Origin of the sequence: Allobosea sp. OK403 (genome assembly GCF_900113835.1) — a bacterium.
GTDB lineage: Bacteria > Pseudomonadota > Alphaproteobacteria > Rhizobiales > Beijerinckiaceae > Allobosea.
Window position 1 is genome coordinate 1090123 of the sequence record NZ_FOQV01000001.1, and the last position, 54206, is coordinate 1144328.

58 protein-coding genes (2 of these 58 only partly in view) are annotated in these 54206 nt (G+C 65.1%); 26 read left to right on the forward strand and 32 right to left on the reverse strand.

All coding sequences use genetic code 11. The features are described from left to right. Positions 1 to 286, reverse strand: the beginning of a protein-coding gene (locus BMZ97_RS04725; protein ID WP_092165951.1) for an AraC family transcriptional regulator. 584 nt of this gene lie to the left of the window's left edge; the window shows 286 of its 870 coding nt (coding positions 1-286); its start codon is at positions 284 to 286; its stop codon lies beyond the left edge, outside the window. Between BMZ97_RS04725 and BMZ97_RS04730 the strand changes: the two genes are divergently transcribed. Then, positions 285 to 695 (forward strand): DUF2000 family protein, encoded by a 411-nt coding sequence (locus tag BMZ97_RS04730; RefSeq protein WP_092165953.1) that lies wholly within the window; start codon positions 285 to 287, stop codon positions 693 to 695. The genes BMZ97_RS04725 and BMZ97_RS04730 overlap by 2 nt on opposite strands. Before the next feature lie 16 nt (positions 696 to 711). Here the strand turns inward: BMZ97_RS04730 and BMZ97_RS04735 are convergent, their stop codons facing one another. Next, a complete protein-coding gene (locus BMZ97_RS04735) occupies positions 712 to 1017 on the reverse strand; it encodes a hypothetical protein (RefSeq protein ID WP_092165955.1) in 306 nt (101 codons plus the stop codon). 6 nt (positions 1018 to 1023) lie between these two features. Next, on the reverse strand, positions 1024 to 2034 hold the full coding sequence (locus BMZ97_RS04740) for a 1-aminocyclopropane-1-carboxylate deaminase (protein WP_092165957.1): 1011 nt from the start codon (positions 2032 to 2034) through the stop codon (positions 1024 to 1026). A 158-nt stretch (positions 2035 to 2192) separates the two neighbouring features. Between BMZ97_RS04740 and BMZ97_RS04745 the strand changes: the two genes are divergently transcribed. Next, entirely contained in the window at positions 2193 to 2657 is a 465-nt protein-coding gene (locus BMZ97_RS04745) for an Lrp/AsnC family transcriptional regulator (protein ID WP_069691750.1), read from the forward strand. A 174-nt stretch (positions 2658 to 2831) separates the two neighbouring features. On the opposite strand, the gene urtE is transcribed toward BMZ97_RS04745, so the two are convergent. The 5 genes from urtE to urtA form a co-directional block, all read right to left on the reverse strand. Then, positions 2832 to 3527 carry an urea ABC transporter ATP-binding subunit UrtE gene (gene urtE / locus BMZ97_RS04750; protein ID WP_092165976.1) on the reverse strand — a complete coding sequence of 232 codons (696 nt, stop codon included), beginning with the start codon at positions 3525 to 3527 and terminating at the stop codon, positions 2832 to 2834. A gap of 61 nt (positions 3528 to 3588) precedes the next feature. After that, the gene (gene urtD / locus BMZ97_RS04755) at positions 3589 to 4353 is read right to left on the reverse strand and encodes an urea ABC transporter ATP-binding protein UrtD (protein ID WP_092165978.1); all 765 of its coding nucleotides are present in this window, start codon (positions 4351 to 4353) and stop codon (positions 3589 to 3591) included. Between the two features lie 4 nt (positions 4354 to 4357). After that, positions 4358 to 5500, reverse strand: a complete 1143-nt coding sequence (gene urtC, locus BMZ97_RS04760) for an urea ABC transporter permease subunit UrtC (protein ID WP_092165980.1) — start codon at positions 5498 to 5500, stop codon at positions 4358 to 4360. Continuing rightward, positions 5497 to 7110, reverse strand: coding sequence for an urea ABC transporter permease subunit UrtB (gene urtB / locus BMZ97_RS04765; RefSeq protein WP_175525423.1), 1614 nt, complete (start codon positions 7108 to 7110; stop codon positions 5497 to 5499). The genes urtC and urtB overlap by 4 nt, the downstream gene beginning before the upstream one ends. 138 nt (positions 7111 to 7248) lie before the next feature. Next, entirely contained in the window at positions 7249 to 8535 is a 1287-nt protein-coding gene (gene urtA / locus BMZ97_RS04770; RefSeq protein WP_092165982.1) for an urea ABC transporter substrate-binding protein, read from the reverse strand. A gap of 656 nt (positions 8536 to 9191) precedes the next feature. On the opposite strand from urtA, the gene rnr reads away from it, so the two are divergent. From rnr to rpmG, 4 genes are all read left to right on the forward strand, one after another. Beyond that, positions 9192 to 11510, forward strand: a complete 2319-nt coding sequence (rnr, locus tag BMZ97_RS04775; RefSeq protein WP_244546229.1) for a ribonuclease R — start codon at positions 9192 to 9194, stop codon at positions 11508 to 11510. After that, positions 11510 to 11953 carry a DUF983 domain-containing protein gene (locus BMZ97_RS04780; protein WP_092165986.1) on the forward strand — a complete coding sequence of 148 codons (444 nt, stop codon included), beginning with the start codon at positions 11510 to 11512 and terminating at the stop codon, positions 11951 to 11953. Before rnr ends, BMZ97_RS04780 begins: the two co-directional genes overlap by 1 nt. Next, positions 11950 to 12684: an NUDIX hydrolase gene (locus tag BMZ97_RS04785; protein ID WP_244546230.1), complete on the forward strand. Its 735-nt coding sequence runs from the start codon at positions 11950 to 11952 to the stop codon at positions 12682 to 12684. The genes BMZ97_RS04780 and BMZ97_RS04785 overlap by 4 nt, the downstream gene beginning before the upstream one ends. 192 nt (positions 12685 to 12876) lie before the next feature. Further along, positions 12877 to 13044, forward strand: a complete 168-nt coding sequence (gene rpmG / locus BMZ97_RS04790) for a 50S ribosomal protein L33 (protein ID WP_038367996.1) — start codon at positions 12877 to 12879, stop codon at positions 13042 to 13044. A gap of 89 nt (positions 13045 to 13133) precedes the next feature. Here rpmG and BMZ97_RS31155 read toward each other — a convergent pair whose 3' ends face one another. Next, entirely contained in the window at positions 13134 to 13340 is a 207-nt protein-coding gene (locus BMZ97_RS31155) for a hypothetical protein (protein WP_175525424.1), read from the reverse strand. A 452-nt stretch (positions 13341 to 13792) separates the two neighbouring features. Between BMZ97_RS31155 and BMZ97_RS04800 the strand changes: the two genes are divergently transcribed. Beyond that, positions 13793 to 13993 carry a hypothetical protein gene (locus BMZ97_RS04800; RefSeq protein ID WP_092165988.1) on the forward strand — a complete coding sequence of 67 codons (201 nt, stop codon included), beginning with the start codon at positions 13793 to 13795 and terminating at the stop codon, positions 13991 to 13993. A gap of 326 nt (positions 13994 to 14319) precedes the next feature. Here BMZ97_RS04800 and BMZ97_RS04805 read toward each other — a convergent pair whose 3' ends face one another. Together BMZ97_RS04805 and BMZ97_RS04810 are read right to left on the reverse strand one after the other, a co-directional pair. After that, positions 14320 to 15696, reverse strand: a complete 1377-nt coding sequence (locus BMZ97_RS04805; RefSeq protein ID WP_092165990.1) for a PleD family two-component system response regulator — start codon at positions 15694 to 15696, stop codon at positions 14320 to 14322. An 18-nt stretch (positions 15697 to 15714) separates the two neighbouring features. Beyond that, entirely contained in the window at positions 15715 to 16086 is a 372-nt protein-coding gene (locus BMZ97_RS04810) for a response regulator (protein WP_092166632.1), read from the reverse strand. 139 nt (positions 16087 to 16225) lie between these two features. On the opposite strand from BMZ97_RS04810, the gene BMZ97_RS04815 reads away from it, so the two are divergent. Together BMZ97_RS04815 and BMZ97_RS04820 are read left to right on the forward strand one after the other, a co-directional pair. Beyond that, positions 16226 to 16516: a DUF3572 domain-containing protein gene (locus tag BMZ97_RS04815; RefSeq protein ID WP_092165992.1), complete on the forward strand. Its 291-nt coding sequence runs from the start codon at positions 16226 to 16228 to the stop codon at positions 16514 to 16516. Positions 16517 to 16545: 29 nt separating this feature from the next. Continuing rightward, the gene (locus BMZ97_RS04820; RefSeq protein ID WP_092166634.1) at positions 16546 to 17871 is read left to right on the forward strand and encodes a DNA polymerase IV; all 1326 of its coding nucleotides are present in this window, start codon (positions 16546 to 16548) and stop codon (positions 17869 to 17871) included. Here the strand turns inward: BMZ97_RS04820 and BMZ97_RS04825 are convergent. Then, positions 17828 to 18679, reverse strand: coding sequence for a cell envelope integrity EipB family protein (locus BMZ97_RS04825; RefSeq protein ID WP_175525425.1), 852 nt, complete (start codon positions 18677 to 18679; stop codon positions 17828 to 17830). The genes BMZ97_RS04820 and BMZ97_RS04825 overlap by 44 nt on opposite strands. A gap of 196 nt (positions 18680 to 18875) precedes the next feature. Here BMZ97_RS04825 and BMZ97_RS04830 point away from each other — a divergent pair, with 196 nt between their 5' ends. The 7 genes from BMZ97_RS04830 (at position 18876) to BMZ97_RS04860 (ending at position 24069) form a co-directional block, all read left to right on the forward strand. After that, positions 18876 to 19346, forward strand: a complete 471-nt coding sequence (locus BMZ97_RS04830) for a RidA family protein (protein ID WP_092165996.1) — start codon at positions 18876 to 18878, stop codon at positions 19344 to 19346. Next, positions 19346 to 20110 (forward strand): glycerophosphodiester phosphodiesterase family protein, encoded by a 765-nt coding sequence (locus tag BMZ97_RS04835; RefSeq protein ID WP_092165998.1) that lies wholly within the window; start codon positions 19346 to 19348, stop codon positions 20108 to 20110. Before BMZ97_RS04830 ends, BMZ97_RS04835 begins: the two co-directional genes overlap by 1 nt. Next, positions 20107 to 21363 (forward strand): GNAT family N-acetyltransferase, encoded by a 1257-nt coding sequence (locus BMZ97_RS04840; RefSeq protein ID WP_092166000.1) that lies wholly within the window; start codon positions 20107 to 20109, stop codon positions 21361 to 21363. Before BMZ97_RS04835 ends, BMZ97_RS04840 begins: the two co-directional genes overlap by 4 nt. Continuing rightward, on the forward strand, positions 21356 to 22141 hold the full coding sequence (locus tag BMZ97_RS04845) for a hypothetical protein (protein ID WP_092166002.1): 786 nt from the start codon (positions 21356 to 21358) through the stop codon (positions 22139 to 22141). Before BMZ97_RS04840 ends, BMZ97_RS04845 begins: the two co-directional genes overlap by 8 nt. A gap of 58 nt (positions 22142 to 22199) precedes the next feature. Beyond that, entirely contained in the window at positions 22200 to 22628 is a 429-nt protein-coding gene (locus tag BMZ97_RS04850) for an HIT family protein (RefSeq protein WP_092166004.1), read from the forward strand. A 62-nt stretch (positions 22629 to 22690) separates the two neighbouring features. Beyond that, positions 22691 to 23155, forward strand: coding sequence for a carboxymuconolactone decarboxylase family protein (locus BMZ97_RS04855; protein WP_092166635.1), 465 nt, complete (start codon positions 22691 to 22693; stop codon positions 23153 to 23155). Beyond that, positions 23152 to 24069 (forward strand): sigma-70 family RNA polymerase sigma factor, encoded by a 918-nt coding sequence (locus BMZ97_RS04860; protein WP_092166006.1) that lies wholly within the window; start codon positions 23152 to 23154, stop codon positions 24067 to 24069. The genes BMZ97_RS04855 and BMZ97_RS04860 overlap by 4 nt, the downstream gene beginning before the upstream one ends. A gap of 98 nt (positions 24070 to 24167) precedes the next feature. Here BMZ97_RS04860 and BMZ97_RS04865 read toward each other — a convergent pair whose 3' ends face one another. From BMZ97_RS04865 to clpS, 5 genes are all read right to left on the reverse strand, one after another. After that, on the reverse strand, positions 24168 to 24524 hold the full coding sequence (locus BMZ97_RS04865) for an AzlD domain-containing protein (protein WP_092166008.1): 357 nt from the start codon (positions 24522 to 24524) through the stop codon (positions 24168 to 24170). Beyond that, complete coding sequence (locus BMZ97_RS04870; RefSeq protein ID WP_092166010.1) at positions 24521 to 25246, reverse strand: AzlC family ABC transporter permease; 726 nt, start codon at positions 25244 to 25246, stop codon at positions 24521 to 24523. The genes BMZ97_RS04865 and BMZ97_RS04870 overlap by 4 nt, the downstream gene beginning before the upstream one ends. Positions 25247 to 25412: 166 nt before the next feature. Beyond that, positions 25413 to 25685 (reverse strand): hypothetical protein, encoded by a 273-nt coding sequence (locus tag BMZ97_RS04875; protein ID WP_092166012.1) that lies wholly within the window; start codon positions 25683 to 25685, stop codon positions 25413 to 25415. Between the two features lie 4 nt (positions 25686 to 25689). Beyond that, entirely contained in the window at positions 25690 to 28218 is a 2529-nt protein-coding gene (gene clpA / locus BMZ97_RS04880) for an ATP-dependent Clp protease ATP-binding subunit ClpA (RefSeq protein ID WP_092166014.1), read from the reverse strand. A gap of 61 nt (positions 28219 to 28279) precedes the next feature. After that, positions 28280 to 28621 carry an ATP-dependent Clp protease adapter ClpS gene (gene clpS / locus BMZ97_RS04885; RefSeq protein WP_069693843.1) on the reverse strand — a complete coding sequence of 114 codons (342 nt, stop codon included), beginning with the start codon at positions 28619 to 28621 and terminating at the stop codon, positions 28280 to 28282. Between the two features lie 544 nt (positions 28622 to 29165). Here clpS and kdsA point away from each other — a divergent pair. Both kdsA and BMZ97_RS04895 read left to right on the forward strand, forming a co-directional pair. Beyond that, positions 29166 to 30035 (forward strand): 3-deoxy-8-phosphooctulonate synthase, encoded by an 870-nt coding sequence (kdsA, locus tag BMZ97_RS04890; protein WP_092166016.1) that lies wholly within the window; start codon positions 29166 to 29168, stop codon positions 30033 to 30035. Continuing rightward, the gene (locus BMZ97_RS04895; protein ID WP_092166019.1) at positions 30028 to 31230 is read left to right on the forward strand and encodes an MFS transporter; all 1203 of its coding nucleotides are present in this window, start codon (positions 30028 to 30030) and stop codon (positions 31228 to 31230) included. Before kdsA ends, BMZ97_RS04895 begins: the two co-directional genes overlap by 8 nt. Here the strand turns inward: BMZ97_RS04895 and queF are convergent, their stop codons facing one another. After that, positions 31231 to 31686: a preQ(1) synthase gene (gene queF, locus BMZ97_RS04900; RefSeq protein WP_092166021.1), complete on the reverse strand. Its 456-nt coding sequence runs from the start codon at positions 31684 to 31686 to the stop codon at positions 31231 to 31233. Between the two features lie 129 nt (positions 31687 to 31815). Between queF and eno the strand changes: the two genes are divergently transcribed. Beyond that, the gene (gene eno / locus BMZ97_RS04905; protein ID WP_092166023.1) at positions 31816 to 33099 is read left to right on the forward strand and encodes a phosphopyruvate hydratase; all 1284 of its coding nucleotides are present in this window, start codon (positions 31816 to 31818) and stop codon (positions 33097 to 33099) included. 83 nt (positions 33100 to 33182) lie between these two features. On the opposite strand, the gene BMZ97_RS04910 is transcribed toward eno, so the two are convergent. Beyond that, positions 33183 to 33881 (reverse strand): hypothetical protein, encoded by a 699-nt coding sequence (locus tag BMZ97_RS04910; protein ID WP_092166036.1) that lies wholly within the window; start codon positions 33879 to 33881, stop codon positions 33183 to 33185. A 228-nt stretch (positions 33882 to 34109) separates the two neighbouring features. On the opposite strand from BMZ97_RS04910, the gene BMZ97_RS04915 reads away from it, so the two are divergent. Continuing rightward, positions 34110 to 35069, forward strand: coding sequence for a DMT family transporter (locus BMZ97_RS04915; protein ID WP_175525427.1), 960 nt, complete (start codon positions 34110 to 34112; stop codon positions 35067 to 35069). Here the strand turns inward: BMZ97_RS04915 and BMZ97_RS04920 are convergent. The 9 genes from BMZ97_RS04920 to BMZ97_RS04960 all read right to left on the reverse strand — a co-directional run bounded on the left by BMZ97_RS04920 (position 34992) and on the right by BMZ97_RS04960 (position 42707). Then, entirely contained in the window at positions 34992 to 35777 is a 786-nt protein-coding gene (locus BMZ97_RS04920) for a hypothetical protein (RefSeq protein ID WP_244546231.1), read from the reverse strand. The two genes, BMZ97_RS04915 and BMZ97_RS04920, sit on opposite strands and share 78 nt — an antisense overlap. Further along, the gene (tgt, locus tag BMZ97_RS04925; protein ID WP_092166040.1) at positions 35774 to 36910 is read right to left on the reverse strand and encodes a tRNA guanosine(34) transglycosylase Tgt; all 1137 of its coding nucleotides are present in this window, start codon (positions 36908 to 36910) and stop codon (positions 35774 to 35776) included. The genes BMZ97_RS04920 and tgt overlap by 4 nt, the downstream gene beginning before the upstream one ends. A gap of 81 nt (positions 36911 to 36991) precedes the next feature. Continuing rightward, positions 36992 to 37750 (reverse strand): hypothetical protein, encoded by a 759-nt coding sequence (locus BMZ97_RS04930; protein ID WP_139221154.1) that lies wholly within the window; start codon positions 37748 to 37750, stop codon positions 36992 to 36994. 84 nt (positions 37751 to 37834) lie between these two features. Then, positions 37835 to 38182, reverse strand: a complete 348-nt coding sequence (locus BMZ97_RS04935) for an ArsC family reductase (protein WP_092166044.1) — start codon at positions 38180 to 38182, stop codon at positions 37835 to 37837. A gap of 17 nt (positions 38183 to 38199) precedes the next feature. After that, positions 38200 to 38697, reverse strand: a complete 498-nt coding sequence (locus tag BMZ97_RS04940) for a peptide deformylase (RefSeq protein WP_092166057.1) — start codon at positions 38695 to 38697, stop codon at positions 38200 to 38202. A 259-nt stretch (positions 38698 to 38956) separates the two neighbouring features. After that, positions 38957 to 40117 (reverse strand): NAD(P)/FAD-dependent oxidoreductase, encoded by a 1161-nt coding sequence (locus tag BMZ97_RS04945; RefSeq protein WP_092166058.1) that lies wholly within the window; start codon positions 40115 to 40117, stop codon positions 38957 to 38959. Beyond that, complete coding sequence (locus tag BMZ97_RS04950) at positions 40114 to 41478, reverse strand: NAD(P)/FAD-dependent oxidoreductase (protein ID WP_244546232.1); 1365 nt, start codon at positions 41476 to 41478, stop codon at positions 40114 to 40116. The genes BMZ97_RS04945 and BMZ97_RS04950 overlap by 4 nt, the downstream gene beginning before the upstream one ends. Beyond that, positions 41471 to 41785 carry a (2Fe-2S)-binding protein gene (locus BMZ97_RS04955; protein ID WP_092166060.1) on the reverse strand — a complete coding sequence of 105 codons (315 nt, stop codon included), beginning with the start codon at positions 41783 to 41785 and terminating at the stop codon, positions 41471 to 41473. The genes BMZ97_RS04950 and BMZ97_RS04955 overlap by 8 nt, the downstream gene beginning before the upstream one ends. A 97-nt stretch (positions 41786 to 41882) precedes the next feature. Then, on the reverse strand, positions 41883 to 42707 hold the full coding sequence (locus tag BMZ97_RS04960) for an IclR family transcriptional regulator (RefSeq protein WP_244546233.1): 825 nt from the start codon (positions 42705 to 42707) through the stop codon (positions 41883 to 41885). A gap of 125 nt (positions 42708 to 42832) precedes the next feature. Here BMZ97_RS04960 and BMZ97_RS04965 point away from each other — a divergent pair, with 125 nt between their 5' ends. The 6 genes from BMZ97_RS04965 to BMZ97_RS04990 are packed head-to-tail and all read left to right on the forward strand — an operon-like array spanning position 42833 to position 50225. Next, a complete protein-coding gene (locus tag BMZ97_RS04965) occupies positions 42833 to 43606 on the forward strand; it encodes an enoyl-CoA hydratase/isomerase family protein (RefSeq protein WP_092166061.1) in 774 nt (257 codons plus the stop codon). Positions 43607 to 43666: 60 nt separating this feature from the next. Further along, positions 43667 to 44734 carry an ABC transporter substrate-binding protein gene (locus BMZ97_RS04970; RefSeq protein WP_210188208.1) on the forward strand — a complete coding sequence of 356 codons (1068 nt, stop codon included), beginning with the start codon at positions 43667 to 43669 and terminating at the stop codon, positions 44732 to 44734. Between the two features lie 14 nt (positions 44735 to 44748). After that, positions 44749 to 45816 (forward strand): ABC transporter ATP-binding protein, encoded by a 1068-nt coding sequence (locus tag BMZ97_RS04975; RefSeq protein WP_244546234.1) that lies wholly within the window; start codon positions 44749 to 44751, stop codon positions 45814 to 45816. Further along, positions 45813 to 47570 (forward strand): ABC transporter permease subunit, encoded by a 1758-nt coding sequence (locus BMZ97_RS04980; protein ID WP_092166063.1) that lies wholly within the window; start codon positions 45813 to 45815, stop codon positions 47568 to 47570. The genes BMZ97_RS04975 and BMZ97_RS04980 overlap by 4 nt, the downstream gene beginning before the upstream one ends. A 29-nt stretch (positions 47571 to 47599) precedes the next feature. Beyond that, on the forward strand, positions 47600 to 49129 hold the full coding sequence (locus tag BMZ97_RS04985) for an AMP-binding protein (RefSeq protein WP_092166064.1): 1530 nt from the start codon (positions 47600 to 47602) through the stop codon (positions 49127 to 49129). A gap of 1 nt (position 49130) precedes the next feature. Beyond that, positions 49131 to 50225 (forward strand): hypothetical protein, encoded by a 1095-nt coding sequence (locus BMZ97_RS04990; protein ID WP_092166065.1) that lies wholly within the window; start codon positions 49131 to 49133, stop codon positions 50223 to 50225. Between the two features lie 38 nt (positions 50226 to 50263). Here the strand turns inward: BMZ97_RS04990 and BMZ97_RS04995 are convergent, their stop codons facing one another. The 4 genes from BMZ97_RS04995 to BMZ97_RS05010 all read right to left on the reverse strand — a co-directional run. Further along, a complete protein-coding gene (locus BMZ97_RS04995) occupies positions 50264 to 50995 on the reverse strand; it encodes a phosphotransferase enzyme family protein (RefSeq protein WP_092166643.1) in 732 nt (243 codons plus the stop codon). 139 nt (positions 50996 to 51134) lie between these two features. Continuing rightward, a complete protein-coding gene (locus tag BMZ97_RS05000) occupies positions 51135 to 52415 on the reverse strand; it encodes an NAD(P)/FAD-dependent oxidoreductase (RefSeq protein ID WP_092166067.1) in 1281 nt (426 codons plus the stop codon). Then, positions 52412 to 53218, reverse strand: a complete 807-nt coding sequence (locus BMZ97_RS05005; RefSeq protein WP_092166069.1) for a family 1 encapsulin nanocompartment shell protein — start codon at positions 53216 to 53218, stop codon at positions 52412 to 52414. Before BMZ97_RS05005 ends, BMZ97_RS05000 begins: the two co-directional genes overlap by 4 nt. Next, on the reverse strand, positions 53211 to 54206 hold the 3' portion of the coding sequence (locus BMZ97_RS05010) for a Dyp-type peroxidase (RefSeq protein WP_092166645.1). 78 nt of this gene lie beyond the right edge of the window; 996 of the gene's 1074 nt are visible here — the last part of the coding sequence; its start codon lies beyond the right edge, outside the window; its stop codon occupies positions 53211 to 53213. The genes BMZ97_RS05005 and BMZ97_RS05010 overlap by 8 nt, the downstream gene beginning before the upstream one ends.

A 54206-nucleotide genomic window follows, 5' to 3' on the forward strand; every position in this document is an offset into this window, starting at 1 on the left:
CGACGCCGGCGCGGCCATTATGAATCTCGTCTGGGTGCAGGACGATCGCGTTGCCCGCACGGCTATCCTGCCGGCAGCCGCGGTAGTCGAAGCTCTGCACGCCGCTCAGCGTCAGGCCCAGCGCGTAGGTGTCGTGCCTATGCGGGTCATAGGCGTGGCCGCTGAAGAAGGCCTCGATCCGCTCGATGCCGTCAGAGCCCGGCCCCGCGCGCAGCCAATCGCCGTGTGAGGGGCCGCACGATCGTTCAAGACCGGCTGGCCCAGGCTCGCTTATCGATTGCACCATGCGTTACGACACCAAGATCGCCATAGCGGTGCGCGAGGATCTCGCCACCTGGCAAAAACTCAACGTCGCCAGCTTCCTCGCCGGCGGCCTCGTGGGAGCTTACCCCGAACTCAGGGGCGAGGACTACAACGATGCGTCGGGCCGATTCTACGGCCCGCTGATCCGCCAGCCCGTCCTGATCTTCGCCGCGACCAGCGAGCAGCTCAGATTGATGCTCCAGCGCGCGCAGCAGCGCGGCGTGCGGCCGCATCTCTACACGCAGGAGCTGTTCGCAACCGGCAATGACAGCGACAATCGCGCCGCCGTCGCCGCGGTCGCGACGGCGGCGCTGGATCTTGTCGGCCTGGCGATCCATGCCGAGCGCAAGGAGGCAGATAAGATCACCAAGGGGCTGTCGCTTCACGACTGAAGCGTCAGCCCCAGCTTTAGGGGAACATCACCGCCAAGGGCTCGATCGACCAGATCGGCTCGATCCGTATCAATCGCGTCTTCACCCCGGCCGGAAAGGCCGGGTCGCCACGCCAGCGCAGCATGACCGCTTGCGCCGTCTGCGCGTTCTTGAAGCCGAGCGCGATGACCTCGGAGACTGGCCGGCCACGCTCGTCGCGCTCCGTCCCGACGAAATTGAGTCGGCCATCGCCCGACAGGGCGATGGGTGCGATCCGGTCAAGCAAGCCTGACCGGACGCCGGATGCTTCGGAGGCGAATTCGAAGAATACGACGGCGTCCATGGCGGATCAGCCGTTGCGGAAGGTGTAGCTGTAGCCGTTGATTGCCGGCACGCCGCCAAGATGGGCGTAGAGCACCTTAGAGCCAGCCGGGAAGAAGCCCTTCTTCACCAGATCGATCATGCCCTGCATGGATTTTCCCTCATAGACGGGGTCGGTCATCATGCCTTCGAGACGGGCCGAGAGGCGGATCGCCTCGACGGTCTCCTGCGAGGGCACGCCATAGACCGGGTAGGCGTAGTCCTCGTTCAGAACGATATCTTCGTTGGTGATGTCCTTGCCGCCGACCAAGGCCGAGGTCTTCTGGGCGATATCGAGGACCTGGGCGCGCGTCTGGGCCGGTGTGAAGGAGGCGTCGATGCCGATGACGTTGCGCTGGCGGCCATCTTTGGCGAAGCCGACGACCATGCCGGCATGGGTCGAGCCGGTGACGGTGCAGACGATGATGTAGTCGAATTTGAAGCCGAGTTCGGCCTCCTGAGCCCGCACTTCCTCGGCAAAGCCGACATAGCCGAGACCGCCGAATTTATGGACCGAGGCGCCGGCGGGAATCGCATAGGGCTTGCCGCCCTTGGCCTTCACATCGGCGAGCGCCTTTTCCCAGCTTTCGCGGATACCGATGTCGAAGCCCTCGTCGACGAGCTGGACCTCGGCGCCCATGACGCGCGACATCAGGATATTGCCGACGCGATCATAGACGGCGTCCTCATGTGGGACCCAGCTTTCCTGGATCAGGCGGCACTTCATGCCGATCTTGGCCGCGGTCGCGGCGACCATGCGGGTGTGGTTCGACTGCACGCCACCGATCGAGACCAGCGTATCGGCGTTGCTGGCGATGGCGTCGGGCACGATATATTCGAGCTTGCGCAGCTTGTTGCCACCGAAGGCCAGGCCCGAATTGCAATCCTCGCGCTTGGCGAAGATCTCGACATGGCCGCCGAGATGGGCGGACAGGCGCGACAGTTTCTCGATCGGCGTGGGGCCGAAGGTCAGCGGATAGCGCTCGAATTTGCTCAGCATGGCAGGCTCGTCTCCCTCGAAAATGATCGGGGAAAAATATCGAATCTCAGCTGAGACGTCCTTCCAAAGTGAGTGCTTGTTTTTCCTGAAGCTTCCGCAATTATCGGATCGCTTCACCATCAGTTCCGAAAATCGGCATAAAAACGGACGTTTCTTCCATGGTTGAAAAACTCGACCGAACCGACCTCAAAATCCTGCGCCTGCTGCAGGCGGATGGGCGGCTCGGCAATGCCGAGATCGCCAAACGGGTCAACACCAGCCCCGCCACCTGCCATCGGCGGATCCAGCGCCTGTTCAGCGAGGGCTATATCTCCTCGGTGCGCGCGCAGGTCTCACCGCAACATGTCGAGATGGGCACGCTGGCCTTCGTTGGCGTCGTGCTGGATCGCTCCACGCCCGAAAGCTTCGGCGACTTCGAGGCCGCCATCCGGAACATGCCCACTGTCCTCGATTGCCACATCGTCGCCGGCGATTTCGACTATTTCCTCAAAATCCGCGTCAGGGACATGGCTGATTTCAACAAGCTGCACGCCGACAAGCTGATCGCGCTGCCAGGTGTGCGGCAGACACGGACCTTCTTCGTGATGAAGGAGGTCGTCGACAACGCCCCGCTGGCGTTCTGAATATTGACGCCGAGCAGCTGACTCTCAATCAGCGGGTCCAGCATCGTCATGCTCGCCCTTGTGGCGAGCATCCACGTCTTGAACACCGCGCTCGATCCATGAAGACGTGGATGGTCGGGACAAGCCCGACCATGACGGAACGCGCCACGCTGGAATGCAGGCGCGAGCTGAATGTTATACTTGGATCAGCCTCTGCACCTGATTGGCATCGAGTTCGGCCATCGCCCCCGACAGCACGACCTCGCCGCGCTCCATCACGAACATCGTGTCGGCGAGATCGCGGGCGAAGTCGAAATACTGCTCGACCAACACGATCGCCATGTCGCCCTTGGAGCGCAGATAATCGATCGCGCGGCCGATATCCTTGATGATCGAGGGCTGGATGCCCTCGGTCGGCTCGTCCAGCACCAGCAATTTGGGCCGGGTGACCAGCGCCCGCGCGATGGCGAGTTGCTGTTGCTGGCCACCCGAGAGGTCTCCGCCGCGCCGCCCCAACATCGACTTCAGCACGGGGAATAGGTCAAACAGTTCGCCGGGAATGTGCCGCTCCTTGCGGGGCAAGGGCGCATAGCCCGTCTCCAGATTTTCCTTCACGCTCAGCAGCGGGAACACCTCCCGCCCCTGCGGCACATAGGCGATGCCGGCGCGCGCGCGATCCTCGCTGCGCAGCTTCGAGATGTCCTCGCCGTCGAAGCTGATCTTGCCGCCCGAGATCGCCTGGTGGCCGACGATGGCGCGCATCAGCGAGGTCTTGCCGACGCCGTTGCGGCCCATAACGCAGGTGACCTTGCCGATCTCCGCCGTGACCGAGACGCGGCGTAGCGCCTGGGCTGCGCCGTAATGCAGATCGATGGCGTCGACGCTCAGCATTGGTCAGCTTTCTGCCGCATGATCCGATCGGAAAACCGGTTTCCACTTTTCCGGATCATGCTCATCGTCCCAGATACACTTCGACGACGCGCTCATTGGCGCTGACCTGGTCGAGCGGCCCCTCGGCCAGAACCGAGCCCTCATGCAGCACGGTCACCTTCACGCCGAGTTCGCGGATGAAGCCCATGTCGTGCTCGACCACGATGACCGAATGATCCCTGGCGATCTCCTTGAGGAGGACGGCCGTCTCGGCCGTCTCGCCATCGGTCATGCCGGCGGCGGGCTCATCGACCAGCAGGAGTTTTGGATCCTGCGCCAAGAGCATGCCGATCTCGAGCCACTGCTTCTGGCCGTGCGAGAGCGAGCCCGCGAGCCGGTCGCGCGCATCGCCAAGCTTGATGATGCCGAGGATGTCGTCGATGCGCTTGGCGTCCGCAGCCGCCGTCCTCCAGAACAGCGTCCTGGTCACCGTGCGCTTCGATTTCAGCGCCAGCAGGATGTTGTCCTCGATGGTATGGAAATCGAACACCGTCGGTTTCTGGAATTTGCGACCGATGCCGAGATTGGCGATCGCCGCCTCGTCGAGCTTGGTCAGGTCGACCGAGCCGCCGAACATCACCGTGCCGACATCGGGCTTTGTCTTGCCGGTGATGATGTCCATCATCGTGGTCTTGCCGGCGCCGTTGGGGCCGATGATGGCGCGCATCTCGCCGGGCTCGATGGTCAGCGAAAGGCCGCGAATGGCCTTGAAACCGTCGAAGGAGACGCTGACACCGTCGAGATAGAGCAGCGAGGAGGTGAGTGCGCCGGGAACGGGAGCGTTCATGTCGTCACTCCGCCGGGGCCGGTTCGGCCGCTGGCGACGGCTCCGGCGGCGCCTTGCGCCGGGTCCACCAATCCTGCGCCGTGCCCAGAATGCCCTTGGGCATGAAGATCGTCACGAAGACGAAGAGCGCACCCAGCGCGAACAGCCAGTACGGCGCCATGAAGCCAGAGGTGAAGACGGTCTTGGCGTAGTTGACGACGACTGCACCCAAGGCCGCGCCGACCAGCGTGCCGCGTCCACCGACGGCGACCCAGATCACGGTCTCGATCGAGTTCGCCGGCGCGAATTCGCTGGGATTGATGATGCCGACCTGCGGCACGTAGAGCGCGCCGGCGACGCCCGCCATGCAGGCCGAGACGGTGAAGACGAAGAGCTTGAAGCGGTCGACCCGGTAGCCGAGGAAGCGCGTGCGGGATTCAGCATCGCGGATGGCGATCACGACCTTGCCGAGTTTCGACGAGACAATGCCGCGCGCGATCAGGAAACCGGCGATCAGCATGATGCAGGTCATCGAGAACAGCGCCGCGCGCGTCGACTGCGCCTGGACGTTGAAGCCGACGATCTCCTTGAAGTCGGTCAGGCCGTTATTGCCGCCAAAGCCCATATCGTTGCGGAAAAAGGCGAGCAGCAGCGCATAGGTCAGCGCCTGGGTGATGATCGAGAGATAGACGCCGGTGACGCGGGAGCGGAAGGCGAACCAGCCGAAGACGAAGGCGAGCAGGCCCGGCACGGCCAGGACCATCAGCATCGCGAAGGGAAAGGAGGAGAAGCCGTACCAGTACCAGGGCAATTCGCTCCAGTTCAGGAAGACCATGAAATCGGGCAGGATCGGGTTGCCATAGGTTCCACGCGAGCCGATCTGGCGCATCAGATACATGCCCATGGCGTAGCCGCCGAGCGCGAAGAAGGCGCCGTGGCCGAGGCTCAGGATGCCGCAATAGCCCCAGACCAGATCGAGCGAGATCGCCAGCAGCGCGTAGCAGAGATATTTGCCCCAGAGCGACATGGTCGAGGTCGGCACATGCAGGAGCGAGCCCGGCGGCAGGAGCAGATTGGCGAGTGGCACGAGGATCGCCAGCGCCGCGAGCACGGCGAGGAAGACGAGGCCGCGCTTGTCCATGCCCTGGATGAGGAAGCGGGTGATCATGCTTCCACCGCCCTGCCCTTTAGCGCGAACAGGCCGCGCGGGCGCTTCTGGATGAACAGGATGATGAAGACGAGCAGCGCGATCTTGCCGAGCACCGCGCCGGCATAGGGCTCGAGCAGCTTGTTGGCGATGCCGAGCGTCATCGCGCCGACCAGCGTGCCCCAGAGATTGCCGACGCCGCCGAAGACCACGACCATGAAACTGTCGATGATGTAGCTCTGGCCGAGATTGGGGCTGACATTGTCGATCTGCGAGAGCGCGACGCCGGCCAAGCCCGCGACGCCCGAGCCCAGCCCGAAGGTCAAGGCATCGACTCGGCCGGTGCGGATGCCCATCGCCGAGGCCATGCGCCGGTTCTGGGTAACGGCGCGCATCTGCAGGCCGATCGGCGTCAGCTTCAGGATCGCCAGCAGCGCAGCGAAGACCAAGGCCGCGAAGACGATGATCCAGAGCCGGTTCCAGGTGATGGCAAGGCCGCCGAGATCGAAGGCGCCCGACATGAAGGCGGGAGCGCCGACCTCGCGATTGGTCGGGCCGAAGGCGGTGCGCACCGCCTGCTGCAGGATCAGGCTGATGCCCCAGGTCGCGAGCAGCGTCTCCAATGGCCGGCCATAGAGGAAGCGGATGACGCCGCGCTCGATCGCGATGCCGACGAGAGCGGCGACGAGGAAGGCCAGTGGCAGGGCGATCGCCAGCGAATAGTCGAACAGGCCGGGGAAGCGGGTGCGGATGACCTCCTGCACGATGAAAGTGGTGTAGGCGCCGAGCATCACCATCTCGCCATGGGCCATGTTGATCACGCCCATCACGCCGAAGGTGATGGCGAGCCCGATCGCCGCCAGCAACAGCACGGAGCCGAGCGAGAGCCCGTACCAGAGGTTCTGAGCGGTGCGCCATAGCGCCAGCTTGCCCTCGATATCGGTGATCGCTCGTGCCTGCGCGTCCTTCAATGCGGGCGTGGCGTCGCCGGGCAGCGAGCGCAGCGTCGCGAGCGCATCCTGGTCGCCGCGCTCGCGCAGCACGTCAACGGCGGCGAGGCGGTCGAAGGGCGGCGCGTCCGTCTTGGCGATCAGGATGGCGGCCTGGGCCTGACGCAAGGCAGCCTTGGCGCGGGTGTCGGTTTCCTTGCCGATCGCGGTCTCCAACACCGGCAGCACGCTGACATCGCGAGACTTGAACACGGCCTCGGCCGCGGCGATGCGCCTGCCGGCATCGGGATTGAGCAGGCCGAGCCCGCCGAGCGCAGCCTGGATATTGCGGCGGACGCCATTGTTGAGCCGCACGGCGCCGAGGCCCGGCGGTTCCGAGGCAAGCGGAGCGCCCGTCCTGGCGTCGAGTAGCTTGCCATCCGTGGTCTTGACGACGACCGCGCCGCCTCCGGCCAGGAGCCGGCCGTCAGCCAGCGCCTCGATGATGATCGCGGCCTGCGGATGGGCGTTCGCGATCAGGATCTCGATGGCGCGATTGGTGTCAGAAAAACTGTCGGCGCCGAGCCTGGTAAAAGCCTCGTCGGCAGCTTGGGGCGAACCCTGGGCCGACGCAGCGCCCGGCTGGAGCACAAGCAGCGTCGCTAGCGCGATCATGCGCAGAAGGCAGGACACAATTCGCATGGGCTCGTTTCGGTTTCGCGGCTCGGCAGCTTGCTTGGACGGTGACGGACGCCTCCGGCTCGAAAACCGCAGGCGTCTCGTCGAAATCCGAAGGACGGCCGGGCTTTTGCGCCCGTGCCGTCCCTCCCCCTCATGACCTCACGCGCCGCCGCACTTGCCGGTCTTGACGTTGAAGTTGCCGCACTTCTTCTCGACCCAGTCGCCGATCAGGTCCTTGGAGCCATCGAGTTCCTTCGACCAGGCATCGCCAGCGACGAGACCGGTCTTCGAGACCACGTCGAACTGGCCGTCGGCCTTGATCTCACCGATCAGCACAGGCTTGGTGATGTGGTGGTTGGGGAGCATCTTCGAGATGCCGCCGGTCAGGTTCGGCGCCTCGATGCCCGGCAGCGCGTCGATGACCTTGTCGGGATCGAAGCTCTTGGCCTTCTCGACCGCCTTGACCCACATGGCGAAGCCGATGACATGGGCTTCCATCGGATCGTTGGTGACGGCCTTGTCGTTCTTCTTGTAGGCCTTCCACTGCTTGATGAAGGCTTCGTTCTCCGGCGTCTTCACCGACTGGAAGTAGTTCCACGCAGCGAGATGGCCGAGCAGCGGCTTGGTGTCGATGCCGGCGAGCTCTTCCTCACCCACCGAGAAGGCCACGACCGGGATATCCGTCGCCTTGATGCCCTGGTTGCCGAGCTCCTTGTAGAACGGCACGTTGGCGTCGCCATTGATGGTCGAGACCACGGCGGTCTTCTTGCCGGCCGAGCCGAACTTCTTGATGTCGGACACGATCGTCTGCCAGTCGGAATGGCCGAACGGCGTGTAGTTGATCATGATGTCCTCGGCCTTGACGCCCTTGGACTTGAGATAGGCCTCGAGGATCTTGTTGGTCGTGCGCGGATAGACATAGTCGGTGCCGGCGAGCACCCAGCGCTGAACCTTCTCCTCCTTGGCGAGGTAGTCGACCGCGGGGATCGCCTGCTGGTTCGGCGCAGCGCCCGTGTAGAAGACGTTGCGTTCCGACTCCTCGCCCTCGTACTGGACGGGGTAGAACAGGATCGAATTCAGCTCCTTGAAGACCGGCAGCACTGATTTCCGCGACACCGAGGTCCAGCAGCCGAACACGGCCGAGACCTTGTCCTTGGCGATCAGCTCGCGCGCCTTCTCGGCGAAGAGCGGCCAGTTCGAGGCGGGGTCGACGACGACGGCCTCGAGCTTCTTGCCGAGCACGCCGCCCTTCTTGTTCTGCTCGTCGATGAGCATGAGCATGACGTCCTTCAACGTCGTCTCGGAAATCGCCATCGTGCCCGAGAGCGAATGCAGGATGCCGACCTTGATGGTCTCCTGCGCTGCGGCCGGCAGGAGCGTCCCCAGAAATGCGGCGCCTGCAAGTGCAGCGCCCAAAATAACGCGACGAGTATTGCTCACGGACATGTCCCCCGAACCAATCCTGTTGAATGCACCCTTGAGTGGGCGCCGACAGGCCTCCCCGGCCCGGAGGAGCGGGCTCGCAAGCGACATGCCAACGAGCCTTTCGCGACGGTTTAGTCCGCAAATCTCTGCCGTATGGGCAGCTTTTGCCGAATTTCCTGCGAGGCAGGCCGCCATGCACGCAAGGATGATGCGAGGCGGACGCATTTGCCTGTTTATTACGCAATCTTTCCGCCTATCTTTTCGGCAGGCGATCCGAAGAGCTTCATTTTGCCGGCTGTCGCGGCATTTCGCCTGACGAAGGAAGCGCTTTTTTTGACATTTACGCCGGCCCGAGAATCGCCCTAGCCTGTGCTTGTCGGTAACAACTGAAAGGAGGTGATCCAGTGTCTCATTGTCATCAACCGCTGGTGCAAAGCGGGTGGACCTGGACTCATTCCCAATGGGGTTCTTGTTCCGCGTGAGTTTTCGCGCCTTTGGGTCCGGCTCGCCGGACCGCGGTTCGACAATGGAAGGGCTGCCCGCAAGGGCGGCCCTTCTTTCATTTGGGATGCTTTCATTGGCGGATACGGCGATACCGGTTCTGGCGTCTACGCGGCGCTCATGGCAGACAGGAGCTGTGTTTTCTTCGCCCTCCCCCGATTTGACGAGCCGATATCGTGTCATCGCCCGTGCCTGAGCCGAGCCGTGAGGCGATCCTGGACTTCATCGAGACCGAGCGTGCCGCCGGCCGCGATGCCGGCCGCCGCGAGATCGCGCGTGCCTTCGGGCTGTCCGGCGCAGGCAAGATCTGGCTGAAGCGGCTATTGAAGGAGATCCAGGAGGATCAGGCTGTCGATGCTCCCGGGAATGGGACGCTGGTCGCGCATCCGCGTGGCGCCTTGCCTCCCGTCCTGCTGAGCGAGATCAAGTCCAAGGATCGCGACGGCGACCTCGTCGCGGCCCCGCTGGAATGGAACGAGGCCGACCAGGGCGTGGCGCCGCGCATTCTGATCGAGCGGGCACGCGAGTTCCGCGCCAAGCGCAACGCGGCTCCGGCAGCCGGTGTCGGCGATCAGGTCCTGCTCAAGCTGACCCGACTGAAGGGCGTCGACGGATTCGCCTATTCCGGCCGCGTGCTGAAGATCATGGGCAAGGGCAAGACCCAGGTGCTCGGCATCTTCCGCGCCCTGCCCGACGGCAGCGGCCGCTTGATCCCGATCGACAAGAAGGCGCAAGGCCGCGAGGCGCTGATCCCGAAGGGCCGCACGGCGGAGGCGCAGGATGGCGACCTCGTCTCCGTCTCGCTGCGCAACGAGACGCGCTTCGGGCCGTCCGAGGCGCATGTGCGCGAGCGGCTCGGCTCGATCAAATCGGAGCGCGCCGTCAGCCTGATCGCAATCCACGCCCATGGCATTCCCAACGTCTTCTCACCGGCGACCATCGCCGAGGCCGACGCTGTGCGCCCAGCGGGCACCGCCGGCCGCGAGGATTGGCGCGATCTGCCGCTGATTACGATCGACCCCGCCGACGCCAAGGACCATGACGACGCGGTCCACGCCGCACCCGACGCCGATCCCGACAATCCCGGCGGCTATGTCGTCACTGTCGCCATCGCCGATGTCGCGGCTTATGTCCGGCCAGGCTCCAGCCTCGACCGCGAGGCGCTGGAGCGCGGCAATTCGGTCTATTTCCCCGACCGGGTCGTGCCGATGCTGCCGGAGCGGATCTCGAACGATCTCTGCTCGCTGCGTGGCGGCGAAGACCGGCCGGCTCTCGCGGTACGGCTGGTGCTGAAATCGGACGGCTCCAAGAAGACCCATTCCTTCCACCGCATCCTGATGCGCTCGGCCGCCAAGCTGTCCTACCAGCAGGCGCAGGCCGCGATTGACGGCAAGCCGGACGAAACCACCAGCCCGATCCGCAACACCATCCTGATGCCGCTCTGGGCCGCCTATGGCATCGCCTCCCGCGCCCGCGACGCGCGCCAGCCGCTCGATCTCGATTTGCCGGAGCGCAAGCTGGTGCTGAAACCCGACGGCGCGGTCGACCGCGTCATCGTGCCCGAGCGGCTTGCGGCGCATAAGCTGATCGAGGAGTTCATGATCCTCGCCAATGTCGCGGCCGCCGAGACCCTGGAGAAGGCCGGCAGCCTCTTGATCTACCGCTGCCATGACGAGCCATCGCTGGAGAAGATGCGGGCGCTCGGCGAGGTGTTGGCCTCGATCGGCATCAAGCTGCCCAAGGAGGGTGTGCTGCGGCCGGTGCTGTTCAACCGCATCCTGGCCATGATCAAGGGGTCGGAGAACGAGCTCTTCCTCAACGAGGTCGTGCTGCGGACCCAGGCCCAGGCCGAATATGTCGCCGAGAATTACGGGCATTTCGGCTTGAACCTGCGCCGCTACGCCCATTTCACCTCGCCGATCCGGCGCTATGCCGACCTTATCGTCCACCGCGCTCTGATCACCGCCATGCGGGCCGGAGATGACGGCCTGCCGAAGGCGACGACGCTCGCCGAATTGCGCGAGGTCTCGACCCGGATCTCGGCGGCCGAGCGCCGCGCCATGGCAGCGGAGCGCGAGACCACGGACCGGTTGATCGCGCATTTCCTGGCCGACCAGATCGGCTCCAGCTTCGATGGGCGCATCGGCGGCGTGAATCGGGCGGGCCTGTTCGTGAAGCTGGACGGCACCGGCGCCGACGGCTTCGTCCCCGCCTCGACATTGGGCGCCGACTATTATCGCTACGACGAAGCCGCCCACGCCATGATCGGGGAACGCAGCGGCGAGAGCTGGCGCCTGGGCGACCGGGTGCATGTGCGCCTCGTCGAAGCCGCCCCGGTGGCAGGCGCTCTGCGCTTCGAATTGCTCTCCGAGGGCCGGCATGTGACACCGGGACGCTCTGGCAATCGCTCGGCACGCCCCCCTATATCAGGGCGCGCGAGGGCGAAGCCGTCCTTCGGCAAGGCGGGCGGCAAGAAGCCCGGCAAGAGGCGCTGATGTCTGTTCAAATCAATCACGCGGTGGGCCGGCCGGTCGAACGCGACTGGCGCAGCGCCATCGGGCGCGGCCTGATGGGGCGCTGCCCGCATTGCGGCGAAGGCAAGCTGTTCCGCGCCTTCCTCAAGCCTGTCGATACCTGCGAGGTGTGCGGCGAGGCGATGCATCATCAGCGCGCCGACGACCTGCCGCCCTATATCGTCATCACCATCGTCGGCCATATCGTCGTCGGCGGCCTGCTGATGGCCGAGAAATATGCCAACTGGCCGATGTGGCTGCATATGGCGATCTGGCCCGCCCTGACGGTCCTGCTCTGCCTCGTGATGATGCAGCCGGTGAAGGGCGGCGTGGTCGGCCTGCAATGGGCGATGCGCATGCATGGCTTCGACGGCGAGCCGCCACGGCCGGAGCGCCAGCCCGCAGCCACGTTGCTGCGCCCGTGAGCGACCATGTCGTAACGCTGACGCAGGCCGAACGCGCGCGCGTCACGGTCAATCTGCGCCCCAAGGATGCAGCGACGGTGCTGATCATCGACCGCTCGGCCAGGACGCCACGGGTTTTGATGGGCAAGCGCCATCCCGGCCATAAGTTCATGCCCGGGAAATTCGTCTTTCCCGGCGGCAGGATCGATCCGGAAGACCGCCGCATGACGGCAACCGGCGCGCTCGACCAGATCTGCGAAAACCGGCTGATGGCGCGTACGCAGCGCCCGAGCCCGATGAAGGCGCGGGCGCTGGCGCTGGCCGCCATTCGCGAGACCTTCGAGGAGACGGGGCTGCTCTTCGGCTCGAGCGAGCTCGGCACGCCCGAGCAGCCACCGGCCGGCAGCTGGGCGGGTTTCGCCAGCCACGGCATTTTCCCCGACCTCAGCGCCATTACATTCGTCGCCCGGGCCGTAACGCCGCCGCGCCGACCCAAGCGCTTCGACACTCGCTTCTTCACGATCGACTATGGTGCCCTCGCCGGGAAGGTCGAGGGAGTGACGGGCCCCGATTCGGAGTTGATCGAACTCGTCTGGGTGACGTTCGCGGACGCGCAGAAGCTCGATCTGCCGACGATCACGCAGGTGATTCTGAAGGAAGTCGACGCACGGCTCAGCGCGGGCTTTGCGCCTTATCTGCCGGTTCCCTATTATTGGGAGAAGAACGGCCGCTTCGTTCGCGAGGAATTATAGAGGCTGCAGCCACCATCGCGGCGCCATGCTGCGCCGCATGACGCAACACGGCGGAAACAGCCAGGCACGCGCCATTCTTTCTTGACTTCGCCGGCTCGTTGCGGCATTCCCCCACCCGACGGTTTGCCGGGTCCGCCCGGCCATTTTCTTTTTATAGGGCCTCACCAGCCCCTCAGGCTCGAGGATAATCCCATGGCCAAGGCCGTGACCATCAAGATCAAGCTGCTCTCGACGGCGGATACCGGTTTCTTCTATGTCACCAAGAAGAACTCCCGCACGATGACCGAGAAGATGTCCAAGAAGAAGTACGATCCCGTCGCGCGCAAGCACGTCGAGTTCAAGGAAACCAAGATCAAGTGATCCTGGTTACGCTTCAGGCATAACAACGCTCTCGAAAAACCGCCCGTATCCCGGGCGGTTTTTCATTTCGACCTGCCGCGACGCGTCCGTCAGTAGGACGGCTTGGGCACGAACAGGCAGAAGGGCCGCTGCGACGGCGCGATCACGGTCCCGGTCAGGGTGCCCCCGCTCCGGCAGATGTGAAAACGCCCGTCTTTCGAAACCCGCGTGGCGCTTTCCGGCACGAAATGACCGTCATGGGTCATGTAGCCGCCGGGAACGACGCGGGGATCGGGTTCGCGGGCATCCTGGTCCATTCCCATGGGCCAGCAATCGCGGTCGCTGCAGCAGTCATAGGGGTACCAACTATGCGCGTAGACAAGCCCTCCGCCCCACGGTGATGCCGTAAGGCAGAGCGCCAATGCGAGGGTACGCATGGGTCGCTCCATAGATTGAGGATGTCAGGCCAGCATCTTCGCAATCCGAACAAGCTGGATTGCGAATCGTCATCAGGGTATCACGCTGGAGCGCTACCGTTGATCGATTTGCTGCGCTGCAATTTCCGAAGCCGATAGCGGCCTGGCGGGCGGCCAAGTTTTGCATCCGCCTGCGACGAATATGTCACTTGGCGCCGGCAATAGCTGGCGTAGCATGGGCCTCTCGCCCGATCTTTGCAGGCCGAAGGACTTGTGGGCTCGCGCGGGCTGTCGAGACGGTGCCGGCGCCTGCCAGTTTGAACCTTATCCTCCTCCCCGATCGGACGTAGCCCTTGAGCAGCGGCGACAAGCATGTCGAGCCCCTCACGCCAGGTCACAGCCCGTGGCGTCGCTTCCTGAAGCTGCTCGTGGAAGTCGATTCGTCGCGTTTCGCGCTCAGCCGATTGAAGGCAGCGCTGATGCTGCTTGCCATCCTCGCGCTCTTCGCCGGGCTCGGCTACGCCCTGCCGGCGCTGGTCTCGCGCTATTTCTGAAGACCGCTCTCGGACATAGGAGGCACATGCCGTCGCCCGGATACCGGGACGGCTCCGTCTGCATCAGGTCTTGAGGGGGGTGGTCGGCCGGCGACGGTTCTGATGAGGCCAGAAATCCGTCACCGACCGGCCGAGCCCATCGGTTTCCCAGGAGATGCGGCGGATCCGGGAGCCCGAAGGGCGTTTCGAAGCAGCAACCGATAGCCGCTGCGTTGAACCGACCCTACAGGCAGGCCCTCCCGAATCAATCCAATTGGACCGATTCACCAATATTCATCGATGCTTAACCCTACCTGCTAACCATTCCAGAGCGCTGGAGCCGGTTTTCAGGCGGCATTGGCCACGATGACGCGGTTTCGCCCGGCATCCTTGGCGCGGTAGAGCGCATCATCGGCGCGCTTCATCATCTCCGCCGCCGAGGCATCGCCCGCGCGCCGGCTCGAGACCCCGATCGAGACCGTCACCGTGATGGAGCGGGTGTTGCGGTGGATGCTGAAGGGCTCGGCCTCGACCCGCTCGCGGATACGCTCTGCAACTGCGCAGGCCGCGTCCAGAGAGGTATCCGGCAGCACCACGACGACCTCCTCGCCGCCCATCCGGGCGACCAGATCGATGCCGCGCGTGCAGGCGCGCACCCGATCGGCGAATTCGCGCAGCACCTCGTCGCCGGCATCATGCCCCCAGGTGTCGTTGACGACCTTGAAGCGATCGACATCGAGGACGAGCATGGCGAGCGAGCGGGCCCTGAGCGCCGATTCATCGAACATCGTGCCCATGCGGCTGTCCATGAAGCGGCGGTTGTGCAGGCCGGTGAGCTGATCCATCACCGCCATTTCCATGGACGACTGGACGCTGTCGCGCAGCCGCTCGGTAAAGCGCTTGCGGCGCACCTGCGTGCGTACGCGCGCCAAGAGCTCGTTGCGGTCGACCGGACGGATCAGGAAGTCATGGGCCCCAATCTCGAGGCCGCGCAGGATGCGGGTGCGATCCTCGGCCTCGCCCAGCATCAGCACCGAGACGTTGCGGGTGCGCTCGAGCGAGCGCAGCTGGCTGCAGATCCGCAGGCCGTCATAGGCCTTGAGGTCGAGACTGACGAGGACGCTGTCGTAGTCGCCCTCGGCGGCCCGCACCAGGGCCTGATGCGGGTCGGTCTCGATCTCGACGATGTGAAAGGCTGAAAGCGCGCTCGACAGCCGCTCGGTCACGGTTGGCCGGTCCTCGATCACCAGGATGCGGCCGTTCAGACCGGTCTCGGAGGCTGCGGCAGCAAGCGGGTCGGCGATGCCGAGTCGGCGCGAGGCGAAAGCGCGGTTGCGCAACTCGTCCGTAACGGATTTCAAGCGCACAAGGCTGCGCACGCGGGCAAACAGCGCTGTGTCGTCCAGCGGCTTGGTCAGAAAATCGTCAGCCCCGGCATCCAGCCCCTTCAGGCGGTCGCCGGGCTGGTCAAGCGCCGTCACCATCACGACCGGGATATGGGCGGTGGTCGCGCCGTTCTTCAAACGCCGGCAGACCTCAAAGCCGTCCATGCCCGGCATCATCACGTCGAGCAGGACGATGTCCGCCTCGCCGCGTTCGCAGATCGCCAGCGCCTCGATTCCGTTCAGCGCGGTCACGACGTCGAAGTACTCCGCTGAAAGCTTCGCCTCCAGCAGCTTCACATTGGTGACGATGTCGTCGACGACGAGGACACGGGCTGACATGGTTTTGCTTTCGAAGCCTCAGGCTGGGCCAGCGTAGGCGCGGACCGTCTCCAAGAATTTTGCCACCGAGATCGGCTTGGAGAGGTAAGCCTCGCAGCCTCCCTCGCGGATACGTTCTTCGTCACCCTTCATCGCAAAAGCCGTCACCGCGATAACAGGGATAGATTTGAGGGCATCATCCTCCTTGATCCATTTGGTGACCTCGAGCCCCGAAACCTCGGGAAGCTGGATGTCCATCAAAATCAGATCGGGATGATGCGTGCGCGCGAGTTCGATCGCCTCGATGCCATCGGCAGTCTTCAGCGTCGCATAGCCATGCGCTTCAAGCAAATCATTGAAGAGCTTCATGTTGAGCTCATTGTCCTCGACGATCAAAACCGTCTTCATCATGCCGCCCTTCAAACGCGCCACTGACAGGCAATCTCGATCCTGCCATCACAAGTTGGCGGCCTCATTCAAAGATTACGTTAGCATGAGAGCCGTTGACGAAACGCAAACCTGAAGCTCGATTCGGAAGGCAGCTCCCGCCATGGCAAGATCCCTCTCCGTCGAGGACGCTGAAACTCTCGCGCTGCGCGCGCTGGGCTTCCTCGCTGCAGATCCGGCGCGTCTGGAGCCGTTTCTGGCGCAAACCGGCCTCGGCCCCTCGAATCTGCGGGCTGCGGCGCAAGAGCCCGGTTTCCTCGCCGCAGTGCTCGACCATCTCGCCGGCAGCGATTCGCTACTGTTAGAGTTTGCCGGAAATTTAAGCTTGAATCCGGAAATTATCGCGCAGGCGCGCGGTCGGCTCGCCGGGCCGCAAATGGACGAGGCGCCGTGACCGACAGGGCCGCCCAGCTCGCGCGGCGCGTGCTCTGCCGCGATTGCCTCATCGATCATGAGGAGGCAATCGCGGCGCTGCGCCGCTGCCCGGCTTGCGGCTCACCCCGGCTGCTGCGCCACCCCGAGCGCGATACCTTAAGCCTCGCCCATATCGACTGCGACGCCTTCTATGCAGCGATCGAGAAGCGCGACGATCCTACGCTACTCGACAAGCCGGTGATCATCGGCGGCGGCAAGCGCGGCGTGGTCTCGACGGCCTGCTATATCGCCCGGACCTATGGCGTGCGTTCGGCAATGCCGATGTTCAAGGCGCTGGAGGCCTGCCCCGAGGCGGTGGTCGTCAAGCCGAACATGGCGAAATATGTCGCGGCCGGGCGCGAGGTCCGGCGATTGATGCAGGAGCTGACGCCACTGGTCGAGCCGCTCTCGATCGACGAGGCCTTTCTCGACCTCGCCGGAACCGAGCGCCTGCATCACGCCAGCCCCGCCATCACGCTCGCGCGCTTCGCCAAGCGGATCGAAGGCGAGGTCGGGATCAGCATCTCCGTCGGCCTGTCCTATGCCAAGTTCCTGGCCAAGGTCGCCTCCGACATGGACAAGCCGCGCGGTTTCTCCGTGATCGGGCGGGCGGAGGCCGTCGCTTTTCTGGCGAGGAAGCCGGTCAGCCTCATTCCCGGCGTCGGCCAGGCAAGCGCGGCCAAGCTCGCCGAATCCGGCTTCCGCCTGATCGGTGATCTGCGCGAAGCGCCGATCGACAAGCTCTTCCGCCTGGCCGGCAAGGATGGGCCGCGGCTGAAGAAGCTCGCCAACGGCATCGACGAGCGCCAGGTCACGCCCGACCGCGAAACCAAGAGCGTTTCCAGCGAAACCACACTCGACACCGACCTGTCGCGTTTCGAGGATCTCGAGCCGGTGCTGTGGCGGCTCTGCGAGAAGACCTCGAAACGCCTCAAGGCCCAGGCTCTCGCCGGCCGGACCATCACGATGAAGCTGAAGACGGCGGATTTTCACGCGATTACACGCGCCAGCCGCCTGCCGGAACCAACACAATTGGCAGCCAGGCTGTTCGCCGCCGGACGTGACCTGCTCAGGCGCGAATGCAACGGCCAGCGCTACCGGCTGATCGGCATCGGCGCGAGTGACTTCAGCGCGCCCGAGGAAGCCGACCATGGCGACCTCGCCGATGTCGCGACGCCCAGGCTGAAGGCGATGGAAGGCGCGCTCGACGCGCTGCGCGCCCGCTTCGGCGATGCGTCGATCGGCAAGGGCCTCAGTCTGCGCGGGCCGCAGCGGGCCAGCGGCGCGAGCGCTACTTCGCGCAATCCTGCTTCGGAAGAAGATCCAGACGCGTGAGCGTGCCGCGCAGGGCGAAGCTGCCATAGTCGAGCTTGATCGCGCCGGTCACGCCATTCTCATAAAGCTCGAAGGAAATGGTGTAAGATGGCGTGGTCTCACCGGAATCGACCTTGAAATAAGAGATCGACACCGGCCAACGCGCCAACGTCTCGAACTCCGGCCGCTGCAGCGGCGCCTCGGAGGGCTTGGTCTCGATCCGCTTCCCGATGACCGAGAGCGTGTCATAGACCTCCTTGCCGCTATTGGCGCCGTCATAGAGGCGCACGTTCAGCGTGGTCTTGCCGGCGCGCGCGGCCTCGATCACCGCCTTCATCTGCGCGTTCGGGAACAGGGCGTCCGTCGTCTGGCGCACCGTCTCGGGCTTGGGCGCGTTGAGCTTGATCTCGTAGCCGCCACCGGATTTCTGAACCGAACCGTCGACGATCTCGGCCGGCGCGCCGCCAGCCGAGCTTTCGGTCTTGAAGCGGTAGCTCGCGCCGTCGCCTGCCTCGAAGCTCGTCGTGCGCGCATCGATGGTGCGCGGGCCGCCTTCGCTGCTGCTCACCTGCGTGACCTGGCGGAAGGAGAGCACGTAACCCTCGCAGGCATCGCCGGTGAAATCGAAGGCGATGCGGCCGCGCGCGGCCTCGATGCTGGTGGCGGGTTTGTCGTCGTCGAGCACGAGATCATAGACTGCACGATGGGGCGCCAGAACCACGCGCCCGACCGATTGGGGCTGGGCCGAGGCGCCGACGCTCGCCAGCACGGCGACCGTGCTCAGGATGCTCGCCAGGGTACTCGCAAGGCCAAATCCGTTCATGCTCATGACACTTGCCGCTCTGCTAGGTGATCGAATAGGTGCTCGAATGAATCTAGGTGCATTGCAGCAGTGGCGCAAACAAGGCGTAAAGCCGCCCTCGTGAACGCCGGTCCGAGCCGCCTTGCGAGCATATCGAGGCCGCTTGCGGCTTGCACGGCCATCGGCCATGAAGGTTTCATTCCATTAAGCCGGAGCACGCCCCATGAGCGCGATCGAAGCCAAGCTTGCCGAACTCGGCATCACCCTGCCCTCGCCGGCCGCCCCGGTCGCGAATTACGTGCCCTATGTCATCACTGGCAAGCTGCTGGTGATCTCCGGCCAGCTCTGCTTCGGGCTGGATGGCAAGCTCTCCGACAGCCACAAGGGCAAGCTAGGCGCCGAGATCTTCAACGAGGCCGGCATCGAGGCGGCGCGACTCTGCGCCATCAACGTGCTGGCGCAAGCCAAGGCCGCGCTCGGCGATCTCGACCGGATCACCCGCTGCGTGCGCCTCGGCGGCTTCATCAATGCGATGCCGCATTTCGCGGGCCTGCCAGCGATCATGAACGGCGCCTCGGATTTGATGGTCGAGGTGCTCGGCGACAAGGGCCGCCATGCCCGCTCGACCATCGGCGTCGCCGAGCTCCCGGCCGACGCCGCCGTCGAAGTCGAGGCGATGTTCGAGATCGCGTGATGGTGCGGCTTGCGACATCCGGACTCGGCTGGCTCGTCGCCCGGCCGATCGCGCATCGCGGCCTGCATGATGCGAAGGTCGGGCTGATCGAGAACAGCCTGTCCGCAGCCGAGGCCGCCATCGCTGGCGGCTTCGGCATCGAATGCGACGTCCAGCTCAGCGCTGACGGCGAGGCGATGGTGTTTCACGATTTCGTGCTCGACCGACTGACGGCCGAGACCGGGCTCGTCAACGCGCGGAGCGCGCAGGCTCTGGCCGAAATCGCCCTGACGGACAGCAGTGACCGCATTCCGACGCTGAACACCTTTCTCGATGCGGTCGCGGGACGTGTGCCGCTGGTGATCGAGGTCAAGAGCCGCTTCGACGGTGCTCTCGCTTTGGCGCAGCGCACGGCCGAGATCGTCAACCAGCGCTCCGGCCAGCCGATCGTGCTGAAATCCTTCGACCCCGTGATCGTCACGGCATTGCGCAAACTCGCACCCGGCATCCCGCGCGGAATCGTGGCGATGAGCGACTATTCCTATCCCGACTATGATCACCTCGACGCCACCCAGAAACATGCGCTGGCCAATCTGCTGCATTTCGGCGAGAGCCAGCCGGATTTTTTGTCCTGGAAGGTTGCTGATTTGCCGAGCGCGGCTCCCTATCTCTGTCGGGAGGCGTTGGGCCTGCCGGTGATGAGCTGGACGGTGCGCAACGCTCAGGATCGCGAGCGGGCCGCATTGCATGCCGACCAGATGGTCTTCGAGGGCTTCAAACCTTGAGTGTTGACGGACGCGACGACCTCAGGGTGCGCGTCGCGACGTCTTTGAAGACCGTGCCCGCCGCCGCATGGAACGCCTGCGCCAATCCGTTCGCGCTGCGCACCGCCATGGCCGCGACATCCCCGGCCCCGGCCTGCCAGGATCCCGCTTCCGCATCAGTGATCGACGAGGACAATCCCTTCGTCTCACATGCCTTTCTGCTTGCCCTGGAGGAGAGCGGTTGCGTCGGCAGCCGTTCCGGCTGGTCTCCGGCCTATCTGCTGGTCGAGGATGCGCAAGGCACGCTGCTGGCGGCGGCGCCAAGCTTCCTCAAGAGCCACAGCCAGGGCGAATATGTCTTCGACCATGCCTGGGCCGACGCCTATGAGCGCGCCGGCGGGCGCTACTACCCCAAGCTTCAGCTCGCAGCCCCCTTCACACCCGCGACCGGGCCGCGCCTGCTGGTCGCGGACGGCCTGCGCGCCGATGAGGCTCGCGCCGGGCTGATCGCCGGGCTGGAAGCATTGCGCGGGCAAGCGAACGCCTCCTCGGTCCATGTCACCTTCGCCCAGGAGCCCGACATCGCGGCGCTGCGCGAGGCCGGCTATCTGGAGCGGCACGATCTTCAGTTTCACTGGCGCAACGAAGGCTTTGAAACCTATGACGATTTCCTGGGAACGCTGGCCTCGCGCAAGCGCAAGGCGCTGAAGCGCGAGCGGCGCGAGGCACTCTCAGCCGACATCACGGTCGAGGTCCTGTCCGGTTCCGACCTGACCGAAGCCGTCTGGGACGACTTCCATTCCTTCTACGAGGATACCGGCTCGCGCAAATGGGGCCGGCCCTATCTCAACCGCGCCTTCTTCTCAGCGGTGGGGGCGGCGATGGGCGAGCGCATCGTGCTGATGATGGCCAGACGCGCTGGCCGCTATATCGCCGGCGCGATCAATTTCCGCGGCGCCAACATGCTTTATGGCCGCAACTGGGGCTGCATCGAGGATCACCCCTTCCTGCATTTCGAGCTCTGCTACCATCAGGCGATCGACTATGCGATCGCCCACAAGCTCAGCCGCGTCGAGGCTGGCGCGCAGGGCGAGCATAAGCTCGCACGCGGCTACCGGCCGGTGCTGACGCGCTCGCTGCATCATCTTGCCGATCCCGGGCTTCGCCGCGCCGTCGCCGCCTATCTCGTCAATGAGCGCCAGCATATTGCGCAGGCGCGGGAGGCGCTTGCAGCGGAAAGCCCCTTCAGGAAAGGCGGGGGCGCCGATGACTGAGGTTGCTTGCGCGGGTAGCGCCAGCCTCTTCTGCGACGATTCCGAACTCGGCTATCGCCGCAGCCTCACCGATTTCTCGGTGCCGTTAACGCTGGATGACAGCTATCGGCTCGCCCATCTGCCGCTCGTTGCGCCGAACCACCCGCGTGTCATCCCGTGGGTGGAGGGCAAGTTCTACGAGAGGGGGCGGCATCCACCGGTGTTCTCGCTTGTCCTGCCGGTTCCGGACGAGGCCTTGCGAGGGTCTGCCGCCTTTCTCGCTCTGGAGGCTGAGATCAAGGCCGCGCCCTTCGCTGCCAAGATCGCCTGGGATATCCTGCCGCGCCGCAAGGACAGGCTGCATGCGACGATCTGCGGCTCGCTCGGGGCCGCTGCGGAGCCGACCATCGCAGACGAGACGCGGCGAGCGCTCTGCGCGATCCCGCCTTTCGCTGTCGAACTGCGCGGCCTGTTCTCGGGCAACGTCAATCGTGGCCGGCTCTATCTCGCCGCCTATCCGGAAAAGCGCGACGGCATGAACATGCTGCAAGCCGTGCAGCAGGCCTTCGGACGCTCGCCCGGCGATCTCTGGCTGGTCGGCCTCTACAATCTGACGGACGATCTCGACGCCGGGGAGACCGCGGCGCTGGCGGATATCGTGATGCGCTGGCGGGACCGACCGCTGCTGCGTCTCAAGGCCACGGCGTTCGAAATCCTCGGCGCCTGCGACGATCTCGTGCTCGACAGCGTGGTCGAGGAGATTCTGCCGCTTGCGGCTGCGCACATCGCGACGGGTTGACGGCGCGGCGGGCGAGCCACAGGTTGCGCTCTCCCGCCTCCAGCCTGCCGGTCCCGTAATGAGCGCCTACGATCCCTCCAACGTCTTCGCCAAGATCCTGCGCGGCGAATTGCCTTCCCACACGGTCTACGAGGACGCCGACACCATCGCGATCATGGACATCATGCCGCGTGCCGACGGGCATGTCCTGGTCGTCCCCAAGACGGCCTGCCGCAATGTCTTCGATGCGCCACCCGAGGCGCTGACATCCGTCGCCCTCAGCGTCCAGACGCTGGCGCGGGCGGTCAAATCAGCCTTCAACGCCGATGGCGTCACGATCCAGCAGTTCAACGAGGCGGCTGGCGGGCAGGTCGTGTTCCACCTGCATGTTCATGTCATGCCGCGCTTCGATGGCGTCGCGCTCAGGCCCCATACCGGCGCCATGGAAAAGCCCGATGTGCTGGCCGCTCATGCCGAAAAAATCCGGGCCGCGCTAAAAAATCCCTGAGCGATGTCACAACCATCGGCGCTGTCTCGTCTTGCCTTCATCGAACCTCGATGGAGACCAAGATGACCCAACGCCTCAACGCCCTCCAGGCCGGCCCCGCCGCGATCGACGCCGTCCTGGCCCTGTCAAAATACACTCAGGACACCGGACTGGAACACAGCCTGCTCGAACTGGTGAAGATGCGCGCCTCCCAGATCAACTCCTGCGCCTATTGCCTGCATATGCATGCGGCCGACGCCCGCAAAGCTGGAGAAAGCGAGGCGAGGCTTTACCTGCTCAGCGCTTGGGAGGAATCGGAACTCTACACCCCGCGCGAGCGCGCCGCGCTGGCCTGGACGGAGGCGCTGACACGGCTTTCCCAGGGCGCCCCGAGCGACGAGGCCTTCGCCGAATTGCGTGAGCATTTCAGCGAGGTCGAATGCGTCAATCTTTCGGTGGCGATCGGTACGATCAACCTCTGGAACCGCATCAATGCCGGCTTCCGCACCCGGCATCCGCAGGACCGCAGCCGGCTCGCCGCCGCATGATCGCGCGACCGGACAGCCCATCCAGCAACGCGTTCGAGCAGCACAGGCCATTCCTGATCCGGCTGGCCTATCGCATGCTCGGCTCGGTCAGTGATGCCGAGGACGTGGTGCAGGATGCCTGGCTGCGCTGGCACGAGGCCGGACAGGAAGACATCATCAACCCGCGCGCCTATCTGGCGCGCGTGGTGACGCGGCTCTGCCTCGATCAGATGAAATCGGCCCGCAGCCGGCGCGAATTCTATGTCGGAACCTGGCTTCCGGAGCCGATCGTCGAGAGCCTCGGTAGCGGCGAGCCGGTGGATGACGAACTCGATGCACCGATCGCGCTGATGCTGGCGCTCGAACGGCTCTCGTCGCTGGAGCGGGCCGCTTTCCTGCTGCACGACATCTTCGATATCGGCTTTGCCGAAATCGCCCGCATGCTGGAGCGCAGCGAGGCCGCCTGCCGCCAGCTCGCTACTCGGGCGCGCCAGCATGTCCGGCTCGACCTGCCCCCGCGCAACAGCGTCTCTCGCGAGGAGGCGGCGCGCTATGCCGAGGCCTTCTTCAAGGCCTCGCATCAATCCGACCCGACCCTGCTGCAGCAACTGCTCGCACGCGATGTCGTCCTGCACAGCGACGGCGGCGGCAAGGTGGCGGCCTCGATCAACCAGATCTTCGGCCTCGACAAGGTCGCGCGCTTCTTCGCAGGCATTGCCCAGAAGGTCGCAAGGCTCGGTCTCGCGACCACGCGCTATGAGCCCGTGCTGATCAATGGCCTGCCGGGCTATATCAGTCTCGAACGTGGCGAGACCTTGCAGGCAACCGCGCTCGATATCCGCGACGGCCTGATCCAGGCCATCTATGTCATCCGCAACCCCGACAAACTGCGGCATGTTTCGCTGCCGGACGGCCCGGATCACGGCTCGCTCTAGAGCGTTTCCGAGCGAAGTGGATACCGGTTCGCGTAAAGAAAATGCGATAAAACAAAGAGTTAGAGCATTTCCGCGTTTCGGAGAAACGCGGAAATGCTCTAGATCAGCAGCCACGCGCCGGCGATCAGCGTCGCCTCACCCGCAAGCACGGCGAGCATCACCCTGCGCCGGTCGAAGAGCATGATCGCCAGCGCGACAGTGAGCGCACCGACCCGCAAGCCCAGGGGCGCCGCCGCCAGGGCGCCGGGCGGCACGATCATCAGCTTGGCGACGACGCCGGCCAGGAGCGCGGTCGCGACCGCCCTCACCCATTCAAGCGCCGGAGAATCGGGCGGGATGCGCCGCGCGAAGGCAACCGCAAGCCAGCGCCAGATCTCGGTCGGCAGCACGGCAAAGAGCAGCAAGGCGAGATAGGGCCAGTAGGCGCCGTCCAGGCCGGGAATCGGCGGCGTCATGCGGCCCTCCCGCGCCTGCGGCCGATCAGGAAGGCGATGCTGCCGGCGATCACTCCGGCGACGATCAGATCGAAGCCGCCGCCGATGAAACGGTCGCAGATCGGCGCGAGCGCAAGGCCGAGCACCATGGCCGCGATGTCGCCGCGATGCCGGATGCCGGCCGCCAAGGAAACCAGGAAGAAGATCGGCGTCAGGCAGAGCAGCCCCGCTGCAAACGGAATCGGCAAGGCGTTGACGAGATAATAGCCCGAGAAAGTGCCGATCGCGCTGACGGCCATGCAGGTGTTGGCGAAGCCGAGGAAATAGGCGACGCGCTGCGGCGGCGGCACGGCAGGCAAGCGCCGCAGGCCCTCCGTCCAGGCCGTCACGGCGACATAATGCGACAGGGCAAGCTGGAGCCAGACGCTTTGCCCGGGCCGGCGCAGCAGGGGCAGGATCGCGACGGTCATCGGCAGGAAGCGCAACGAGGCGAAACCGATCGCGATTGCAATCGCGCTCCAGGCCGCGCCGGCGGCGATCGAGGCGAAGAAGATCACCTGTGACGGCCCGGCCCAGACCAGCATGGTCGACAGCACCGCCACCTCGACGGGATAGCCGACATCCCGCGCCAATGAACCGATTCCGACGAGCCCGAAGCCGACCACCCAAGCCGGCAGGGAGAGCGCATCGCGCATGCCGGCCAGCGCCACACGCTGCCAGCTCCAATCGGCCGATACGCTCATGAAGGGATGTGCACGCTTGCCCGATAGCCGCCGAGGACCATACAGCCCCCGTTTTCATACGGGCGCTGCAAGCGTTCTAACCCGCACGATCCAGCAAACCGATATCCGACGTCGCGCGGTCAGCCCTGCGTCAGTTGCAACAGACCGGCAGTCTGGAGGCGGGACCTCAGCGGCCGCCCTTCATGATGATGCCGATGAGCTCGTTGCCGAAATCGATCAATTCCTTGGGCACGCCGCCAACGGCCTTTACGCCGAGATAGATCAGGTAGACGAAGGCCGGCACGAGAATCCAGCCCAGGATCTCCTCGAACAGCTTGCGCCGCCGGCGGCGCTGCTCGCGCTTCTCGAACCATCCGAGCTTCTGCTTGCGCGCCGGAGGCTCCGGCGCGGTTTCCGGCGCCTGCGCCAGAAGGGGGGCGGGTTTTCGCTTGAACCACACGGTCTCAGGCCTTGGTCAGAGGAACTTTCGGTACGGTCCTGACAAGACGCTGCGTCTTCGGCGCCTCGGGAGCGCCGCCGGGCTTGCCAGCGGAGCCGCCTTTGGCAGGTCTCTTCGGTGATGTCGAGACCACAGGCTCGCTAGCCGCCTTGGCGCGCGGCTTGCGCTCGCGCTTTTCTCCTGCTGCGGCGACGTCCTTTTCGGGCTTCGGCTTCACCGGCCCTTCCGGGAATTCGAGCCCCAGCACCTTGATGCCAGTCTCGGACTGGACGACCACGACCTTGACCGCGCCGCCATGCTTCAGACGTCCGAACAGGACTTCGTCAGCGAGCGGCGTCTTGATGGTCTGCTGGATCAGCCGGGCCATCGGGCGGGCGCCCATCGCCTCGTCATAGCCGTTCTCGACCAGCCATTCGCGCGCCTCGTCGCTCAGTTCGATCGTGACGTTGCGATCGGCAAGCTGGGCCTCGAGCTGAAGCACGAACTTGTCGACGACGCGGGCCACGACCGTCTTCGGCAGATGGCTGAAGGAGACGACGGAATCGAGCCGGTTGCGGAACTCCGGCGCGAACAGCTTGTTGATCGCCTCGGTGTCGTCGCCCTCGCGCTTCTGGCGGGTGAAGCCATAGGCGTTGCGGGCCATGTCGGCGGCGCCGGCATTGGTCGTCATGATCAGGATGACGTTCCTGAAATCGACCTGCTTGCCGTTATTGTCGGTCAGTTTGCCATGATCCATGACCTGCAACAGGATGTTGAACAGGTCGGGATGGGCTTTTTCGATCTCGTCGAGCAGCAGCACCGAATGCGGATGCTGGTCGATCTTGTCGGTCAGCAGCCCGCCCTGGTCGAAGCCGACATAGCCGGGAGGCGCGCCAATCAACCGCGAAACGGTGTGGCGCTCCATATATTCCGACATGTCGAAGCGCACGAGTTCGACGCCCAGCGACAAGGCGAGCTGACGCGCGACCTCGGTCTTGCCGACACCGGTGGGGCCGGCGAAGAGATAGCAGCCGATCGGCTTCTCGCCGTCGCGCAGGCCGGCGCGCGCCAACTTGATCGACGAGGACAGGGCCTCGATCGCCTTTTCCTGGCCGTAAACCGTGCGCTTCAGCGTGCTCTCGAGATTGCGCAGCACCTCGGCGTCGTCCTTGGAGACGGTCTTGGCCGGGATACGCGCCATGGTCGCGATGGCGGCCTCGACCTCCTTTACGCCGATGACCTTCTTGCGCTTGTTCTCGGGCACCAGCATCTGCGAGGCGCCGGTCTCGTCGATGACGTCGATCGCCTTGTCCGGCAGCTTGCGGTCATGGATGTAGCGGGCCGAGAGCTCGACCGCCGCCTTGATGGCGTCGGCCGTGTAGCGCAGCTTGTGGAACTCTTCGAAATAGGGCTTCAGCCCCTTCAGGATCTCGATCGCATCGGGGATCGACGGCTCGTTGACGTCGATCTTCTGGAAGCGGCGCACCAGCGCCCGGTCCTTCTCGAAATACTGGCGATATTCCTTGTAGGTGGTCGAGCCAATGCAGCGCAGCCCGCCAGAGGCCAAAGCCGGCTTCAGCAAATTGGAGGCATCCATCGCGCCGCCCGAGGTCGCGCCCGCGCCGATCACCGTATGGATCTCGTCGATGAACATGATCGCCTTGGGGTGGGCCTCGATTTCCTTCATCACCTGCTTGAGGCGTTCCTCGAAATCGCCGCGATAGCGCGTACCGGCCAACAGCGTGCCCATGTCCAGCGAGAACACTGTCGCGTCCTCCAGGACCTCCGGCACCTCGCCGCGGATGATCTTGAGCGCCAGGCCCTCAGCGATGGCGGTCTTGCCGACGCCGGGCTCGCCGACCAGCAGCGGGTTGTTCTTCTGCCGGCGGCAAAGGATCTGGATGGTACGCTGGACCTCGGCCTCGCGCCCGATCAGCGGATCGATGCGGCCATCGCGCGCCTTGCGGTTGAGGTTGACGCAATAGGCGTCGAGCGCACTTTCCTTCTTCTTCTTGTCCTTGTCGGCGTCGTTGCCCTGGTCGGCGGCGCGAGAATCGCGCTGCTGCTCAGGCTCCTCCTCAGCGCCGCGCACGGGCTTGGCCTCGCTCGCGCCGGGGCGCTTGGCGATGCCATGGCTGATGTAGTTGACCGCGTCGTAGCGGGTCATGTCCTGCTCCTGCAGGAAATAGGCGGCATGGCTCTCGCGTTCGGCGAACATGGCGACGAGCACGTTTGCACCGGTCACCTCCTCGCGGCCCGAGGATTGGACGTGGATCACGGCGCGCTGGATCACGCGCTGGAAACCCGCTGTCGGCTTGGAATCATCGCGCCCGTCGGTGACGAGGTTGGTCAGCTCCGCGTCGATGTAATCGACGAGATTGCGCCGCAGCGTGTCGAGATCGACGCTGCAGGCGCGCATGACCGCCGCAGCGTCCTGGTCGTCGACCAAAGCGAGCAGCAGATGTTCCAGCGTGGCGTATTCGTGGTGGCGTTCATTGGCGAGGGCAAGAGCCCGGTGAAGCGCCTGTTCGAGACTGCGCGAGAAACTCGGCACGGATAGCGCTCCTATTCCGATGTCAGAGGTGAGACCGAATCCAGATCGTCCAAACGCAAGGCTACTTCTTCTCCATCACGCATTGCAGCGGGTGCATGTGCTTGCGTGCAAGATCCATGACGAGTGTCACCTTGGTCTCGGCGACCTCGTATGTGAAGACACCGCATTCGCCGACGCCGTTCTGATGCACATGCATCATGATCAGCGTCGCCTCGGCGCGGTCCTTGTTGAAGAAGCGTTCGAGAACGTGAACGACGAACTCCATCGGCGTGTAGTCATCGTTCAGCAGCAGCACCCGGTAGAGATTGGGTTTGCGCGTCCGCGTCCGCGTCAGGACCGCGGTCCCTGTCCCGTCCCGGCCGCCATCTGACGGCGCGTTGGGGCGCTTGGGGCGCTCGACCATCTCGGCGGACGAACGTGGCGCAATCACGGCGCACGGATCCGCGCCGCCCTTTGCCTCACCCGTCATCGTCGCTGCTGTTCTCAAGATCGTTTCCCGGCGTTCCCACCCGACATAATGCTTCGTCCGCGAATTTACAGACCTCGCGGCTGCTTCGCCAGTCCGTTTGACGTGATGCCTCCCAAGATTGCAGTGCACGGCAGCTCTCGCTTGACCCGCCCATGCCCCGGACCTAGAGGCTGTTATGAACCACGAGGATGATTTGATGAGGTCAAAACGGCGGAGATGGGAGGAGCATTGCGCAGGCGATACCACCGGTATCGGCAAGCGATGCGACGCTGCAGCTCCGACGTTTTCACCTCACCCATAGGGCGCGGCGCTTTTGCGCGACTGCTGTGTCGTTCTTCGTAGCAAACCGGAAGGTTTGCGTCCTCGAACTCCTGGCATTCGCACAAAATCGCCAGCGTCAAATCGTCCTCGTGGTTCATAACAGCCTCTAAGCCCGGCGGGCATCCTCGCCCAGGAACCTTGCCCAGGAACCTCGCCCATGACCGCCAACGCCATCGTCAGCATCGGCTCCGACCTCGCCCGGCCGGTCCGTTTCGGCAACAGCCTGCCGCTTTCGCTGATCGCCGGTCCCTGCCAGATGGAAAGCCGCGAGCATGCGCTCGAGATGGCCTTCGCCCTGAAGGAAATCTCGGAACGTCTGGACATCGGCATCGTCTTCAAGACCTCTTTCGACAAGGCCAACCGCACCAGCGCCCGGGGCCAGCGCGGCATGGGTCTCGAGGCCGCCCTGCCCGTCTTCGCCGAGATCCGCGAGCGCACCGGCATGCCCGTCCTGACCGACGTGCATGAAGCGAGCCAATGCGCCGCCGTCGCCGAGATCGTCGACGTGCTGCAGATCCCGGCCTTTCTCTGCCGCCAGACCGATCTCCTGGTCGCGGCGGCCAAGACCGGCCGCGTCGTCAACGTCAAGAAGGGCCAGTTCCTGGCGCCCTGGGACATGGTCAATGTCGCCGCCAAGATCACCGAGAACGGCAATCCCAATGTCATGCTGACCGAGCGCGGCGCCTCCTTCGGCTACAATACGCTGGTCTCCGACATGCGCAGCCTTCCGATCATGGCCGAGATCGGCGCGCCGGTGATCTTCGACGCCACCCATTCGGTGCAGCAGCCGGGCGGCAAGGGCTCCTCTTCCGGCGGGCAGCGCGAATTCGTGCCGGTGCTGGCCCGGGCCGCCGTCGCCGTCGGGGTCGCCGGCGTCTTCATCGAGACCCACCCCGATCCGGACAAGGCCCCCTCGGACGGCCCCAACATGGTGCCGCTGGCCGACTTCCCTGCGCTGATTGCAGAGCTGCAAGGCTTTGACCGGCTTGCCAAGGCACGAGCCTTGCCTACGCTGGCTTATGTCTGAAAGCTCTGCCGCCGCGCCACCCCCTGCCTCGCTACGCCCACTCCTCCTCGTTCTCGGAGCCTGCGGCTTCGCATCGACCTTCACGATGCGGATCGTCGACCCGCTGATTCCGACGCTGGCGAACGAATTCGCACAGACCGTGCCGCAGATCGTGGCGATGGTGACGGCGTTCTCGCTGTCCTATGCGCTGGGCCAGCCTTTCCTCGGTCCGATCGCCGATTCGATCGGCAAAGTCCGCACCATCCTGATCTGCCTGATCGTCCTGGCTACGCTCTCGACCACCGCAGCCTTCTCCTGGTCCTACGAAACCATGACCGTGCTGCGCGCGCTGACCGGCATCGCCTCGGGCGGCGTCATTCCCATCGCCATGGCGGCGATCGGCGATCGCGCCCCGATGCAGGAGCGCCAGGTCGCGCTCGGACGCTTCCTCGTGCTGATGATCGTGGGGCAGATGTCGGGCTCTGCCTGCTCCGGCCTGATCGCGACCCATGCCGGCTGGCGCGCGGCCTTCCTGTCGGCGGCGGCCATCGCTGTCCTGGCAGCTCTTCTCGTCGCCTTCGTGCTGAAGCCGCGCCGCAATGTCGCGCGCCAGCCCTTGAGCCTCTCGGGCGCGATCGCGAACTACAAGACGGTGTTCTCAAACCCCAAGACCAAGCTGCTCTACGGCCTCGTCATCACCGAAGGCACCCTGCTCTTCGGCATCCCGTCCTATGTCGCCGCGATCCTGGCCGAGCGCTCGGGCGTCGGCCCGGCACAAGCTGGCCTCGCCATCGCCGGCATGGGCTTCGGCTGCCTGGTTTATGGGCTTCTGACCCGGATCCTGGTCGAGCGCCTCGGCCCCTCTCTGATGACGCGCGTCGGCGGCGCCATCTGCGCCTGTGCGCTCGCGCTGTTTGCCTTCGACTGGCCCTGGTGGAGCGCAATCATCCTGTTCAGCTTCCAGGGTTTCGGCTTTTTCCTGCTGCATGGCACCTTCCAGGCGCAGGCGACGGAGCTGGCGCCGAGCGTGCGCGGATCGGCGGTCGCCCTGTTCGCCTGCTGCTTCTTTCTTGGGCAGGCGATGGGGCCGGTGGTGATGGGCGTGCTGATGCACCTCATCGGCACCAGCGCCGCGATCGTGATCTTCGCCATCGCGATCGCCACGCTGGGGCAGCTCACGCCGCGCATTCTGCCGCTGGCCGGCAGCCGAACCTGATCAGCGACCGCGATAGGGCGCGACGCCCTGATCGGGCAACCAGAGGCCCTTGGGCGGCTCCCCTGTTTGCCAGAACACGTCGATCGGGATGCCACCGCGCGGATACCAGTAGCCGCCAATGCGGAACCAGACCGGCTGCAACAGTTCGACCAGCGTCTTGCCGATATTGACGGTGCAGTCCTCGTGGAAGGCGCCATGGTTGCGGAAAGCGCCGAGATAAAGCTTCAGCGACTTGGATTCGACCAGCCAGTCGCCCGGCAGATAGTCGATCACCAGGATGCCGAAATCGGGCTGGCCGGTGACCGGGCAGATCGAGGTGAATTCCGGGCAGGTGAAGCGGGCGAGATAATTCGTGCCGGCATGGGGATTTGGCACGCGGTCGAGGCGCGCCTCCTCCGGCGAGGCGGGCAAGGCGCTGTGCTGGCCGAGTTGCAGGGTCGAGGCGTCGAGGGTCATCGCGAATGCTCCTTGAAGGCGGCCTTTTATGACCTCGGAGCCGCAAACGCCACCCGCCCCTTTCCGTTCGGCGCTGCGTTGGCTAGAAGCGCGCCATCACTCCTGTCCTGCAGTTCTCCGGAGCCTCCCATGACCGCGATCATCGATATCATCGGCCGCCAAATCCTCGACAGCCGCGGCAACCCGACCGTCGAGGTCGATGTCGTGCTCGAAGACGGCTCGATGGGCCGCGCCGCCGTGCCCTCCGGCGCCTCGACCGGCGCGCATGAGGCTGTCGAGCTGCGCGACGGCGACAAGAGCCGCTATCTCGGCAAGGGCGTGCTCAAGGCGGTCGAGGCCGTCAATGTCGCAATCGCCGAACAGCTCGTCGCCATGGACGCCGAGGATCAGGTCGCCATCGATGCGGCGATGATCGAGCTCGACGGCACCCCCAATAAGTCGAAGCTCGGCGCCAACGCCATCCTGGGCGTATCGCTCGCCGTCGCCAAGGCCGCAGCCGAAGCCTCGGGCCTGGCGCTCTACCGCTATGTCGGCGGCACGCAGGCGCGTGTCCTGCCGGTGCCGATGATGAACATCGTCAATGGCGGCGCCCATGCCGATAATCCAATCGACTTCCAGGAATTCATGGTCATGCCGATCGGCGCGCCCTCCTTCGCGGAGGCACTGCGCATGGGCTCGGAGATCTTCCACACACTGAAGAAGGCGCTGCACGACGCCGGCCACAACACCAATGTCGGCGATGAGGGCGGCTTCGCGCCGAACCTGAAATCGGCGGAAGCCGCGCTCGATTTCGTCATGCAGGCGGTCGAGAAGGCCGGCTACAAGCCCGGCGAGGACATCGCGCTGGCGCTCGACTGCGCCGCGACTGAGTTCTTCAAGGACGGCTCCTATGTCTATGAAGGCGAACGCAAAACCCGCGATCCCAAGACGCAGGCCAAATACCTTGCCAAGCTCGTCGGCAATTATCCGATCGTCTCGATCGAGGACGGCATGGCCGAGGACGACTGGGAGGGTTGGAAGGCGCTGACCGACGCGATCGGCTCGAAGTGCCAGCTCGTCGGCGACGACCTCTTCGTCACCAACGTCACGCGCCTGTCGCGCGGCATCAAGGCGAAGACGGCAAACTCGATCCTGGTCAAGGTCAACCAGATCGGCACGCTGACCGAGACGCTGGCTGCCGTCGAGATGGCGCAGCGCGCCGGCTATACCGCTGTGATGTCGCATCGCTCGGGCGAGACCGAGGATTCGACCATCGCCGATCTCTCGGTCGCGACCAATTGCGGGCAGATCAAGACAGGCTCGCTCGCCCGCTCCGACCGGACGGCGAAATACAACCAGCTTCTGCGTATCGAGGAAGAGCTGGGCGCCCAGGCGGTCTATGCCGGGCGTAGCGCGCTGAAGGCCCTCGCCTGAGGCGCTGAAGAAAACGCGTTAAAACAAAGACCTAGAGCAATTTGACGATCCAATCGGATCGGAAATTGCTCTAGTCAGACACACTAAAGGCGCGGCAACAGGCTGGACGCCCGCGACAGCGTCCAGAAACCCGCCGCGCCAACTGTTCCAACCGCGCTCGACACCACGTCGCCGACACGCGCGACCGGCTCGGGCACGGCCCGGCCGAGGATCGTCGACGCCGGCCGCTCCACAGCCGCAGGTTCAAACCCGTCCGACACCGAAGCGGCCTCGACCACCTGGACAGCCGGCAAGATCAGCCGAGGCGCTGCTTCCGCGACCTGATGCGAGCGCTCACCCGCCAGCGCGGTCTTCTCGCCAACCGGCGCGGTCTTGCGGGCCGGAGGCTGCACCTGAGCCGTGCGCGCATGAACCTCCGCAGTCACGACCGGGCCGGGCTGAGGCGCCGGCGGCAATCCGATCTCGGGCTGCGCCCAGGCCACGGCCATCGGCATCGCCGAAGCAGCCGGCACGATCAGGCCGCGCCCGCTCAGCGATTGCGCCAGCGCCTCGCCGCCCCCCGCATCGTGATGACGCTCCCTGATCTTGCCGTCCGGCGCAACGGGAGAGATCCAGCCCTGAGATTCGGCCTTCGCCGCGATCAGGCCAGGCGCAGTCGTGACCGCCTCGGGCAAAGCGAGAAAAGCCGCTGCGACCGCAGACGCCACGATCGAGACCGCGGCCTGGTTGCCGACATGGCCGAGAAAGCGCTTCGAACCGGCGAATGCGGAGGAAAGGGTCATATTCGGTTCTCCATGAACCTGCCCAGAGAGCCGCCTGCAGCCGGCGCGAGAAAGGCCGAAGCAAGGTGCAATTGCGATCGATTACCTCGGTTTGTTTCTGCTGCGCCGCAAAGTCTCTGCTGCGCTGCGAAAAATCGCACAGCTCCCATGCATCCCACCCTCTAACGGGAGAGACGACCGAAGCGATAACAAGGGGGCATGCACAAGGTCGCACCGCTTTCGGAGTCCATGCTGGCGCGAGACCGCCTGCGCTGGCGGCTCGCCTTCGGCGGCATGGTCGTGGCCATGGTGATCTTCGGCGCGAACTTCGTCGTCAGCCGGCAGGCCATCCTCAACGGGCTCAGCCCGCATGACTTGCTGGCGCTGCGCTTCGGCACGGCCGGGCTCATCCTGCTGCCGACCTTCCTTTCCGGAGGCCTCTCCACTTGCGGAGGGGTCGGCTGGGGCCGGGGCGCAACGCTCGCGATCATGAGCGGGCTGCCGATGAGCTATCTGCTGCTGACCGGACTGACCTATGCGCCGGCGGCCCATGGCGCGACGATCGGCCCGGGACTGGTGACGGTGATCGGCATCGTCGGCGGCGTCATTCTGTTCGCCACGGTGCTGACACGGCAGCTCGTCCTCGGCATCGGCGCGGTGCTCTTCGGGCTCGCCTGCCTTGCCATAGCGGGCAGCACGCACACCAATCCCACGATCCTTCTCGGCGATCTCTGCTTTCTCGGCGTCGGGCTGATCTGGGGATGCTACCCCTTGCTGATCCAGCTCTGGCGCGTCGATGCGCTGAAGGCGACCGCGATCGTCTCGGTGCTGTCGATGGCCTACCTGCCCTTTTACGCGCTGTTCTATTTTCGCGGCTTCGATGTCGCACCCTGGTGGGTCATCGTGCTGCACGCCATCAATCAGGGCCTGCTCAACGTGATCCTGGGCCTGTGGATATGGAGCTGGGCCGCGCGCGTGCTGGGCCCGGCCGTGGTTGGCCGTTTCCCGCCGATGATCCCCGTCATCGGCACGCTTTTGGGCATCCCCGTCCTCGGCGAGATCCCGAGCGGCCTCCAGATTGTCGGCATCGGGCTGATCATCGGCGGCTTGCTCATCGCCTCCTGGCGGCGCTCAGCCCCGGCCGCGCTTGAGCTGCATCAGGCCGAGATTCCAGACTATGCAGATGGCGAGCCCCAGCCCCAGCGATAGGCCGGAACCGAGCGCCACGGCGCTGAGATGGACGCTGCCGATCGCCAGCCCGAAGCCAATCAGCCCGAGTGCGCTGTTGGCGATGACGGCAGCCATGGCCGGCCCGCCGATGCGCGGCTGAAGCATCCCGATCATGCTCGACAGCACGACTGGAAACGCCGCGAGCACGCCCGACCAGGCCGGGCCGACATGGCTGCTGACAGTAGTTACGGTGCCCGCCAGCATGGCGACAGCGCCTGCGCGCAGCGGGATCGCATACCAGGGCCGGGCCGACACCGCCTTCGGCCGCGCCGCGAGATAGGGCCGGAACAGCCGGTGCAGCGCGCCGAAGCCGGCGACCGTGGCGCAGATCAGTACGATGAAGGACGGTTCGAGTGCCCGCAGCGTCATCGCAGCGACCAACCAGGCCGCCAGCGCCGCACCAAGGCTGAGCAACGTGCCGAAGCGCTGAGCCAGCAGGACATAGGCCAGCGACAACCCGGTATTGGCGAGATTGGCGGACATGCTGCCAAGCGCACCGGCCGCCAGGAAAGCGGGCTCGTGCTCCAGCGCGAGGAAGACATAGACCGGTCCCGCCGAGATCGGCAGCGTCGCGATCATCGCCGCGACCATCGGCCCGGAGCGCTCAGCCAGCAGCGAACAGCCGACGACGACCGACGCCGCGACCGCCATCTTGGCGAATAGCAGGAAAAACCAGGGATCGATCACGCCGGCTCGCCGACGGTTTCTCCTCGCGCCCAGCCTTCCTTGGTCTCGGCGATGAAATCCTGGAGCCGCCCCTCAGCGATCGCGGCGCGCAAGCCCGCCATCAACTCCTGATAATAAGCGAGATTGACCCAGGTCAGCAGCATCTTGCCGAGCATCTCCTCGGACTTGACGAGGTGGTGCAGATAGGCGCGTGCATAGCCGTTCGCAGCTTGGCAGGACGATTGCGGGTCGATCGGCCGCGGATCCTCGGCATGCTTGGCGTTCTTCAGATTCATCCGGCCAAAGCGCGTGAAGATCTGGCCATGGCGGCCGGCGCGCGTCGGCATCACGCAGTCGAACATGTCGATGCCGCGCGAGACCGCCTCGACGAGATCGTCGGGCGTGCCGACGCCCATCAGATAGCGCGGCTTCTCCGTCGGAAGATGCGGCTCGACCGTCTCGATCATCGCCAGCATGACGTCCTGCGGCTCGCCGACGGCCAACCCGCCGATGGCGTAGCCCTTGAGATCCATGGCAACGAGTTCGCGCGCACTCTCGATCCTGAGCGCCGGCACGGCCCCGCCCTGGACGATGCCGAAGAGCGCCCGCCCTGCCGGATTGCCGAAGGCTGCCTTGCAGCGCTCCGCCCAGCGCAGCGATAGACGCATCGCTTTTTCCGCCACCTTGTCCTCGCAAGGCAGCGAGACGCATTCATCGAGCTGCATCACAATGTCGGAGCCGAGCAGGTTCTGGATCTCGACCGAGCGCTCGGGAGTGAGCACATGCTTCGAACCGTCGATATGCGACTGGAAGGTGACGCCCTCCTCCGTCAGCTTGCGCAGCTGGGAGAGTGACATCACCTGGAAGCCGCCGGAATCGGTCAGGATCGGATGCGGCCAGTTCATGAACTTGTGCAGGCCGCCGAGTTTCGCGACGCGCTCCGCGCCCGGCCGCAGCATCAGATGATAGGTGTTCCCGAGCACGACATCGGCGCCGAGCGCCTTGACCTGTTCGGGATACATGCCCTTGACGGTCGCGGCAGTGCCGACCGGCATGAAGGCAGGCGTCCGAATGACGCCGCGCGGCATGCGGATCTCGCCGGTGCGGGCCGCGCCGTCGCGGGCGGCGAGATGGAAGCTGAAATCGGTTGTCATGGCCAGCGACTTAGCGCGGACCGAGGCGAGACAAAAGCGGTACTACCGTGCCTCGCCCATGCGGCGCTCGCGCGGCCGAACTCAGGCTGACGGCTGGTCTCGATAGGACTGGCGCAGGGCGAGAACGAGAATCGACACCGTCAGCCACAGCCGGACGGTGGCGAAGAGGAAGACGAAGCCGAAATAGAGCCCGTTTTTGACCGGCATCGGGATGCCTTCCTGCTGCCAGATGATCCAGATCAGGCCCCGAAACCAGGTTTGCACGGGATGCAGCAGGATTGAGATGACCGCGACCAGGAGAACGGCCGGAACCAGCCAGAGCGCCCGCGCGGCGAATTGGCCGATCGCCCTGAACAGGCTGGGCTTGGCGGCCTCATCCACCTGCAGCACCATGAGCAGCAGGAGTGCAGCCACGACGGCGCTCCACAGGCGCCCGATATGCGTCAATTGATCGAAGGCGATACCGTCAAAGCCGAACATAAGCTGCTCGGGACGATCGACGACGAGCGACAGCTTGGCGACGAGGGCAGCCACAATCAGCAGGCCCAGCACCGGCAGCAGGACGGTACGCGCCATCGCCAGTTGCTGCCTGAACCCGAGGCGCCCCAGACCGCTTCTGCCGTCGCTGATCAGCACCATCCGCCAGGCTACGATGACGAAAGCCAGCAGCAGCGCGACATTGGCGAAGATCCCCGCCGGAATGGACAATGGGCCGCCGGCAAAAGACAGGAACCGCATCGAGGATGCGAGCATCAGCCAGGGTACGGCTTCCAGCAAGCGGAATGGACCGTAAGACACCGATGGCAGCACGGCTTGGCGCAGGGCGCGGGAGGTCATCATGCGCGGCATCATGACATGGTCATTCAACTGGACGTTGAAACGATCCGTTCAAATTGTCCCGATCGCCGTGTGCCTGCCGAAGCACTACGCCGTGATGGTCGCATAGATCTCCGGCTTGAAGCCCACCAGCGTCTTGCCGCCGAGATCGAGCACCGGGCGCTTGATCATCGAGGGTTGGGCCAGCATCAACGCGATTGCCTTTCCTGCATCCAGCCCCTGCTTGTCGGCATCAGGCAAAGCGCGAAAGGTCGTGCCGGAGCGGTTGAGCACCGTTTCCCAGCCATGCTCATCGACCCAGCGCTTCAGGGAGGCGCGGTCTATGCCGCTCGCCTTATAGTCGTGGAAGGCATGGGCAACGCCCCGCGCCTCGAGCCAGCTGCGCGCCTTCTTCATCGTGTCGCAGTTCTTGATGCCGTAGATCGTGATCGTCATATCCGCCTCGAATCCCTCTAGCGTCGCGCCAGTTTCTCATAGCGCTTGATCAAGCGCTCGCGCTTCAGGCGCGAAAGCCTGTGAATCCAGAACATGCCGTCGAGCTGGTCGATCTCATGCTGGAGGCAGACTGCGAGCAAGCCCTCAGCGTCCTCGGAGCGCTCATTGCCGTCCCGGTCCCGGTAGCGGACCGACAGCTTCGCATGCCGTTCGACCTCCTCGGTCACGCCCGGCATGGAAATACTGCCCTCCTCATGCCGGATTATCTCCTGGGAAGCCTGGACGATCTCTGGGTTGATATAAACCCGGACGCCATTCGCGCCCGGCAGCTCGATCACGACGACGCGACGCGCGCAGCCGATATGCAGGGCCGTGATGCCAATGCCGGGAGCCGCCCGCATCGTGTCGACGAGATCATTGACGAGCGCGGCGAGCTCAGCGTCGAAATCGACGACCGGCTCGGCCGGCAAACGCAGCCGCGCATCGGGATAGCTGACGATTGCGCGCACCGTCATGGCGAGCAGACCGCTTCGCGTCCACCCGCAAGCCGCATCATCTCAACCTCGTTCGACTGTTCAGAAGGCATCGCAACCTGTTGGAATATCGTACTATCTGAATCGGACTGACGACTTCAGCATCACCGCTACGGTAGGCGTTCCGGTAGCCCCTGCCCGCCAAGGCGTCCAGTCGGGACTTCATTGGGCATGATAGCCCGCGCCTTCGCATTGTCAGGCTTTGCAGAGCCACATTGCTTCGATCTCGACCCTCGCGGCGTCACGCGCCGTCGAATTCCTTGCGGAATTTTTCGCTGACCGCGACGCTCTCGCGGAACCGGCCGATCGAGAAGGGTTCGAGCGGCGTCGCTGTCCCTCCGTCGACGATCATCTCGCTCAGGCAAAGCCCGACGCCCGGCCCGATCTGGAAGCCATGGCCGCAGAAGCCGAAAGCGTGGAAGAGGCCCGGCATCGTCAGGCTAGGGCCGATCACCGGGATCATGTCGGGCAGATAGCCCTCGATTCCGGACCAGACGCGGATGACGTGGCATTGCGCCAGGATGGGGGCAACCCTGGCGAGAGCGCGCATCGCGGCCAATGTCTTGGCTGGAGGGACAGGCGCGCGATGATTGACCGGATCGGCTGCCGTGCGCGGATAACCCGCGAGGATGATGTTGCCGCGCGGGATCTGCCGGAAGATCACCGAGCCGTCGATAGCCTGGATCGAAGGCTCGATCAGATAGGGAAAGGGCTCCGTGACGAATTGCGGCGGGCCTGCCGGGACAATCGGCGCGGTCTCGCCGAAGCGCTCGGCGATCGCGACCGCCCAGGCACCCGCCGCATTGACGAGAGCACCGCAGCTCCACTGCGCGCCACCGGCCGTCTTCACCGAGAAACCGTCGCCGCTGCGTGCGACATCGCTGACGCAGGCATTCTCGCTGATGGTCACGCCCAGCGCTCGCGCGGCGCGCGCGACGGCGGGCGTCACCAGCCTCGGATTGGCGGTCGCGTCGCGCGCCGAGAAGGTCGCGGCCACCGCCCGCTCGCTCAGCCAGGGCCAGCGCTTGCGCAGCTCGGACGATCCCAGGCGCTCGATGGCGAGGCCATGCGATTCGGAGACTTGCGCATAGCCTTCGAGCTTCGCCCGCTCCTCGTCGTCATAGGCGAGATAGAGATGGCCGGTCTGCGCGAACTCGCAATCCTCGCCGATCAGCGTCGCGATCTCCTCCCAAAGCGCCTGCGAGCGCAGCGACAGAGGATATTGACCGGGAAAGCGGCCCTGGAGCCGCAGATTCCCGAAATTCGTGCCGCTCGATTGCGCGCCGACAACGCCTTTCTCGATCAAGACCACACGCTGCTTGCGCCGAGCAAGGAAGAAGGCGGTCCAGACGCCGATCAGCCCACCGCCAACGATCACCACATCCGCTGTGTGCCTGCTCATAGCGCTTCGCCCGCCACGGAGAGCGCTATCGGCTTGACCGGCGCCTGCGCCCGCAGCCGGCCGGCCTGTTCGCCTGCGATCCCGGCTGCGCCCGCGACGATCTCCTGCAGCGCCGGGCCGCAGACACGGCCCTGGCACCGCCCCATGCCGCAGCGTGTCATCGCCTTGACCCGGTTGATCTCGACCGGGCCGAGCTGCTGCGCCATCGCTTGCCTGATCTCGCCGATGCGGACCTCCTCGCAGCGGCAGAGCATCACCTCATCCGGCAAGGCGCGGATCTGTGCGACTGGCCATGCAAAAGCTTGCGCCAGCCCCTTCTGGAAGCTGCGCAGCCGAGCGAGCCTGCGGCGGAGGACAAGGCGCACCCGCTCGTCGACCGGCTCGCCCAAATCGGCGAGCAGCGCCATCGCAGCGAGCCCGCCGCTGGCCTCGGCTGCGTCGGCCCCGCCGATCGCCGCCCCATCGCCGGCGAGATAGAGCCCCGGCGCGGCACGCCCGTCAGCGTCGCATTGTGGCAGCCAGAGCCGGAAGGCCTCGTCGAAGCGGAGCGTCGCACCGGCGAGTTCGGCCAGTTGCGTCTCGGGCTTAAGACCATAGCCCAACGCAATGGCATCGCAGGGAAAGCATCGCTCGCGCCCACGCCGGTCACGCAGGATCAAGGCTTCGACATGGCCGTCGCCGACCACCTTGACCGGTGTCACACCGTGCAGGACCGGAACGCCTGCCAGCATCGCACCACCCAGATAGGACAGGCCGCGCCACAGCGTGCGCGGCGAACGGGCCAAGGCCGGCAGCGCTGCCAGCTTGCGCGCGAAAGGCGTGGTGTCGGCAATGGCCACCACCTCGCCGCCGAGCTTGCGGTATTGCGTTGCCGCGAGAACCAGCAAAGGCGACGAGCCGAGGAAAGCGACGCGCCGGCCGATCAGGCAACCCTGATCCTTGAGCGCGACTTGCGCTCCACCCAGCGTAAACACGCCCGGCAGCGTCCAGCCCGGGAACGGCGCAATCTTGTCCATGGCGCCGGTTGCAAGCACGAGCGCGTCGAAACGCAGCGTCGAGGCAACACCCGCCTGGACCACATGGAGCGTACGATCCTCGACCGCCCAGACCAGCGTCTGCGGACGATAGTCTATCTGCGGCAACAACCCGGCGAAGCGGGCATGCAGCGCCTCGTATTTGCCGGCCTCCGTGCCCATCAGCGCCGCCATGTCGAGATCGAGACCGGACGACGGTCGGCGATAGCCCTGGCCGCCGGCCTGCCGCCCCTCATCGAGCAGCATCACGCGATGACCATGCGCGCAAAGGCGCTCCGCAGCATTGATGCCGGCCGGACCGGCGCCGACGACAACGATCTCAGCCACGCAAGGCATCCACCCCTGGCGGCTGGCTACGCAAGACCATGCCTGCCGTCGCGTTGGTGGTGCAGGCGCGCAATCGCCCAGCCGTATCCGACCAGATCCAACAGTCCTGGCAGGCCCCCATCAGGCAGAAGCCGGCGCGTGGCTCGCTGCCGAGTTCCGTGCGCCGCAGGAACGAGCGCTGCGTCAGCAGAGCGGCGAGCAGGCTCTCGCCTTCAGACGCCTCCACGGCCTCTCCGTCGAAATGGAGCATGATGCGCGGCCCTTGCCGCGACACGGCCCGCACGAACTGGCCGGCGTGATCATCCATCCCCGTCTCCGCATCATTCTATCGCAATGCGATAAGATAATGCGGATGATGATAGGCGCGCAGCCGTGCTGTCAAGCCGCGTGCAGCGCAGCCTCCCTCAGACCCGCGAGATCGCGTGGGCGGCGGCGATGATCAGGGAGGAGTAGCGTGTCACGACCTCCTCGCGGCTGTAGCGCGAACACGACACCGCGACATTCACAGCCCCTTCGGGCCGGCCGCGATGATCGAGGATCGGCGCCGCGATCGAGGCGTCGCCCAGATAGAACTCCTCGAAGGCTGTCGCGTAACCCTGCGCCCTCGCCTCCCGGATCTTGCTCGCCAGGCTCTCGCGCTGCCATGTCGTGGCGGGCGTATGGGGCCGCAGGTCGGAGCGATCGATGATCGCCAGCGCCTCGGCCTCGGGCAGCCGGGACAGCATCGCGATGCCAGGCGCCGTGCAATAGGCCGGCATCCGCGTGCCGATGATGACGTCCGTGTTCAGAACATGCCGGCTGAGGAAGCGCGAGACGAAGATGATCTCGGTGTCCTCGAGCATGGTCAGGTTGACCGTCTCCTCGGTCTCCTTGCTCAGATGCATCAGATAAGGCATCGCCCGATCGACCAACCGGCTGCTGCGGAAGAAATGGTAGCCGAGGTCGAGCGTCTTGGCGGTGAGCTCGAAGCGCTTGGTCTCGCTGTCCTTGCTCAGGAAGCCGAGCTTGACCAGCGTATGCGTGAAGCGCTGGGCCGCGCTCAGATCCATCCCGGTCACCGATGCGACCTGCGACAGGTTCAGCGTCGGATGCTGACGGCCGAAGGCCGAGAGCACCCGAAAGGCCTTCTCGACCGACATCACCATCAAGGCGTCGTCTTTCCTCTCGGCCTTATCGTCCGAGGTGGCGGCGCGTTTGCGGCCGGCCGGGCTCGCGTCAAGCGTGGACATGCAGGTCTTCTCCTTCCCCGGATCAATGGCTGCGACCACCCGGGTTGACAAGGTAACCTCATTGGCGTTGATTGAATAATAGAAATTATCGCATTGTAATAGAAATTCATCGGGAGACGGAATCCATGCAGGCATTCGTTCTAAGCGAGGTTCGCGGTCCGGTCGGGATTCTGACGCTGAACCGTCCTGAGGTGCTGAATGCGTGGAACGCACCGATGCGGGCGCGGCTGGTCGAGGCGCTCGATCAGCTCGAAGCCAACGAGGCGGTGCGCGCCATCGTCCTGACGGGCGCTGGCGACCGGGCTTTCGGGGCCGGCCAGGACCTGAACGAGACCAAGACCTTCGATCCCGACCGCGCCGAGCTCTGGATGGGCGAGTGGGAGCGCCTCTACGATCGGCTGCGCTCGCTCTCCAAGCCGCTCATCGCCGCGCTCAACGGCGTCGCGGCAGGATCGGCCTTCCAGGTCGCTTTGCTCTGCGACCTGCGCATCGGCCATGACGGCGTCACCATGGGCCAGCCGGAGATCAATTCCGGCATTGCCTCGGTGACCGGCCCCTGGATCATGCGCGAGATGATCGGGATCGCCCGCACCATCGACCTGACCCTGACCGGGCGGATGATGGATGCCGACGAATGCTTCCGGATCGGCCTGATCAACCGGATCGTGGCGAAGGAGAAGGTGATGGAGGCGGCTCTGGCACTCGCCACGGAGCTCGCCGGAAAGCCGCCTGTCGCGATGCGTCTCAACAAGGCCCGCTTCCGCGAGGTCACGGAGGAAAGCTTCCGCGAGTGCCTCAAGGCCGGCATCCGCAATCAGCGCGAGGCTTACGCCACCGGGGAACCCGCCCGCATGATGGAAGAATTCCTCGCAAAAAGAGCCGCGCGGAAGACAGCCTGAGCCTGACGTCACGATCACCCATGGGGAAATTGCGGAAAACCGCGTGAAGGGGAGATGTCTATGACCAGCAAGACAATGATTCCGAACCGACGCGACCTGCTTCAACTGGCAGGTGGCGCGGCCGCCGGTGCGATGCTCGCACCCGCCTTGATCGGGCGGGCCAATGCAGCGACCCAGATCACGGTCGCCGATCCGGGCGGACCTTTCGGTCCCGCCTTCCGCAAGGCCTTCTACGATCCCTACGAGAAGGCGACCGGCAACAAGGTCGTCAACGTCGCCCGTGAAGCGGAGCCGACCGCCCAGTTCAAGGCGATGGTCGAGACCAAATCCTACACATGGGACGTCTGCACGCTGACGCTGTCGGCGCGCGACATCCTGGCCTCCCAGAATCTGCTCGATCCGATCGGCTTCTCCCATGCCGACGTACCGCAATTGATGCCGGAGGCGATTTCGGACAACTTCATGGGAACGGACGTCTATTCGACCGTTCTGGCTTATCGCACCGACCGGGTGAAGAACGCGCCGACAAGCTGGGCCGATTTCTTCAACGTCGAGAAATTTCCGGGCCGCCGCGCCCTGCGCAAGAACCCGATCGACTCGATCGAACAGGCGCTGCTCGCCGACGGCGTGCCGCTCGACAAGCTCTACCCGCTCGATATCGAGCGCGCCTTCAAGGTGCTCGACAAGATCAAGCCGCATATCGCGGTCTGGTGGACCGGCGGCGCCCAGTCGACGCAATTGTTGCAGAGCGGCGAGGTCGACATGATCCCCGGCTGGAATGCGCGTTTCCAGGCCGCGATCGATGGCGGAACGCCAGCCAAGATCGTCTGGAACCAGGGCCTTTACTCGATCGAGGGCTGGGCCATGCCGAAGGGCGGTCCGCGCGCCGAGGCCGCGCGGCAGTTCATCAAGTTCTGCTCTTCGCCGCAGGCGCAGGCGGTCTACACCGAGATCCTGGCCTATGGGCCGACCAATCTCGACGCTTACAAGACAATTCCCGCCGACCGCGCCAAGTCGCTCCCGACCTCGCCGGACAACCTCAAGCTGATGGCGATCGCCAATGAGGCCTGGTGGAGCGCCAACCGTACCGCCGTGACCGAGCGATTCAACGCCTGGCTGCTGACCTGAGACCGGTGACTGTGGTGGCGATCCAGCCTCGCGGCGGCGAGAGGCCGCCCAAGCTCGTCGTCGAGGGGCTGTGCAAGCGCTATGGCGCGACCACGGCCCTCGAAGCGAGCTCGCTCAGCGTCGGCGAAGGCGAGTTCCTCACGCTGCTGGGTCCTTCGGGCTCCGGCAAGACGACATTGCTGCAGTTGATCTGCGGTCTCGTGGAGGCCAGCGAAGGCCGCGTGATCATCGACGGGCGCGACCAGTCGCGCACGCCGGTGCATCAGCGCGACATCGGGCTGGTGTTCCAGCACTACGCGCTGTTCCCCCATCTGACGGTCGCCGAGAATATCGCCTTTCCGCTCAAGATGCGCGGCCGGGCGGCAGCTGAGATCACCAGGCGCGTCACTGACACGCTCGAGATGGTCCATCTCGGCCATCTCGCCCAGCGCTTTCCGCGCGAATTATCGGGCGGACAGCAGCAGCGCGTCGCGCTCGCCCGCTGCTTCGTCTACCAGCCCTCGATCATCCTGATGGATGAGCCGCTGGGCGCGCTCGACAAGAAGCTGCGCGAGCACATGCAGATCGAGATCAAGCGGCTGCATCGAGAAAGCGGCGCGACCATCGTCTATGTCACGCATGACCAGGAGGAGGCGCTGGCGCTCTCCGACCGGATCTGCCTGATGAACCATGCCAGGATAGAGCAGCTCGGCACGCCGCGCGAGATCTATGAGCGGCCGCGCACGGCCTTCGCAGCCGACTTCATCGGCATTTCGAACATCTTCCGGGGCACGGCGACCGCCAATGGCGCGCTCGAAACCGCCCATGGCCTTTTCGCCCTGCCCGATGGCGCGCGTTGCGACGATGGCAAAGGCGCCCTGGTGATCCGCCCCGAGCATCTGCATCTCGGCACAGAGGCCGGCAACAGCGTCGCCGGGACGGTCAGCGAGATCGTCTATGCCGGCTCGGAGACACGGATCATCGCCAGACTCGATGACGGCGCCGCGCTCGTGCTGCGCCTCGGCCCCGGCGAAACGGTTCCCGGCCTCGACGAGCGCATCGTCGCCGGCTGGCAACGCGACAAGGCGGTGCTGGTGTCATGAGCGGCGCGATCGCAGCGAGGCAACATCGGACGGGTTGGCGGCTGCCGCGTCTCGGACCGCTCTGGCTCGCGCTGCCCGGCGTCATCTTCCTCGGCGTCTTCTTCGCCTATCCGGTCGCGCAGCTCCTGGGCCTGAGCCTCGTCGATCCCGCGACCGGCGCCTTCTCGACAGCCACCTATCAGCGCATCGCCGGCACGGATGTCTATCTGCGCGTGCTCGGCATCACCTTCCGCATCGCCGGCTACACGGCCCTGTATTCGCTCCTGATCGGCTATCCCCTGGCCTATTGGCTGGCGCGCCTGCCGGACATGTTCCGCGGCCGCATGCTGCTCTTCGTCATGGTGCCGTTCTGGACGAGCTATCTCGTCAAGACCTTTGCCTGGATGATCGTGCTCGGCCGCAGCGGCATCATCAATGCGCTGGCGACGGGCTCGGGGATCGTCGATCAGCCGCTGGCGCTGCTCCACAACGAGTTCGGCGTCATGGTCGGCATGGTTCACGCCATGGTGCCGCTGGCGGTGATGACGCTTCTGCCGGTCATGGCCGGCATCGATCGGCGCCTCGTCCAGGCGGCGCAGACGCTTGGGGCCTCGCCCGCTCACGCCTTCTGGCTGGTCTATTTCAAGCTCTCGCTGCCCGGCGTCGCCGCCGCGGGACTGCTCGTCTTCATCTCATCGCTCGGCTTCTTCATCGTGCCGGCCTTCCTCGGCGGTCGCCGCGAGACCATGCTGGCGCAGCTCATCATCACCCAGATCCAGGAGCTGCTGAACTGGCCCTTCGCGGGAGCCCTCGCGGCCATGATGCTAGCGACCGCGCTGATCTCCTGCTGGCTCTATGACCGGCTCTTCGGCCTCTCGACCATTGCGGGCGGCTCCGCACAGGTTAGCACAGGACGCATCCGCGATCTCGGCCTCGTCATCCTCGGCTGGATCGCGGCGCTGGCGGGCAAGCTCGCTGCGCTGACCCGCATGGTTCTCGGCAAGCGCGGCAGTGGCCTGCTCCTGCCGCTCTTCGCCTGGGTCACGATCGCCTTCCTCGTGGTACCGACGCTGCTCGTGATCCCGTTGGCCTTCACCTCCTCGCAATTCCTCGAATTTCCGCCCCCGGGCTATAGTCTGACCTGGTTCGAGACCTATTTCGCCTCACCGCTCTGGATCCAGGCGACGATCCGCTCCTTCCTCGTCGCCTTCGCCACCGCGGTCGCAGCGACGACGGTCGGCGGCTTCACGGCGCTGGCGCTGGCCAACAGCCGCACGCGCTGGGGCGGGCTTATCTTCGCTTTCTTTCTCGCGCCGATGATCGTGCCGCGCATCGTGATCGCGGTCGGGCTGTTCTATCTGTTTGCCCGGACGGGCCTGATCGCGACGGATCTGGGCCTCATCATCGGCCATACCGTGCTGGCGATCCCGTTCACGCTCGTCACCATCGCCGCCGTGCTCAAGAGCTACGACCAGCGCCTCGACCAGGCCGCCGCGACGCTCGGCGCCAATCGCCTGCGCACCCTGGTCGGTGTGACGATTCCCTTGGTGAAAGGCGGTTTGGTGGCCGCCTTCCTCTTCGCCTTCATCACCTCTTTCGACGAGCTGACGATCGCGATCTTCGTCAGCGGCGGCATCAAGACGACCCTGCCCAAGCAGATGTGGGACGACATGATCCTGCAGTTGAATCCGACCTTGGCGGCCGTCTCCGTGGTCGTCTTCGTGGTGGTCACAGTGATGCTCGTGACCGCAGAACGCTTCCGCCGCACGCCTTGAACCCGATTTGCGACGATCCAGAGAATCTCATGCCTTTCGATGATGACGGCTTTGTCGGCCTGCTGAACGAGCGCGCCCTGCGCGATCCCGACGGGACCTATGCCCGCTTCAACGGCGAGCCGGTGAGCTATGGCGCGCTCGACCGGCAGGCCTCGACCTTTGCCGCTCATCTGCGCGCAGCCGGCATAGCGCCCGGCGAGCGCGTCGCGGTGATGATGCGCAACAGCATCGCCGCGATCGCCTGCGTTTTCGGCCTGGCCAAGGCTGGCGTCGCCTGGGTTCCCGTCAACGCGCAGCAGCGCGGCGAAGGGTTGCGCTATCTGCTGAGCCATTCCAGCCCGCGGCTCGTCATCGTCGATGACGACCTCGCCGCGCTCGTCACCGAGGCGCTGCCCTCGAGCGATGCGCCCACGATCCTCATCCACGGACCGGCCGGCGGTCTCGATGCCATCCTCACCGAGACCAGCGCTTTCGACCAACCGCCGCCGGCGCCCGATGCGGTGTTCGCGATCATGTACACATCGGGCACCACGGGACGCCCCAAGGGCGTCATCGTCTCGCATCGCATGCTGCGGCTGGCGGCCGAGGGCGTCGGCCTCGTCTCCGCGGCGCAGGCGGGAGAGGTGCTGTTCGTCTGGGAGCCGCTCTATCATATCGGCGGAGCACAGCTCCTGCCCCTGCCGATGATCCGCGACGTCACGCTCGCCATGGTCGAGCGCTTCAGCGCCAGCCGTTTCTGGGCGCAGGTCAAGGCGGAGGGCGCGAGCCATATCCATTATCTCGGCGGCATCCTGCAGATCCTGCTGAAGCAGCCGCCCGGCCCGCTCGACCGCGATCATGGCGTCCGCATAGCCTGGGGCGGCGGCTGCCCGCCCGATATCTGGCCGCAATTCCAGCAGCGCTTCGGCGTCGAGATCCGCGAGTGCTACGGCATGACGGAAGCCTCCAGCATCACCACCTGCAACGACAGCGGCGTGGTGGGTTCGGTCGGCCGTTGTATGCCGTGGTTCGGCGTTGCACTGCTTGGCCCTGACGGCCACCCCGTACCCACCGGCGAGCGCGGCGAGATCATTGTCGAGACCACGCTGCCGGGCGCGCTCTTCCCGGGCTATCTCGACAATCCCGAGGCCACCGCAAAGGCGCTGCGCAATGGCAGGCTGCACACCGGCGATCTCGGCTCCTTCGACACCGACGGGAACCTCTATTTTCACGGCCGCATGACCGACAGCGTGCGTTGCCGCGGCGAGAACGTCTCGGCCTGGGAGGTCGAACATGTCGCCGCCGAGCACGAAGCGGTGGAAGACTGCGCCATGATCGGTGTCGCAGCCGATATTGGCGAGCAGGACATCAAATTATTCGTGAAGCCGCGCGAAGGCGCGCTTCTCGACCCCGCGACCCTGTCGGACTGGCTCGGCCGTCGGCTCGCCCCCTATCAGAACCCGCGCTATATCGCGCTGGTCGACGAGTTCGAGCGCACGGCAAGCCAGCGCATCATGAAGCACAAGCTGTCGCCCCGGCTCGATGATTGCTGGGACCGCGCCGCACTGGTGGAGCGTTGAGATGAACAGCTGCGATATCCTGATTTCGGGCACAGGCGGCTTCGCCGCCCGCATCGCCTTCGACATCGCCGCGACCGCGGAAGAGCCGGTGCATGTCACCATCGCCGGCCGCAACCAGGAGCGGCTGCGCTGGCTGCGCACTGCCGCCAACGCCCGCGCCGCCCTGTTCGGCAAACCGGCGCGCTTCGACACGCACGCGATCGACCTGCTGGCGCCCGACGCTGCCGACGCAGTGCTCGCAGCGACCGGTCCGCGCATCCTGGTGCAGGCCGCCTCGATCCAGACCTCGCAGGTCATCGCCCAGCGCGGCAATGCCTGGACGCGCCTTGTTGCCGAGGGTGGCCTGAGCGCGACCGCCGTCTTCCAGGCCCTGATCAGCGCCCGTGTCGCGGCGGCGATCACCCGCTCTGGCAAGCCGATCACGCTCGTGAACTGCAGCTTCCCGGATGTCGTCAACAGCATCATCACGGCGCTCGGCCACGATGTCGCCTGCGGCATGGGCAATGTCGCCATCCTGTCCAACGTCTTCGCCGGCTCGGCTTCCGTTCCGGCCGGCGCGGAGGTCAAGGTTCTCGCCCATTATCAAAACCTCGCGGCCTGGCGACGCCCTCCGGCTGAGCGGGGTGGAAGGCCGCCGCGCGTCTGGATCGACGGCCGCGAGGTCGACGACGTCTTCGCCCGCTTCGCGGATATCCAGCTGACACCCGAGCCGGTGATCGAGATTTCCGGCGCCAGCGGCGTGCCGATGCTGCTCGCCATGGCGGTAGGTCGGGAGTGGCGCGGCCATGTTCCGGGGCCGAACGGCCTGCCAGGCGGTTATCCCGTGCGATTGAGCGAGGGAACGCTGAGACTCGATCTGCCCACGGGACTCACCCAGGAGGAGGCGGTGGCCTGGAACGCGGCGTTCGAGCAGGAGAACGGTCTGGTGGTTTCACCGACTGGCGAGGCCCGCTTCAACGGCGTGCTGCGCGAGCAGCTAACGGCGCACCTGCCCGAGCTCGCAGCCGGCTTCTCGGTCAGCGAGCTGGAAAGCGTGTGCCAAACCCTGCTTGGCGTCAGAGATCGGCTTATGACTATGACTTCTGGCGATCACTAACAATGACCCCAGCGCGGTCGTCCAGCCGCTGCCGCCGCTTAGACCGCTCGAACTTGGGCAAGGCGCTTGATTGAGAACTCGTCGTCCCAGCAGACGGCGGCTTCCCATGCGGCCGATGCTTGCGCGGCGATGTCATGCACGACGCCATCGAGACCCGCAGCGTTGTGGGGCAGCACCAGATCGAGATCGGGGACGTCAACACGCGACTCGTCCCAGTCGATCAGCCCGACCCGACCTGCGGTCATGTGGATGTTGCGCGGGTTGGGGTCGCCGTGGACGACGCAGCTCGGACGTCCGACGAGCCGCGCCCACGCGGCTCGGCATCGAGCAACGCCCTCAGGCGGCATCGCCCCGAGGTTGATCCTCGTCCCGGTCTCGGCGTGCAGGAGGTCGGTCGACGATCGCCAGCCCGGACGCTGCGGCCAACCCGCCGTCAACCGATGCAGCCGGCGGAGCGTGTCGGCCACGCGACGCCAGTCGGCCTCCGTCTGAGGCGGTCCCCCCTCCACATATGTCATGACCACCAGACCGTCCGCGAACAGCTGGCCGTCTGCCGTCGGGATCGGCACCGGCACGGTCAGGCCTTCACGGTCGAGGTATTGGAGGAGCTCGGTCTCCCATGCGAGGTCAGCGTCGCTCCTCTTACCAAGACGACCGACCGCGAGGCGCCCGCGGACGCGCACGCTCCATACGTTGTTGGCGACCCCGCCAGCGAGTGGCTCGATGCGAGCTACGTCGTCACCCCATCGACTGAGTGCCTCCCATCCCATTAGCGACATCAAAGCCTCGATTTGGTGCGCCTGTAGATCGGGCCTCCCGGCAGATACCATCCAGCCTTTTTGCGCGGGGTTGACCTTTCATCACTTTGCCGGGCAGCGGAAATTGCAGCCGCGGCCAGAGGTAAACGCTCTAATTCGGTGCCTCGCCTTTCTTCGCTTCGCCTTGCGTGATGAGGCGGGCGCTGCGCTGCCCGCTGATATAGATCCACAGCCAGCTCAAGGCGACGGCCAGACGGTTGCGCAATCCGATCAGGAAGAAGATGTGAGCGATGCCCCACATCCACCAGGCGAAGCGGCCTTTCAGCTTGATCCAGCCGAAATCGACGATTGCCGCACGCTTGCCGATCGTCGCGAGATTGCCGGCGTTCTTGTAACGGAATGGCGGCGGCACGCTTGCGTCGCTCAACCGGGCCTTGATCACCGCGGCGACATAGCGTCCCTCCTGTTTGGCCGCCGGCGCGACGCCAGGGACGAGCTTTCCATCCACCCCGGCGACATGGGCGGTATCGCCGATCACAAAGATGTTCGGATATCCGGGGGCGGTGAGGTCGCCCTCCACAAGAACCCGCCCTGCCCGGTCGGCGGGCGCATTCAGCCAATCGGCCGCCGGCGAAGCCGCGACGCCCGCGGCCCACAAAATCGTCCTTGCCGGGAGAAACTCTTCGCCGAGCTCGACACCGTCCTCGCCGCATTTTGAGACGGCGTGCCCGAGCTTGATCTCGACCCCGAGACGCATCAGCGCCTGGTGGGCGTAAGCCGATAGATCCTCGCTGAAGCCGGAGAGGATGCGCGGGCCTGCTTCGATGAGAACGACGCGTGCGCTGCGCGTGTCAAAATTGCGGAAATCACCGTGCAACGTATCTCGGGCGAGCTCGGCGATCGTGCCGGCGAGTTCCACGCCGGTCGGGCCTGCGCCGATGATCACGAAGGTCAGGAATGTGGCGCGCCGGGCTTCGTCTGTTTCCCACTCCGCCTGCTCGAAGGCCGACAGGATGCGACGCCTGATCTTGGTTGCATCCTCGAGGGTTTTCAGGCCAGGCGCATGGGGCTCCCATTCATCGTGGCCGAAATAGGCATGGCGCGCGCCGGTCGCCAGAATCAGGGTGTCGAAAGCGATCGGCGGCTCACCGTCCAGCAAGACCTCTTTCTCGCCGCGCTTCACGCCCACGACGCTCCCCAGCAGCGTCGTGACGTTCCTGTGGCTGTGCAGCAAAGCGCGGATCGGCCAGGCGATCTCCGATGTCGCGAGCGAAGCAACCGCCACCTGGTAGAGCAGAGGCTGGAACAGGTGATGGTTGCGCCGGTCGATGACCGTCATGCGCACCGGAGCGCCCGCGAGGTCGCGCGCCGCTTCGAGACCGCCGAAACCGGCCCCGACGATGACGACATGATGTGCGGACGGAGCAGTCATGGGCTCACTGGCGCCAGGACGACAGCGGCTTCCGACGTCAGCATCCGAAACGTGAAAGTCTCCTGCAGATAGAGCTCAACCATCGTGCTGGAGTGGCTGAGATAACCGATCGAGATATCCTGACCGATATCGAGCTCGAAATCGCCGCCGCGGGTCGTCAGCACGAAGCCACCTTCGATCGCCGGCGCCCAGATGATCCCTCCATCCGCGACACGCTCGATGTGATGGAGGAGCGGATAGCCCTCATCGCTACCTCCGCTCGCAGCGGTGTAAGCCTCGGCACCCAGCACGAGCGCATAAGGGCCATTGACCCCGGCAAGCCGCAACCGACTGACCGCTTGCGCGACAGCGTCCGGATACCCCCCGATCTTGGAAGGAAACGGTACGACCCGATTGCTGCTGCCTTCGCGAATGCCCTGAATACCCGCCGCGGCATATCCATCGAAAACGGAGCGATCCTCGGCAAATGCAATCTTGCGCGCCGCTTCCTTCACGGGCGACCAGTCGGAGTCCATTGCGCCGCGCTCGACGGCGTCAATGGCCTGACGCGTCAATTCGAAGGGCACGCGCAGCTCAACCAAGGCTTTGACCTCGCGCTGCGCCGATTGAACGCCCTCGGCCAACCCTTCGATCTGTTTGAGATGCCCCGTCCCGACGGCCGAGAGTTCGAGCCCCTTCGGGCCGATCACATCCACGACACGCCGCGCCGCCAAATGACGCTTGAGGGTGCGCGACGCCTCCTCCTCGATCTGCCCCCAGGCGCTATCGGAGATGGGAGCCAGTTCCCGGTGCAGATTATTCATGTCCCACCTCGTTTTTCAGAGAGCCAATGCCAAGCGAACCGTCGCCTGCGGACACATGCGGTCGAGCCGTGTCCGCCACTTTCGATTCTTGCGAGATCGCAGCGGCAAGCGGCGGAGCGGCATTCTCCGCCACGACATCGTCCAGGAAGGTCACTGAGGGCACGAAGAACAGCGTCCCGGTCACCGCGCGGCTGAAGTCGAGCAGCCGATCGTAGTTTCCCGGGGGCCGGCCAATGAACATGTTCTCGAGCATCTGCTCGATCCTGCGCGGAGAGCGCGCATAACCGATGAAATAGGTGCCGAACTCCGCGGTTCCGGCATTGCCGAAGGGCATGTTGTCGCGAACGACCTCGAGCGGCTTTCCGTCCTCGTCGATCGACGTCAAGACATTGTGCGCATAGGGTTTCTTCACGGCATCGGCCTGCTCGATGTCGGAGAGCTTGTATCGGCCGACGATGTTCTCCTGCTCCTCGACCGGCACCTTGTTCCAGCGCGTCAGGTCATGCAGATACTTCTGCACGATCACGTAGCTGCCGCCGGCGAAGCCTGGGTCTTCATCACCGATCACGGCAGCGTCGACCGCATCCTGATCCACCGGATTCTCGGTTCCGTCGACGAAGCCGATCAGGTCGCGGTCGTCGAAATATTTGAAGCCGTGCACCTCGTCGACGGTCGTCACCGCGCCTTCGAGCCGCGCCATGAGCTGCGTCGCCAGCTCGAAGCACAGATCCATTCGCGTGGATCGGATGTGGAACAGGATATCGCCAGGCGTCGAGACGGCGTGATGCTGGCCACAGATCTCGCGGAACGGATGCAATTCCTTGGGTCTCGGGGTCCCAAAGAGCCGATCCCATGCGTCGGAGCCGAATGCCATGACACATGACAACCGCCCCTCGAGATCGCGGAAGCCGACGGCGCGCAGGAGCCCGGACAGGTCGGCGCACAAACCCCGCACGGTCACGTCTTGCTCCGCTCCTGGCCTGATCGT

Coding starts and splice junctions, on each gene's coding strand:
- BMZ97_RS04740 (WP_092165957.1), bottom strand. CDS start 2,034: ATGCTGAGCAAATTCGAGCGCTATCCGCTGACCTTCGGCCCCACGCCG.
- BMZ97_RS04850 (WP_092166004.1), top strand. CDS start 22,200: ATGAGCGCCTACGATCCCTCCAACGTCTTCGCCAAGATCCTGCGCGGC.
- BMZ97_RS04810 (WP_092166632.1), bottom strand. CDS start 16,086: ATGATGAAGACGGTTTTGATCGTCGAGGACAATGAGCTCAACATGAAG.
- BMZ97_RS04870 (WP_092166010.1), bottom strand. CDS start 25,246: ATGAGCGTATCGGCCGATTGGAGCTGGCAGCGTGTGGCGCTGGCCGGC.
- BMZ97_RS04910 (WP_092166036.1), bottom strand. CDS start 33,881: ATGACCCTTTCCTCCGCATTCGCCGGTTCGAAGCGCTTTCTCGGCCAT.
- BMZ97_RS04780 (WP_092165986.1), top strand. CDS start 11,510: ATGTCTGTTCAAATCAATCACGCGGTGGGCCGGCCGGTCGAACGCGAC.
- BMZ97_RS04945 (WP_092166058.1), bottom strand. CDS start 40,117: ATGAGCAGGCACACAGCGGATGTGGTGATCGTTGGCGGTGGGCTGATC.
- urtA (WP_092165982.1), bottom strand. CDS start 8,535: ATGTCCGTGAGCAATACTCGTCGCGTTATTTTGGGCGCTGCACTTGCA.
- kdsA (WP_092166016.1), top strand. CDS start 29,166: ATGACCGCCAACGCCATCGTCAGCATCGGCTCCGACCTCGCCCGGCCG.
- BMZ97_RS04845 (WP_092166002.1), top strand. CDS start 21,356: ATGACTGAGGTTGCTTGCGCGGGTAGCGCCAGCCTCTTCTGCGACGAT.
- eno (WP_092166023.1), top strand. CDS start 31,816: ATGACCGCGATCATCGATATCATCGGCCGCCAAATCCTCGACAGCCGC.
- BMZ97_RS04745 (WP_069691750.1), top strand. CDS start 2,193: ATGGTTGAAAAACTCGACCGAACCGACCTCAAAATCCTGCGCCTGCTG.
- BMZ97_RS04730 (WP_092165953.1), top strand. CDS start 285: ATGCGTTACGACACCAAGATCGCCATAGCGGTGCGCGAGGATCTCGCC.
- urtB (WP_175525423.1), bottom strand. CDS start 7,110: ATGCGAATTGTGTCCTGCCTTCTGCGCATGATCGCGCTAGCGACGCTG.
- BMZ97_RS05000 (WP_092166067.1), bottom strand. CDS start 52,415: ATGACTGCTCCGTCCGCACATCATGTCGTCATCGTCGGGGCCGGTTTC.
- BMZ97_RS04995 (WP_092166643.1), bottom strand. CDS start 50,995: ATGGGATGGGAGGCACTCAGTCGATGGGGTGACGACGTAGCTCGCATC.
- BMZ97_RS31155 (WP_175525424.1), bottom strand. CDS start 13,340: ATGGACCAGGATGCCCGCGAACCCGATCCCCGCGTCGTTCCCGGCGGC.
- BMZ97_RS04735 (WP_092165955.1), bottom strand. CDS start 1,017: ATGGACGCCGTCGTATTCTTCGAATTCGCCTCCGAAGCATCCGGCGTC.
- BMZ97_RS05005 (WP_092166069.1), bottom strand. CDS start 53,218: ATGAATAATCTGCACCGGGAACTGGCTCCCATCTCCGATAGCGCCTGG.
- BMZ97_RS04815 (WP_092165992.1), top strand. CDS start 16,226: ATGGCAAGATCCCTCTCCGTCGAGGACGCTGAAACTCTCGCGCTGCGC.
- urtD (WP_092165978.1), bottom strand. CDS start 4,353: ATGAACGCTCCCGTTCCCGGCGCACTCACCTCCTCGCTGCTCTATCTC.
- BMZ97_RS04955 (WP_092166060.1), bottom strand. CDS start 41,785: ATGGATGATCACGCCGGCCAGTTCGTGCGGGCCGTGTCGCGGCAAGGG.
- BMZ97_RS04990 (WP_092166065.1), top strand. CDS start 49,131: ATGAACAGCTGCGATATCCTGATTTCGGGCACAGGCGGCTTCGCCGCC.
- BMZ97_RS04970 (WP_210188208.1), top strand. CDS start 43,667: ATGACCAGCAAGACAATGATTCCGAACCGACGCGACCTGCTTCAACTG.
- rpmG (WP_038367996.1), top strand. CDS start 12,877: ATGGCCAAGGCCGTGACCATCAAGATCAAGCTGCTCTCGACGGCGGAT.
- BMZ97_RS04915 (WP_175525427.1), top strand. CDS start 34,110: ATGCTGGCGCGAGACCGCCTGCGCTGGCGGCTCGCCTTCGGCGGCATG.
- BMZ97_RS04855 (WP_092166635.1), top strand. CDS start 22,691: ATGACCCAACGCCTCAACGCCCTCCAGGCCGGCCCCGCCGCGATCGAC.
- BMZ97_RS04835 (WP_092165998.1), top strand. CDS start 19,346: ATGGTGCGGCTTGCGACATCCGGACTCGGCTGGCTCGTCGCCCGGCCG.
- BMZ97_RS04935 (WP_092166044.1), bottom strand. CDS start 38,182: ATGACGATCACGATCTACGGCATCAAGAACTGCGACACGATGAAGAAG.
- queF (WP_092166021.1), bottom strand. CDS start 31,686: ATGACCCTCGACGCCTCGACCCTGCAACTCGGCCAGCACAGCGCCTTG.
- BMZ97_RS04940 (WP_092166057.1), bottom strand. CDS start 38,697: ATGACGGTGCGCGCAATCGTCAGCTATCCCGATGCGCGGCTGCGTTTG.
- BMZ97_RS04965 (WP_092166061.1), top strand. CDS start 42,833: ATGCAGGCATTCGTTCTAAGCGAGGTTCGCGGTCCGGTCGGGATTCTG.
- BMZ97_RS04860 (WP_092166006.1), top strand. CDS start 23,152: ATGATCGCGCGACCGGACAGCCCATCCAGCAACGCGTTCGAGCAGCAC.
- urtE (WP_092165976.1), bottom strand. CDS start 3,527: ATGCTGAGCGTCGACGCCATCGATCTGCATTACGGCGCAGCCCAGGCG.
- BMZ97_RS04805 (WP_092165990.1), bottom strand. CDS start 15,696: ATGTCAGCCCGTGTCCTCGTCGTCGACGACATCGTCACCAATGTGAAG.
- BMZ97_RS04960 (WP_244546233.1), bottom strand. CDS start 42,707: ATGTCCACGCTTGACGCGAGCCCGGCCGGCCGCAAACGCGCCGCCACC.
- tgt (WP_092166040.1), bottom strand. CDS start 36,910: ATGACAACCGATTTCAGCTTCCATCTCGCCGCCCGCGACGGCGCGGCC.
- BMZ97_RS04980 (WP_092166063.1), top strand. CDS start 45,813: ATGAGCGGCGCGATCGCAGCGAGGCAACATCGGACGGGTTGGCGGCTG.
- BMZ97_RS04865 (WP_092166008.1), bottom strand. CDS start 24,524: ATGACGCCGCCGATTCCCGGCCTGGACGGCGCCTACTGGCCCTATCTC.
- BMZ97_RS04985 (WP_092166064.1), top strand. CDS start 47,600: ATGCCTTTCGATGATGACGGCTTTGTCGGCCTGCTGAACGAGCGCGCC.
- urtC (WP_092165980.1), bottom strand. CDS start 5,500: ATGATCACCCGCTTCCTCATCCAGGGCATGGACAAGCGCGGCCTCGTC.
- clpS (WP_069693843.1), bottom strand. CDS start 28,621: ATGGTCGAGCGCCCCAAGCGCCCCAACGCGCCGTCAGATGGCGGCCGG.
- BMZ97_RS04830 (WP_092165996.1), top strand. CDS start 18,876: ATGAGCGCGATCGAAGCCAAGCTTGCCGAACTCGGCATCACCCTGCCC.
- BMZ97_RS04895 (WP_092166019.1), top strand. CDS start 30,028: ATGTCTGAAAGCTCTGCCGCCGCGCCACCCCCTGCCTCGCTACGCCCA.
- BMZ97_RS04825 (WP_175525425.1), bottom strand. CDS start 18,679: ATGAGCATGAACGGATTTGGCCTTGCGAGTACCCTGGCGAGCATCCTG.
- BMZ97_RS04930 (WP_139221154.1), bottom strand. CDS start 37,750: ATGATGACCTCCCGCGCCCTGCGCCAAGCCGTGCTGCCATCGGTGTCT.